At 72.2% G+C, this 53,834-nt stretch carries 57 protein-coding genes and 1 riboswitch (1 of these 58 cut by a window edge); of the genes, 37 read left to right on the plus strand and 20 right to left on the minus strand.

Going from position 1 to position 53,834, the window contains the following annotated elements; translation table 11 throughout:
* Positions 1–651, plus strand: the 3' portion of a protein-coding gene (locus BJ958_RS06175) for a zinc-binding alcohol dehydrogenase family protein (protein WP_179726033.1). Its footprint begins 354 nt before the window's first position; the window shows 651 of its 1,005 coding nt (coding positions 355–1,005); its start codon lies beyond the left edge, outside the window; its stop codon occupies positions 649–651.
* A gap of 246 nt (positions 652–897) precedes the next feature.
* Positions 898–1,074, plus strand: a complete 177-nt coding sequence (locus tag BJ958_RS06180; RefSeq protein ID WP_179726034.1) for a hypothetical protein — start codon at positions 898–900, stop codon at positions 1,072–1,074.
* A gap of 270 nt (positions 1,075–1,344) precedes the next feature.
* Here the strand turns inward: BJ958_RS06180 and BJ958_RS06185 are convergent, their stop codons facing one another.
* From BJ958_RS06185 to BJ958_RS06205, 5 genes are all read right to left on the minus strand, one after another.
* Positions 1,345–1,611, minus strand: coding sequence for a DUF1876 domain-containing protein (locus BJ958_RS06185; RefSeq protein WP_179726035.1), 267 nt, complete (start codon positions 1,609–1,611; stop codon positions 1,345–1,347).
* 41 nt (positions 1,612–1,652) lie between these two features.
* A complete protein-coding gene (locus tag BJ958_RS06190) occupies positions 1,653–2,510 on the minus strand; it encodes a universal stress protein (protein WP_179726036.1) in 858 nt (285 codons plus the stop codon).
* 88 nt (positions 2,511–2,598) lie between these two features.
* Complete coding sequence (locus BJ958_RS06195; protein ID WP_179726037.1) at positions 2,599–3,018, minus strand: pyridoxamine 5'-phosphate oxidase family protein; 420 nt, start codon at positions 3,016–3,018, stop codon at positions 2,599–2,601.
* 46 nt (positions 3,019–3,064) lie between these two features.
* On the minus strand, positions 3,065–3,874 hold the full coding sequence (locus tag BJ958_RS06200) for an SDR family NAD(P)-dependent oxidoreductase (protein ID WP_179726038.1): 810 nt from the start codon (positions 3,872–3,874) through the stop codon (positions 3,065–3,067).
* A gap of 46 nt (positions 3,875–3,920) precedes the next feature.
* Positions 3,921–4,499, minus strand: a complete 579-nt coding sequence (locus BJ958_RS06205) for a hypothetical protein (protein ID WP_179726039.1) — start codon at positions 4,497–4,499, stop codon at positions 3,921–3,923.
* 254 nt (positions 4,500–4,753) lie between these two features.
* Here BJ958_RS06205 and BJ958_RS06210 point away from each other — a divergent pair, with 254 nt between their 5' ends.
* Positions 4,754–6,661: a hypothetical protein gene (locus BJ958_RS06210; protein ID WP_218865622.1), complete on the plus strand. Its 1,908-nt coding sequence runs from the start codon at positions 4,754–4,756 to the stop codon at positions 6,659–6,661.
* 74 nt (positions 6,662–6,735) lie between these two features.
* Here BJ958_RS06210 and BJ958_RS06215 read toward each other — a convergent pair whose 3' ends face one another.
* Entirely contained in the window at positions 6,736–7,086 is a 351-nt protein-coding gene (locus tag BJ958_RS06215) for a nuclear transport factor 2 family protein (RefSeq protein ID WP_179726040.1), read from the minus strand.
* 120 nt (positions 7,087–7,206) lie between these two features.
* Between BJ958_RS06215 and BJ958_RS06220 the strand changes: the two genes are divergently transcribed.
* The 4 genes from BJ958_RS06220 (at position 7,207) to BJ958_RS06235 (ending at position 11,170) form a co-directional block, all read left to right on the plus strand.
* Positions 7,207–7,983 (plus strand): helix-turn-helix domain-containing protein, encoded by a 777-nt coding sequence (locus BJ958_RS06220; protein ID WP_179726041.1) that lies wholly within the window; start codon positions 7,207–7,209, stop codon positions 7,981–7,983.
* A gap of 9 nt (positions 7,984–7,992) precedes the next feature.
* Positions 7,993–9,009 carry a zinc-binding dehydrogenase gene (locus tag BJ958_RS28965; protein WP_179726042.1) on the plus strand — a complete coding sequence of 339 codons (1,017 nt, stop codon included), beginning with the start codon at positions 7,993–7,995 and terminating at the stop codon, positions 9,007–9,009.
* A 5-nt stretch (positions 9,010–9,014) separates the two neighbouring features.
* Complete coding sequence (locus BJ958_RS06230; protein WP_179726043.1) at positions 9,015–9,701, plus strand: GntR family transcriptional regulator; 687 nt, start codon at positions 9,015–9,017, stop codon at positions 9,699–9,701.
* 149 nt (positions 9,702–9,850) lie between these two features.
* Positions 9,851–11,170 carry a cytosine permease gene (locus BJ958_RS06235; protein WP_179726044.1) on the plus strand — a complete coding sequence of 440 codons (1,320 nt, stop codon included), beginning with the start codon at positions 9,851–9,853 and terminating at the stop codon, positions 11,168–11,170.
* Here BJ958_RS06235 and BJ958_RS06240 read toward each other — a convergent pair.
* Positions 11,148–11,747: a TetR family transcriptional regulator gene (locus BJ958_RS06240; RefSeq protein WP_179726045.1), complete on the minus strand. Its 600-nt coding sequence runs from the start codon at positions 11,745–11,747 to the stop codon at positions 11,148–11,150. The two genes, BJ958_RS06235 and BJ958_RS06240, sit on opposite strands and share 23 nt — an antisense overlap.
* Positions 11,748–11,863: 116 nt before the next feature.
* On the opposite strand from BJ958_RS06240, the gene BJ958_RS06245 reads away from it, so the two are divergent.
* The 3 genes from BJ958_RS06245 (at position 11,864) to BJ958_RS06255 (ending at position 15,103) form a co-directional block, all read left to right on the plus strand.
* The gene (locus BJ958_RS06245) at positions 11,864–12,661 is read left to right on the plus strand and encodes an SDR family NAD(P)-dependent oxidoreductase (RefSeq protein ID WP_179726046.1); all 798 of its coding nucleotides are present in this window, start codon (positions 11,864–11,866) and stop codon (positions 12,659–12,661) included.
* A gap of 192 nt (positions 12,662–12,853) precedes the next feature.
* Entirely contained in the window at positions 12,854–13,822 is a 969-nt protein-coding gene (locus tag BJ958_RS06250) for an AurF N-oxygenase family protein (RefSeq protein ID WP_179726047.1), read from the plus strand.
* A 63-nt stretch (positions 13,823–13,885) separates the two neighbouring features.
* Positions 13,886–15,103 carry a Fic family protein gene (locus BJ958_RS06255; protein WP_179726048.1) on the plus strand — a complete coding sequence of 406 codons (1,218 nt, stop codon included), beginning with the start codon at positions 13,886–13,888 and terminating at the stop codon, positions 15,101–15,103.
* A 3-nt stretch (positions 15,104–15,106) separates the two neighbouring features.
* Here BJ958_RS06255 and BJ958_RS06260 read toward each other — a convergent pair whose 3' ends face one another.
* On the minus strand, positions 15,107–16,075 hold the full coding sequence (locus BJ958_RS06260) for a cation diffusion facilitator family transporter (RefSeq protein ID WP_273517374.1): 969 nt from the start codon (positions 16,073–16,075) through the stop codon (positions 15,107–15,109).
* Between the two features lie 17 nt (positions 16,076–16,092).
* Positions 16,093–16,827, minus strand: coding sequence for a PaaX family transcriptional regulator C-terminal domain-containing protein (locus BJ958_RS06265; RefSeq protein WP_179726049.1), 735 nt, complete (start codon positions 16,825–16,827; stop codon positions 16,093–16,095).
* Positions 16,828–16,929: 102 nt separating this feature from the next.
* On the opposite strand from BJ958_RS06265, the gene BJ958_RS06270 reads away from it, so the two are divergent.
* On the plus strand, positions 16,930–17,793 hold the full coding sequence (locus tag BJ958_RS06270; protein WP_179726050.1) for an SDR family oxidoreductase: 864 nt from the start codon (positions 16,930–16,932) through the stop codon (positions 17,791–17,793).
* The gene (locus BJ958_RS06275) at positions 17,790–18,161 is read left to right on the plus strand and encodes a hotdog fold thioesterase (RefSeq protein WP_179726051.1); all 372 of its coding nucleotides are present in this window, start codon (positions 17,790–17,792) and stop codon (positions 18,159–18,161) included. The genes BJ958_RS06270 and BJ958_RS06275 overlap by 4 nt, the downstream gene beginning before the upstream one ends.
* 5 nt (positions 18,162–18,166) lie before the next feature.
* Here the strand turns inward: BJ958_RS06275 and BJ958_RS06280 are convergent, their stop codons facing one another.
* On the minus strand, positions 18,167–19,375 hold the full coding sequence (locus BJ958_RS06280) for a cytochrome P450 (protein ID WP_179726052.1): 1,209 nt from the start codon (positions 19,373–19,375) through the stop codon (positions 18,167–18,169).
* A gap of 130 nt (positions 19,376–19,505) precedes the next feature.
* Between BJ958_RS06280 and BJ958_RS06285 the strand changes: the two genes are divergently transcribed.
* Positions 19,506–20,087, plus strand: coding sequence for a TetR/AcrR family transcriptional regulator (locus tag BJ958_RS06285; protein WP_179726053.1), 582 nt, complete (start codon positions 19,506–19,508; stop codon positions 20,085–20,087).
* Here the strand turns inward: BJ958_RS06285 and BJ958_RS06290 are convergent.
* Complete coding sequence (locus BJ958_RS06290) at positions 20,071–21,411, minus strand: TIGR04338 family metallohydrolase (protein ID WP_179726054.1); 1,341 nt, start codon at positions 21,409–21,411, stop codon at positions 20,071–20,073. The genes BJ958_RS06285 and BJ958_RS06290 overlap by 17 nt on opposite strands.
* A 12-nt stretch (positions 21,412–21,423) precedes the next feature.
* A complete protein-coding gene (locus BJ958_RS06295; RefSeq protein ID WP_179726055.1) occupies positions 21,424–22,572 on the minus strand; it encodes a CDP-glycerol glycerophosphotransferase family protein in 1,149 nt (382 codons plus the stop codon).
* A gap of 80 nt (positions 22,573–22,652) precedes the next feature.
* On the opposite strand from BJ958_RS06295, the gene BJ958_RS28400 reads away from it, so the two are divergent.
* The 16 genes from BJ958_RS28400 to BJ958_RS06375 all read left to right on the plus strand — a co-directional run bounded on the left by BJ958_RS28400 (position 22,653) and on the right by BJ958_RS06375 (position 38,492).
* Positions 22,653–23,315, plus strand: a complete 663-nt coding sequence (locus BJ958_RS28400; protein WP_273517386.1) for a DapH/DapD/GlmU-related protein — start codon at positions 22,653–22,655, stop codon at positions 23,313–23,315.
* Positions 23,312–25,171, plus strand: a complete 1,860-nt coding sequence (locus tag BJ958_RS06305) for an acetoacetate--CoA ligase (protein WP_179726056.1) — start codon at positions 23,312–23,314, stop codon at positions 25,169–25,171. The genes BJ958_RS28400 and BJ958_RS06305 overlap by 4 nt, the downstream gene beginning before the upstream one ends.
* Positions 25,168–26,532, plus strand: coding sequence for a hemolysin family protein (locus BJ958_RS06310; RefSeq protein ID WP_179726057.1), 1,365 nt, complete (start codon positions 25,168–25,170; stop codon positions 26,530–26,532). Before BJ958_RS06305 ends, BJ958_RS06310 begins: the two co-directional genes overlap by 4 nt.
* On the plus strand, positions 26,525–27,589 hold the full coding sequence (locus tag BJ958_RS06315; protein WP_179726058.1) for a hemolysin family protein: 1,065 nt from the start codon (positions 26,525–26,527) through the stop codon (positions 27,587–27,589). The genes BJ958_RS06310 and BJ958_RS06315 overlap by 8 nt, the downstream gene beginning before the upstream one ends.
* A 38-nt stretch (positions 27,590–27,627) precedes the next feature.
* Positions 27,628–28,206 carry a cardiolipin synthase ClsA gene (clsA, locus tag BJ958_RS06320; RefSeq protein WP_273517394.1) on the plus strand — a complete coding sequence of 193 codons (579 nt, stop codon included), beginning with the start codon at positions 27,628–27,630 and terminating at the stop codon, positions 28,204–28,206.
* On the plus strand, positions 28,199–29,068 hold the full coding sequence (locus BJ958_RS06325) for a DUF881 domain-containing protein (RefSeq protein ID WP_179726059.1): 870 nt from the start codon (positions 28,199–28,201) through the stop codon (positions 29,066–29,068). The genes clsA and BJ958_RS06325 overlap by 8 nt, the downstream gene beginning before the upstream one ends.
* On the plus strand, positions 29,065–29,397 hold the full coding sequence (locus BJ958_RS06330) for a DUF1290 domain-containing protein (protein WP_179726060.1): 333 nt from the start codon (positions 29,065–29,067) through the stop codon (positions 29,395–29,397). Before BJ958_RS06325 ends, BJ958_RS06330 begins: the two co-directional genes overlap by 4 nt.
* Positions 29,390–30,139 (plus strand): DUF881 domain-containing protein, encoded by a 750-nt coding sequence (locus BJ958_RS06335; protein ID WP_179726061.1) that lies wholly within the window; start codon positions 29,390–29,392, stop codon positions 30,137–30,139. The genes BJ958_RS06330 and BJ958_RS06335 overlap by 8 nt, the downstream gene beginning before the upstream one ends.
* 10 nt (positions 30,140–30,149) lie before the next feature.
* Complete coding sequence (gene gcvH, locus BJ958_RS06340) at positions 30,150–30,539, plus strand: glycine cleavage system protein GcvH (protein WP_179726062.1); 390 nt, start codon at positions 30,150–30,152, stop codon at positions 30,537–30,539.
* Positions 30,540–30,579: 40 nt separating this feature from the next.
* The gene (locus tag BJ958_RS06345; protein WP_179726063.1) at positions 30,580–31,098 is read left to right on the plus strand and encodes an FHA domain-containing protein; all 519 of its coding nucleotides are present in this window, start codon (positions 30,580–30,582) and stop codon (positions 31,096–31,098) included.
* Between the two features lie 2 nt (positions 31,099–31,100).
* Positions 31,101–31,832: a transcriptional regulator FtsR gene (gene ftsR, locus BJ958_RS06350; protein ID WP_179726064.1), complete on the plus strand. Its 732-nt coding sequence runs from the start codon at positions 31,101–31,103 to the stop codon at positions 31,830–31,832.
* A gap of 30 nt (positions 31,833–31,862) precedes the next feature.
* Positions 31,863–32,333, plus strand: a complete 471-nt coding sequence (locus BJ958_RS06355) for a bifunctional nuclease family protein (RefSeq protein ID WP_179726065.1) — start codon at positions 31,863–31,865, stop codon at positions 32,331–32,333.
* 120 nt (positions 32,334–32,453) lie between these two features.
* Positions 32,454–33,104, plus strand: a complete 651-nt coding sequence (locus BJ958_RS06360; protein ID WP_179726066.1) for a MerR family transcriptional regulator — start codon at positions 32,454–32,456, stop codon at positions 33,102–33,104.
* A 58-nt stretch (positions 33,105–33,162) separates the two neighbouring features.
* A riboswitch (glycine riboswitch) is annotated at positions 33,163–33,253 on the plus strand.
* A gap of 86 nt (positions 33,254–33,339) precedes the next feature.
* Positions 33,340–36,162 carry an aminomethyl-transferring glycine dehydrogenase gene (gene gcvP, locus BJ958_RS06365; protein WP_179726067.1) on the plus strand — a complete coding sequence of 941 codons (2,823 nt, stop codon included), beginning with the start codon at positions 33,340–33,342 and terminating at the stop codon, positions 36,160–36,162.
* Between the two features lie 7 nt (positions 36,163–36,169).
* Positions 36,170–37,474, plus strand: a complete 1,305-nt coding sequence (locus BJ958_RS06370; protein WP_179726068.1) for a serine hydrolase — start codon at positions 36,170–36,172, stop codon at positions 37,472–37,474.
* Positions 37,475–37,649: 175 nt separating this feature from the next.
* Positions 37,650–38,492, plus strand: a complete 843-nt coding sequence (locus BJ958_RS06375; protein ID WP_343052586.1) for a thioesterase family protein — start codon at positions 37,650–37,652, stop codon at positions 38,490–38,492.
* A gap of 453 nt (positions 38,493–38,945) precedes the next feature.
* Here the strand turns inward: BJ958_RS06375 and BJ958_RS06380 are convergent, their stop codons facing one another.
* Genes BJ958_RS06380 through pepN form a run of 3 tightly spaced genes read right to left on the minus strand, consistent with a single transcriptional unit; the run spans position 38,946 to position 43,660 of the window.
* Positions 38,946–40,352: a DNA recombination protein RmuC gene (locus tag BJ958_RS06380; RefSeq protein ID WP_218865624.1), complete on the minus strand. Its 1,407-nt coding sequence runs from the start codon at positions 40,350–40,352 to the stop codon at positions 38,946–38,948.
* Positions 40,353–40,412: 60 nt separating this feature from the next.
* Positions 40,413–41,234, minus strand: coding sequence for a formate dehydrogenase accessory sulfurtransferase FdhD (locus BJ958_RS06385; RefSeq protein ID WP_179726069.1), 822 nt, complete (start codon positions 41,232–41,234; stop codon positions 40,413–40,415).
* Positions 41,231–43,660, minus strand: a complete 2,430-nt coding sequence (gene pepN / locus BJ958_RS06390) for an aminopeptidase N (RefSeq protein ID WP_179726070.1) — start codon at positions 43,658–43,660, stop codon at positions 41,231–41,233. The genes BJ958_RS06385 and pepN overlap by 4 nt, the downstream gene beginning before the upstream one ends.
* 54 nt (positions 43,661–43,714) lie before the next feature.
* Here pepN and BJ958_RS06395 point away from each other — a divergent pair, with 54 nt between their 5' ends.
* Entirely contained in the window at positions 43,715–44,596 is an 882-nt protein-coding gene (locus BJ958_RS06395; RefSeq protein ID WP_179726071.1) for an oxidoreductase, read from the plus strand.
* Between the two features lie 85 nt (positions 44,597–44,681).
* Positions 44,682–44,981: a putative quinol monooxygenase gene (locus BJ958_RS06400; RefSeq protein WP_246319012.1), complete on the plus strand. Its 300-nt coding sequence runs from the start codon at positions 44,682–44,684 to the stop codon at positions 44,979–44,981.
* A 35-nt stretch (positions 44,982–45,016) separates the two neighbouring features.
* Here the strand turns inward: BJ958_RS06400 and BJ958_RS06405 are convergent, their stop codons facing one another.
* Positions 45,017–45,772, minus strand: coding sequence for a peptidylprolyl isomerase (locus tag BJ958_RS06405; protein ID WP_179726072.1), 756 nt, complete (start codon positions 45,770–45,772; stop codon positions 45,017–45,019).
* A 62-nt stretch (positions 45,773–45,834) separates the two neighbouring features.
* On the opposite strand from BJ958_RS06405, the gene BJ958_RS06410 reads away from it, so the two are divergent.
* A complete protein-coding gene (locus BJ958_RS06410; RefSeq protein ID WP_179726073.1) occupies positions 45,835–46,701 on the plus strand; it encodes an LLM class F420-dependent oxidoreductase in 867 nt (288 codons plus the stop codon).
* Here the strand turns inward: BJ958_RS06410 and BJ958_RS06415 are convergent.
* The gene (locus tag BJ958_RS06415) at positions 46,691–47,239 is read right to left on the minus strand and encodes a hypothetical protein (RefSeq protein WP_179726074.1); all 549 of its coding nucleotides are present in this window, start codon (positions 47,237–47,239) and stop codon (positions 46,691–46,693) included. The genes BJ958_RS06410 and BJ958_RS06415 overlap by 11 nt on opposite strands.
* Positions 47,236–48,903, minus strand: a complete 1,668-nt coding sequence (locus BJ958_RS06420; RefSeq protein WP_179726075.1) for an AMP-binding protein — start codon at positions 48,901–48,903, stop codon at positions 47,236–47,238. Before BJ958_RS06420 ends, BJ958_RS06415 begins: the two co-directional genes overlap by 4 nt.
* Before the next feature lie 130 nt (positions 48,904–49,033).
* Between BJ958_RS06420 and BJ958_RS06425 the strand changes: the two genes are divergently transcribed.
* Entirely contained in the window at positions 49,034–49,621 is a 588-nt protein-coding gene (locus tag BJ958_RS06425; protein ID WP_179726076.1) for a TetR/AcrR family transcriptional regulator C-terminal ligand-binding domain-containing protein, read from the plus strand.
* Positions 49,622–49,634: 13 nt separating this feature from the next.
* Here the strand turns inward: BJ958_RS06425 and BJ958_RS06430 are convergent, their stop codons facing one another.
* The gene (locus BJ958_RS06430; RefSeq protein WP_218865625.1) at positions 49,635–50,327 is read right to left on the minus strand and encodes an alpha/beta hydrolase; all 693 of its coding nucleotides are present in this window, start codon (positions 50,325–50,327) and stop codon (positions 49,635–49,637) included.
* 81 nt (positions 50,328–50,408) lie between these two features.
* Between BJ958_RS06430 and BJ958_RS06435 the strand changes: the two genes are divergently transcribed.
* Together BJ958_RS06435 and BJ958_RS06440 are read left to right on the plus strand one after the other, a co-directional pair.
* Positions 50,409–51,302, plus strand: a complete 894-nt coding sequence (locus BJ958_RS06435; RefSeq protein WP_179726077.1) for an AraC family transcriptional regulator — start codon at positions 50,409–50,411, stop codon at positions 51,300–51,302.
* Entirely contained in the window at positions 51,299–51,598 is a 300-nt protein-coding gene (locus tag BJ958_RS06440; protein WP_179726078.1) for an antibiotic biosynthesis monooxygenase family protein, read from the plus strand. Before BJ958_RS06435 ends, BJ958_RS06440 begins: the two co-directional genes overlap by 4 nt.
* On the opposite strand, the gene BJ958_RS06445 is transcribed toward BJ958_RS06440, so the two are convergent.
* On the minus strand, positions 51,585–52,343 hold the full coding sequence (locus BJ958_RS06445; protein WP_179726079.1) for a sulfite exporter TauE/SafE family protein: 759 nt from the start codon (positions 52,341–52,343) through the stop codon (positions 51,585–51,587). The two genes, BJ958_RS06440 and BJ958_RS06445, sit on opposite strands and share 14 nt — an antisense overlap.
* Before the next feature lie 47 nt (positions 52,344–52,390).
* On the opposite strand from BJ958_RS06445, the gene BJ958_RS06450 reads away from it, so the two are divergent.
* Positions 52,391–53,026 (plus strand): HD domain-containing protein, encoded by a 636-nt coding sequence (locus tag BJ958_RS06450; protein ID WP_179726080.1) that lies wholly within the window; start codon positions 52,391–52,393, stop codon positions 53,024–53,026.
* Positions 53,023–53,580 carry a DinB family protein gene (locus BJ958_RS06455; protein ID WP_343052587.1) on the plus strand — a complete coding sequence of 186 codons (558 nt, stop codon included), beginning with the start codon at positions 53,023–53,025 and terminating at the stop codon, positions 53,578–53,580. Before BJ958_RS06450 ends, BJ958_RS06455 begins: the two co-directional genes overlap by 4 nt.
* The last annotated feature ends 254 nt before the right edge of the window (positions 53,581–53,834 follow it).

The raw sequence follows: 53,834 nt of genomic DNA on the forward strand, positions 1-53,834 counted from the left end.
GACGGAGGCTTCGCCGAGCACGCCGTCGTGCCGGAGGCGTTCGCCTACGAGCTGCCGGCCGTCTTCTCGGACGAGGAGGCGGCACCACTGCTGTGCTCGGGCATCATCGGCTACCGCGCGTTGCGGCGGGCCCAGGTGCCGCCGGGCGGCCGGCTCGGGATCTACGGCTTCGGCGCCAGCGCCCACCTGACCGCCCAGATCGCGGTCCGCGAGGGGGCCGAGGTCCACGTCCTCACCCGCGACGCCGAGGCGCGCGCGCTCGCTCTCGAGCTCGGTGCCGCCTCGGCCGGGCCCGCTGACGGGCGCCCGCCGTGCGAGCTGGACAGTGCGATCCTGTTCGCTCCGGTGGGAGAGCTGGTTCCTGTCGCGCTCGAGGCTCTCGACCAAGGTGGCACCCTGGCCGTCGCGGGGATCCACCTCAGCGACATCCCCCCGCTGGACTACCAGCGGCACCTGTTCCGTGAGCGCACGCTGACCTCGGTCACCGCCAACACCCGCGCGGACGGCGAGGAGCTGCTGCGGCTCGCGGCCGCTCTCGACGTGCGACCGTCGGTGACGACCTACCCGTTCTCCGCGGTCGACCGTGCCCTGGACGACCTCGCGCACGGCAGCTTCGCGGGAGCTGCGGTGGTCCGGATGCCCGAGGCGTGAGCAGGACCTTCGGTCGGGTCGCCCGGTGACCTTCGGTCCTGCCGCGGGTCGTCGCCGAGGGGCATGATCGGAGATGCGGCAGACCCCGGTCCTTCGACCGGTCGAACCCGCACGTGCCGGCCCGCCGGCAGCCGCGAAGTGTTGGTGGTCACCGACCACAGACCCGCCGTCGTCACGACGGATGCAGCGGCCGCGACGGCGGGCCGGCCGCTGTCCGCACCGACGGTGGCCGAGGAGGGAAGCACCATGGCGGCGATCGTGGAACAGGTCGTCGCAGGATCGGGTGCGCACCGGAGGTCCCGGCGCGACCGCGCCGCCGAGCACCCCTGGCAGGAGGACGGTGTGGACATCGTCCTCGACGTCGACGTGGAGGAGGTCGTCCCGATCGCGCTCGCGCTGATCCTGGCCAAGGGCGTCGAGTGACGCACGTTCCCCAACACTCGGACGGGAATGCGGTGTTTCGCACGGCCAGGGCTGTCCCGCCACACCGGGCCTGTCCACGGCCTCGCCTGTCCATGGACCCGGGGCGATGTGAGCCCGGGTGAGCCCGGCCCCGCCAGGGAACGCGGTCAGCGCCGCACGAGCCGCAGCCCAGCAGAGCTCTTCCCGGACGCGCTCGTGGCGTGGTCCAGGCGCGGCTGCGGCGGGGGTCGTGGAGGTCAGCCGGGAGACCTCGTCACCACCGTGATGAGGTCACATCGTGAAGGTCGACGAGGCACCGGTGTTGGCCTCGACGTCCAGCACGGATGCCTCGAAGAGCGCGTGGGCGAGCCCGCTGAGCGCCCGGCACACAGCGAGCTCGTCGCCGATCTCGGGGGCGTCCCGGTCGTCCGGGCTGCGTCGTGCGACACCGGTGCTGCGGACCTCGGTGCCTGCTGTGGTGCGCAGCACCGCCTCCGCCCGGGTCCGGGGTCCGTCCTCGGACAGGTGGATCTCGACGTGCCAGGTCGTCACGTGCATCTCGCTCTCCTTCGTTCGTCAAGGTGACGGGGACGGGCGGCTCACCGGACGATGGCCACCGGGCACTGGGCATGGCCCAGGACGTGCTGGCTGACCGATCCGAGCAGCATCTCGCTGAACGCATCGCGGCCGCGGGACCCGACGACGACCAGCGAGGCGGCCCGACTCGCGTCGACGAGGACCTGTCCGGCGCGCACGGGGATGGCCTCCGGCTCGATCTCGACGTCGGGGAACTCGGCGGCGCACTCGCGGCACAGGTCCTTCACGAGCTGCTCCGCTGCCGCGCGCCGACGGTCTGCGACCTCCGACTCGGCACCGTCGAACGTCAGCACGTGGGCGAGTGCGGAGAAGTAGCCGTGGACGGCGCTCACCTCCTCGCCGGTGCGCCGCGCCCGCTCGCAGGCGAAGCGAAGGGCCTTCGCTGACGCCGGCGAGTCGTCGACGCCGACCACGATCCGGTCCACGACCGTCGAGTGCCGTGGCCGTACGACGACAACCGGACAGGCGGCGTGACGGGCCAGGTGCTGGCTCACCGATCCGGTCCACGTCCCGGTCGCGAGTCCGTGGCCGGCACTTCCGACGACGAGCAGGGATGCCTTCTCCGCCGCGGCGAGGAGCTCGGGCACGACCGTCCCGTGCCTGACCTCCACCGTGGCGTCGGCACGTCCCAGGGCAGCCAGCCGCTCGCTGAGACCTGCTCTCCAGTCCTCGACGGCTCGGTCCATCACGTGCCGGTAGCCGCTGAGGACCGGGTCCATGGCGGTGCCGACGAGGACGACCCGCAGCTCGGCAGGCGCGTCGCTCCCGTTCGCAGCCTCCTGGGCGGCCCACGTGAGCGCGGCGTCGGCGCCGGATGATCCGTCGTACCCGACGACGATGCGGGAAGGGCTCTCGGTCATGGCACCAGCCTGCGCCCGGAGCCGGCCGCCCTCCAGGGCCCAAGGACACCAAATGGAGGGGACGGAGGGCCATGGTCCCGAGCCGACGTCAGTCGTCGACGAGGCGCCGGCCACTGATCTGCGTGGGCTGGACCCGGACGTAAACCGGACGGAAGCCCCGCGCCCACGGGAGCGGGCGGGTGGACCTCAGGACGGGCAGGTCCTCGCTCTCGACGTACGACGACGTGCCGCGCACCAGCACGCTCCACCCGGTCTGGTGGAAGTCGTCGAGCCGGTCGACCTGGAAGGAGACCTTGGCCTCGTTGAGGCGCAGGCACATCTCGCTGGCCGGCGAGACCCGGAACAGGACGCTCTCGCCGTCCATCCGGAAGTTGACCGGGAGTGCGACCGGTCCCTCGTCGTCGGCGAACACGATGCGGCCGACCCGGGCCACTCCCAGCAGCTGTAGGCACTCCGAGCGGGGGATGTCGTGGAGGGTGGCCTGCTGCAGGTCCTCGTAGGCGTCCATGTCAGTGCTCCGTCTTCTCTCTGGCTTCTCTGGCTTCTCTGGTCCCTCAGGCGAGGAGGCGCCCGCCGTCGACGACGATCTGGGCGCCGGTGACGTAGGAGGACAGGTCGCTGGCGAGGAACAGGGCGGCGCGGGCGATGTCGTCGGGTACGCCGATCCGGCGCATCGGCACCTGGGCGAGGAAGGCGTCCAGGACCGCCTTCGGGTCGACGCCCGCGCCGCCCGCAGCCTGCATCGAGGCCACGCCGGGCGTCGCGATCGCACCGGGTGCGATGGCGTTGACCCAGATGCCGTGCGGGGCGAGCTCGAGGGCCAGGTTCTTCGTGAAGCCCCACACGCCGTGCTTGGACGCGTCGTAGTGCGCCAGCCCCACGCTGGAGGGGTGCAGTGCGTCGATCGAGGTCACGTTGATGATCCGGCCACCGGTCTCCTGGTGGCGCATGCGCAGAGCGGCCTCTCGTGAGCACAGGTAGACGCCACGCAGGTTGGTACGGATCACCCGGTCGAAGTCGTCGGGTGTCATGTCGAGCACGGGCACGCTGGGGAAGATGCCGGCGTCGTTGACCAGGATGTCGACGCGGCCGCGCCAGCCGATCGTGTCAGCGACCAGCCGGTGCACGTCGTCGGCGTCACCGACGTCGGCGTACATCGCCATCGCCGAGCGCCCGTGCTCGACGAGCTCCTTGGCCGTCGTCTCCGCCGCCTCGAGGTCGGCATCCGCGACGACGACGGACGCGCCTGCCTCGGCGAGCCGCTCGACGATGCCGCGACCGATGCCCATCGCGCCGCCGGTGACGATGGCCGTGCGGCCCGTCAGGTTGATCAGGTCGGTGATGCTCGGGGAGCTGATGCTCATGACGTCTCCTCTGGACTCGTTCGGTGGTGCTGACGCGGGACCGAGGTCAGCGCAGGACCGGGAACCGGCGGACGAGCGGGACCTGCGACCAGGCGTGCCCCATGCCCCAGGTGGCACCTGCGCCGGTCAGGCCGAGCACGACCATGCTGACAGCGCCGAGCAGGTGGTCGTCGAGGACGGGGTTGTTGGCCGGCGGCAGGACGACGCTCCACATCAGCACGTACATGACGAAGCCGGCCAACGTGCCCAGACGCATGGCGATGCCGAAGGTCAGCGCGACCCCGATCGCCAGCAGGCCCAGCATGAAGGCCCAGTCGGCGAACGCGGTGCCGGCCAGTCCGTTCCAGAAGCCCTTGAACGGGCCGTCGGCCGCGAAGCCGAGGAACCCCTGGGTGGGGCTGCCGCCGTGGATCCAGGCGGCGTCGCCGAAGCGGTCGACGGTGCCGTCCTGGGCGACGCCGGTGGCGTACCCGAGGGCCAGGAGCTTGTCGACGAAGGCCCACAGGAAGGTCAGGCCGAAGCCGATGCGCAGCACACCGAGAGCCCGCCGCGCGGCGGTGTCGGCGACCGCGGTCTCCTCGGTGTGGTCGATGAGGTGGTGGAAGTGGCTGGTGAAGGTGGTCATGGCGACGCTCCTCGCTGGTTGGTACGTCGAGTCGACCAGCGAGCGGGGGTGCCGGGTCAGGGGCGCAGGTCGCGCAGCCGGGGGACGAAGGTCCTTCGAGCTGCCGCCACCGTGCCGCCGAGGCGTGGGCGGGAGGCGGCCCTCGGAATGGTGACCCCCTGACGCGGCGGATCCCCAAGTCGGGTCATGGCAAACGGCGCGTGACGCAGTCCGATGGGAGTGCTCCCACGTCCGCTTCCCAAGGGGGGAACAGCATGTCCCGAACCCAGCGCTCCCACCGAGCGCGGATCCAGCTCCGGCGCCGCCGCTCGCTCGCGATCCTCAGCTGTCTGGTGCTGGCCGTCGCGGCCGCACTCCTCCCGTCCGGGCCGGCCCGGGCGGCCACCAACCCCTTCAACATCGACGGCAGCGTGCCCGATGCCGGCACCGTCCAGCTCAACGACCCGTTCGGGGCCGTCAAGGAGCTCGGGCCCAAGAACGGGACCTCCACCAAGATCGGCGTGATCCACACCGCCGCCCCGCCGATGCTCGACACCACCAACCCCAACGGGCAGGTCGACCTGCGGCGCGCGTGGCTCGACCTCAAGCGCGACAGCGACAACAACGACTGGGTCTACTTCGCGTGGGAGCGCGATGCGAACACCGGGAGCGGCTTCATCGCCTTCGAGTTCATGAAGAGCGGCGTCCCGGCGGCCTGCAACGGTTACAACAACACCGAGGCGCAGCTGATCGCGAGCTGCAACCCGTGGAAGGACCGGCAAGCCGGCGACTTCCTCATCCTGTGGGACCAGCAGGGGTCCAGCACCACGCTCTACAAGCGGGTCTGGCAGCAGTCCGGCTCCAACCTCGTCCTCGGCGCCAGCCAGACGATCGTCAACGGCGAGGCGAAGTTCAGCGCCGACGGCTTCAAGGGTGAGGCCGCGGTGAACATCACCGCCGAGGGCCTCTCGACCGCCGGCGCCTGCGTGTCGTTCGCGAACGTCATCCCGAGCACGGTCACCGGCAACTCCGACCAGGCCGACTACAAGGACACGATCCTCCAGGTGCTGCCGCCGATCAGCAACTGCACGGCCACCATCGTGACCACGCCCAAGGACGGCTCCGGAGCGGCGATCCCGGCCGGCGGGCTGTCCATCGGCACCGGCGTCACCTCGGTGAAGGACTCCGCGACCATCAGCCTGGCCGGAGGCTCCGCGACACCGAGCGGATCGGTCTCCTTCTTCTTGTGCCAGCAGGCCAGCGGGACCTGCACGACGGGCGGCACCTCGGTCGGGTCGGTCAGCATCGCCGGCGGCACCTTCCCCAAGACGGTGAGCTCGCCGACGGCGTACGTCACCTCGGCTGGACGCTACTGCTGGCGGGCCGAGTGGCCGGGCGACGCAGCCAACGGGATCCCCGCGACGAGCGACTCCGCGGCGACCGAGTGCTTCACGGTCAACCCGGTGACGCCGACGCTGTCGACCACGGCCGGCGCTGACGTCGTACTCGGCAACGCCGTGACCGACAGCGCTGCGCTCGGCGGCACGGCGACCCGGCCGGCCACGCCGGTGATCAACCTGACCGGCACGGCGGGACCGGCAGCGGACGGGACGATCACGTTCAAGCTGTACGGCCCGAGCGACACCGGCTGTGGTGCGCTGGTCTTCACCTCGAGCACGGTCCCGGTGAGCGGCAACGGCACCTACAACGCCCCGTCGTTCACCCCCACCGCGCCGGGGAACTACCACTGGGTGGCCGTCTACAGCGGCTCCTCGCCCAACACCTCGGCCGTCACGCACAACGCCGTGTGCACCGACACCGACGAGGACGTGACCGTGTCCGACGTGCCGTCGTCGATCTCGACGGCCCAGCGCTGGGTGCCGAACGACTCCGCTACGGTCTCCGCCCCTGCCGGCGGGAACCTGAGTGGGACCGTCCACTTCGCCCTCTACGCCAACGGCACCTGCTCCGGCTCGGCGATCTACACCGAGGACAAGGCCGTCAGCGGTTCGTCGCCGCGGACGGTCTCGACGTCGAACACCACCGCGCAGGACGCGACAGGCACGTTCTCGTGGGGCGTCAGCTACGACAGTGACAACCCGGCCCAACGCGACATCCCGGCGAGCTGCCAGGAGACGTCGTCGCTGACCGTGGCGAACGGGAGCAGCGTCTCGAGTCCCTGATCCTGGAGGAACGGGAGGCGGGGCGGCACCCGAGGCCGTGCCGCCTCCCGTCCGGGCCACGAGCCGGCGAGGGCTCAGGCGGGAACCTTGTCGAGGAACCCGTGCACGTCGCGGATCCGGCCGTCCTCGTCGAGCACGACGACGTCGAACCCGACGACGACCGGCTCGGCGCCCGCCGGCCCGAGCCCCCACTGGAACCGGATCCTGTCGTGGTGGCCGTCCACGGCACCGACGGGCGTGAAGACGAACCCCGGGAACTGGGCGTGCACGCCGTCGACCAGGGCGTCCAGCCCGGCGTGCCCGGACACCTGGGCGAGCGGGTCGGTGTAGCTCACGTCGGGCGAGAAGTGCTCGACCAGGAGCTGCTCCCGGTCGGCGGGCGCGGCGTTCCAGGTGGCGAGGTAGGCGTCGACGAGGTGGTTCATGGTCTGCTCCGTTCGGTGCTGGTCGGGTGGGACGGGCACCACCGTGGCCCGACCCGGGGGAGCAGGGCCATGACCTCCGAGGTCATGGGGCGTCGGCCGGGGGCTGCCTAGGGTGGGGCCATGACCACGCTCGTGGACGGTCCGCAGGTCGGCCCGATGCTCCGCTCGTGGCGCGAGCGACGCCGGTTCAGCCAGCAGGAGCTGTCGAACCTCTCGACGGTCTCGACGCGCCACCTGAGCCGGGTGGAGACGGGCCGAGCGCACCCGACGCCGGAGATGATCCTGCACCTGGCCGACAACCTCGAGGTGCCGCTGCGTGAGCGCAACCAGCTGCTGCTCGCGGCCGGCTACGCACCGCGCTACTCCGAGCAGTCGCTCGACGACGGTTCGCTGGCGGTCGTGATGGAGGGCCTGCGCGGCCTGCTCGACGCGCACCTGCCGTACCCCGCGGTGCTGCTCGACGACCACTGGGACGTCGTCGACGCCAACACCGCCATCGGTGTGCTGCTCGCGGGTTGCGGGGCCGCGCTGCTCGAGCCGCCGGTCAACGTCGTCCGGCTGTGCCTGCACCCCGACGGGCTCGCCTCGCGGATCGAGAACCTCGACCAGTGGGCCGGCCACCTGCACCACCAGGCGCTCAGTCGCGCCGAGCACACCCACGACCCCCGCCACCACGCCCTGGTCGCCGAGATCGTCCGGCTGTACGGCGGCACCCCCCGCCTCGACGCCTCGCTCGGCCCGGTGCTCAGCCTCCAGCTGCGCACCGACGACGCGGTCCTGCGGATGTTCAGCACCTCGGCCCAGCTGACCACCGCCACCGACGCGGCCCTCGAGGGGCTGCGACTCGAGACGTTCCTGCCGGCCGACCGCGCGACCAGGGAGTTCTTCGCGGGATAGGTTCGGTCCGTGCAGACCACCCAGATCCGGCTCGCCGCGCGCCCCGTCGGCGAGCCCACCGACGACGACTTCGCCTTCGTCACCGAGGAGCTCCCCGCCCTCGAGGACGGCCAGGTCCTGCTGCGGACGATCTACCTCTCGCTCGACCCCTACATGCGCGGCCGGATGAGTGCCGCGAAGTCGTACGCCGAGCCGGTGCCGGTCGGCGGGGTGATGGTCGGGCAGACCGTCTGCGAGGTGGTCGAGAGCCGTTCGGAGCGCCGCGCGGTCGGGGACGTCGTCCTGGCCTACACCGGCTGGCAGACGTACGCCGTCGCCGACGCCCGGCACACCCGCCGGCTCGACCCCGACGCCGCGCCGGTCTCCACCGCCCTGGGCGTGCTCGGCATGCCGGGCTTCACGGCGTACGCCGGGCTCCTGGAGATCGGCCGCCCGCAGCCGGGAGAGACCGTGGTCGTGGCCGCGGCCACCGGACCGGTCGGCTCGGCCGTCGGCCAGATCGCGCAGATCAAGGGTGCCCGCTCGGTCGGCATCGCCGGGGGAGCCGAGAAGGTCCGCGCGCTCACCGAGGAGTTCGGCTTCGACGTCGCCCTCGACCACCGTTCCCCGACGTTCCACGAGGACCTCGCCGCCGCGACGCCCGACGGCATCGACGTCTACTTCGAGAACGTCGGCGGCACCGTTGCCGACGAGGTGACCCGGCGGCTCAACCGGTACGCGCGGATCCCGGTCTGCGGCCTGGTCGCCAACTACAACGCGACCGAGGCGCCGGCCGGGCCGGACCGGCTGCCCGGGTTCATGGCCCGGGTGCTCACCTTGAGCCTGACCATCCGCGGCTTCATCCAGAGCGAGTTCGAGGCGACCCTGACCGAGTCGTTCCAGCGCGACATGACCGCGTGGGTCCGCGACGGGAAGGTCCGCTACCGCGAGGACGTCGTCGAGGGCCTCGTGAACGCGCCCGAGGCGTTCCGCGGCCTGCTCGTGGGACGCAACTTCGGCAAGCTGCTGGTGAAGGTCGGAGAATGACCACCATGGAGGAGCGCACTGACTTCGAGTCGGAGGCGGCCCGGGTCGCCGCGGCGATCCGCGACCAGATCCTCGACGGGACCCGCGTGCCCGGCAGCAAGCTGGTCGAGCGCGACCTGGCCGACGAGCTGGGCGTGAGCCGGGTGCCGGTCCGCGACGCGCTCAAGACGCTGGTCACCGAGGGCCTGGTCACGCCGCGGCCGCGCACCTGGGCGGTCGTGCGGGAGTTCTCCCCGGCCGACGTCGCCGACCTCAACGAGGTCCGCTCGGCGCTCGAGGTGCTCACCTTCCGCCTGGCCGCGAACCGCCGTACGCGTGACGGGTTGGCGCGGCTGCGGGCGGTGCTCGACACCGAGCACGAGGCCGTGAGGCGCAAGGACACCGCCATGGCGCGGCGAGCGGCCGCCGACTTCCACGAGCAGGTGACCATGCTCGCCGGCAATGAGCTGCTGCACGAGATCGGTGGCTTCCTCAAGAGCCGGATCCGCTGGCTGCTCCTGCAGCACGAGGACGTCGACGGCGTCGCCGACGAGCACCAGGCGCTCTACGACGCGATCGCCGAGCGCGACGTCGCCCGGGTGAGCACGCTGATCCTGGCCCACATGGGCAACATCCGCTACCTCGACGACCCGGCCTGGCGCGACGAGGACCCGCTGCTCGGGGGGATGGCGGGCGTCGAGTCCGCGGGGTGAGCCCGGTGGGCGGGCGGGGGTTCCCCCCATCCGCATCAGGATGGTATACCAATCCGGTGTGATGACGACCGTGCGGTCGTCGCGCGCCGATTCGATGGCATACCAACTTCCGGGCAGCCCGACGCCCGGCCCAGCAGAGAGTCCTGCCGATGACGACCTCCACGGGATCCCCGTCCGGTACCGACCGGGACCAGGCGCCCGGGCGCGAGCTCGAGTCCGAGTTCGAGCACAGCCCCGTCCCCGAGACGCACCGCAAGTCGCTCCTGACGGTCTCGGCCGTCTGGTTCGGCTTCCCGATGATCCTGACCAACGCAATCCCCGGCGGCCTGGTCGTCGCGCTGCTCGGCTTCTGGCAGGGTGTCGCGGCGATCCTGGTCGCCAACGCCATCATGTTCGTCTACGTCAGCCTGCTCAGCTACCGCGCCGGCCAGACCGGCAAGAGCTTCGCGCTGCAGGCCACCGAGACCTTCGGCACCCTCGGCTACGCCATCGCGTCCGGATTCCTCGCGACGGTCGTGGTCGGCTGGTTCGCCTTCAACACCGGCGCGACCGGGGCCAGCCTCAACCAGGCCTTCGGCTGGAACGAGACGCTCGTCGTGCTGGTCGCCGGCACCGCCTTCATCGCCGTCACGTACGTCGGCATCAAGGCCCTCTCGTGGCTCGGTGCCGTCGCTGCGCCGCTGTTCATCGTCGCGGTGGTCGTCGCGATCGTGGTGGCCGCGAGCACGGCGGACTTCTCGCAGGTGACCAGCTACGCCGGGGTCGGCGGGGGAGCGATGACCTTCGGTGTCGCGGTCACCTCGATCATGGCGACCTTCGCCGACTCCGGCACGATGACCGCCGACTTCACCCGCTGGTCGCGCAACGGACGTGAGGCCGTGCTCGCCACCGTCACCGCGTTCCCCGTCGCCAGCCTGGTCGCCCAGCTCAGCGGCGGCATCCTGGTCGCGGCCGGCGCCATCGCCAACGCCAGCGCGGTCGGCGGCGACTTCACGCCGATCCTCACCGGCGAGGACAACGTCGTGCTCAACGCCTTCGTCGTGGTCTTCGTGCTGATCAACCTCGGCTCGGTCTGCACCCACTGCCTCTACAACGGCGCCCTCGGCTGGTCGCACCTGACCCGCTCGACGATGCGGCTGCTCACCCTCGTGCTCGGCGTGCTGGGCGTGGTCGTCGCCCTGGCCGGCGCCTGGCACCACTTCGTGAGCTGGCTGGCCTTCCTCGGCGTCCTCGTGCCCCCGCTCGGCGCGGTCCTCATCGCCGACCAGGTCCTGCTCCGCAGCCGTCTCGCCGGGCGCGCCGAGTCGCCCGTCCGCGTCACCGCGTTCCTGGCGTGGGCGATCGGCGCCGGCGCCGCGGTGATCGTCCACTACTCCGCGGACTTCCTGTCCGACGCGGTGGTCGGCCTGGTCGTCGGGCTGGTCGCCTACCTCGTCATCGAGAACGTCAGGACGCCAACCCGCGCGTGAGCGCCCGCAGGCACCGGACGGCCAGCTCCACCGGTGCCGCGGGACTCTCGCCCTGCGCCCAGTCCTCCAGCGACACCCGGATCGCGTCCGTCGCCGCAGCCGCCACGAGCCTCAGCTCGAGCGGGTCGGTGGCGGGCGCGATCGTCTCGAGGACCGGCGCCAGCCGCGCCTCCGAGTCGCGATTGACCCGGTACCAGACGGCGGCCAGGTCCGGATCCTCCTCGGCTGCGCGCAGCAGGCCGCGCACCCACGGGAGGTCGGCGGAGCTCGCGTCGCCGGCGCCGAGCGAGTCGCGGATCGCTGCCTCGACGGCCGGGATCAGGGGTACGCCGGGCTCGGTCGCCGCCAGCCGCGCCCGCCAGGCGTCACCCCCGACCGTCAGCAGCGGCGCGACCGCGTCCTCCTTGGTCCGGCTGTAGCGGTAGAAGGTCCGCAGCCCGATCCCGGCCGCTGCCGCGATCGCCTCGGCCGTCGTACCCGCGGCGCCGTGCTCGGTGAAGAGCCGGGCGGCCACGCGCGCGATCTCGAGCTGCGTCGCTGCCCGGCGACGCTCGGTCAGGCTCGAGGTCTCGCTCACAGGGACGAGCCTAGCGATTTCTCCTCGCTAGCGGGCATATTGTGCCGTCATGGCACGTTGTGCCAATCGATCGCGATGACACCGAGGCCACCGCGACGAGCGAGAGGAATTTCGAGATGAACCGTTACGAGGGACGCCGGGCTCTGGTCACCGGAGGCGGCTCGGGCATCGGCCAGGCCACCGTGCTGCGCATGCTGGACGAGGGCGGCAGCGTCGTGGCTGCCGACGTGAGCGAGGCCGGTCTGGCCGACACCGTCACCAAGGCGGCGGCGCTGGACGGCGACGCGACCGGCCGGCTGACCACGGTCGTCATGAACATCGCCGACGAGGAGTCGGTCAGGTCCGGGGTCACCGCCGCCGTCGAGGAGCTCGGTGGGCTGGACGTCGTCGTCAACGCGGCCGGCATCCTGCGCTCGAGCCACACGCACGAGACCAGCCTCGAGTCGTTCGAGCAGGTGCTCCGGGTCAACCTGGTCGGCACCTTCCTCGTCATCCGCGAGACCATCCCCGCGCTGCGCGAGGGCAAGGGCGCCGCGGTCGTGAACTTCAGCTCCACCTCGGCGATGTTCGCGCACCCGTACATGGCGGCGTACGCAGCGAGCAAGGGCGGCATCCAGTCGATGACCCACGCGCTCGCCTCCGAGTACGCCGGCGCCGGTATCCGCTTCACCTCCGTCCAGCCCGGCTCGATCTCCTCGGGCATGACCGACGGCTCGGGCGCGAGCGGGCAGAGCGCCGGCCCGGGCCTGCCGGAGGACGCCGACATGAGCCTGTTCCTGAAGCTCGCCCCTGCCCTCGGCCAGGGCTTCGCGGGCCCCGAGACCGTCGCCGGCGTCGTGGCGATGCTCGCCAGCGAGGACGGGGCGTTCATCACCGGCACCGAGGTCCGCATCGACGGTGGCACCCACTTCTGAGAGCGGTGGGTGTCAGTTTCACCGGTCGACCGGTGAAACTCGCGCTTGGACGAGGAAGCATCCTCGTCCAAGCGCCAGTTTTGTCGTCCAGCCCTGACAGTTTCGTCGGTCAAGCGTCAGTTTCACCGGCCGGCCGGTGAAACTGACGCGGGGCCCCCTTGCGGTAGATGTTACCGCCAGTAGCATGTAGTCATGGCGCAGGGCGTGGACGTGACCACCTACCAGGACCAGCTGCGGACCCTGTCCGAGGCGTCGGTGGAGCACCACTTCGACGCCTTCGTCGACATCGCGTGGGACGACCCGGCGTACGCCGTCGACCCCCAGGACCCGCGCTGGATCCTGCCCGACGTCGACCCGCTCGGGCGGACCTCCTGGTACCGCGGGCTCCCGCGGGAGCGGCAGATCGAGGTGGGCTTCTACCGGCAGACCAATGTGGTCAAGGTCGGCCTGCAGTTCGAGCAGGTGCTCATCGCGGGTCTGATGATGTACTGCCTCGACCTGCCCAACGGGCGCGCCGAGTTCCGGTACTCCACCCACGAGGCGACCGAGGAGTGCCACCACACCCAGATGTTCCAGGAGTTCGTGAACCGGACCGGCCTGGACGTCCCCGGCGCGCACAGCCTGTTCCGCGCGCTCGGTCCCTTCCTCCCGCTGGCCGCCAAGCACCTGCCCTTCATCTTCTTCGTCGGCGTCCTCGGTGGCGAGGAGCCGATCGACCACGTGCAGAAGGTGATGCTGCGCTCGGGCGCCCCGATGCATCCGCTGCTCGAGCGGATCAGCCAGATCCACGTCGCCGAGGAGGCCCGCCACATCGGCTTCGCCCACCAGTTCCTCGAGCACCGGGCGCCCCGGCTCAACCCCCTGCAGCGCGGGCTGGCCTCGGTGCTGACCCCGGTGCTGATGCGCGTGCTGTGCGACGCGATCGTCGTGCCCGGGCCGAGGGCGATCCGCGACATGGGCATCCCGCGCGAGGTCGCTCGCGAGGTGTGGTGGGAGAGCGCGGAGTCGCGGAAGTTCCTGCGCGACATGTTCGGCGACGTCCGGATGCTCGCCGAGTCGACCGGCCTGATGAACCCGGTCTCGCGCCGGGTCTGGCGGGCGCTGGGCATCGCCGGGCGTCCGAACCGGTTCCGGAGCGAGCCGGCGCCGGCCGCGGACTGAGAAGACCTCGTCCGTTGTTCTCATTTGAGGCTCTAAAGTGAGAACAACGACTACACTGTTCTCATGTCGTCCGACGGTCGTGGCGCGGCAACGCACCTCGGCGTACCTGCGCACGGGACCGTGGAGGTCCCGTGGCGCCAGCTCCACCGTGGCGGCACGGCCGAGGACCGCAAGCTGCGCGCCGTCGTCACCTCGATCCCGCCGGAGATCGCCGGCCTCGACCTGTGGGTGCCGGCGGCCCTCGCCGCCGAGTGCGACGAGGCGATTCGCGCGATGGCGGCGCTCGACGCCACCCGGGGCGACCACCTGCGCCCCCTCGCGACGTTGCTGCTGCGCGCCGAGTCCGTCGCCTCGTCGAAGATCGAGCACGAGGAGGCCTCGATCGAGGACTACGCCCGCGCGCTCCACGGGAGCCGGGCCAATGCGTCGGCGACGTCGATGGTGGCAGCGGGAGGGGCGGTCGACCACCTGCTCGAAGGTCCGATCGACGTCGACGGCCTGACGCGGGCGCACGGCCTGCTGATGGCTGCCGACCCAGCCGAGGCGGCGTACGCCGGGCGGTGGCGCGACATGCAGAACTGGATCGGCGGCTCCAACCACTCTCCGCGCGGAGCGCTCTACGTGCCGCCGCCGGCGACGACGGTCTCTCGCCTCATGGACGACCTGGTCGACTTCGCGAACCGCACCGACGTCCCCGTCGTGATCCAGGCCGCCGTGGCGCATGCGCAGTTCGAGTCCATCCACCCCTTCACCGACGGCAACGGCCGGATCGGCCGAGCGCTGGCGGCCGCGGTCGTACGACGTCGCGGCGTCGCCCGCCACGTCGTCATCCCGACCGCGTCGGCACTGGTCGCCCAGCGCGAGCGGTACTTCGCCGCACTCGACGCCTACCGGGCCGGTGACGCCGGACCGGTGGTCCTCGCCTTCGCCCGCTCGGCCCGGATCGCGGCGGAGGAGGCGCACGCGACCGCCGACCTCCTCGCGGCGCTGCCGGACGGCTGGCGCGAGCAGGCCGGCCGCCCGAAGGCCGGCACGGCAGCGGCACGGCTCATCGAGGACCTGGTGGCGGAGCCGATCTTCACCACCGACGAGGTCGAGCGCCGGCTCGGCGTCCCGGTGGCGAGCGCCTACCGCGCGGTCGAGCGGCTGGCGTCGGCCGGGATCGTCCGGCCGCTGACCGACCGCAAGCGGAACCAGGTCTGGGGTGCGGCCGACGTGCTGGACGAGCTCGACGACCTCGGTGTGCGCATCGGCGTACGGGCGCGGCGCGACCTCGCCTGATCGTCAGCTCAGGTACCAGTCCGGCAGCTCCCCGGGCCGCAGGTCCGTCTCGTCGCCGGGCCGGGTGAGCGTGAGCACCGCGCGCACGATCTCCGGCCGGTCGTGCAGTGCGTCGGCGATCGCGCCGAGCCGCCCGGCGACGTCGGACTCCGGGGCGTCACCCTCCAGGTCGACGGCGGCGACCAGGAAGATCCGGTCCGCGCCGACCCACTCCATGTGCAGGTAGCTGATCCGCGCGATCTCCGGGTGCTCGAGCAGGGCGCGCAGTGCGATGTTGCGGGCCAGCGGCGTGACCGCCTCGCCGGTGAGGAAGTCCATGTTGCGGCGGATCAGGAAGAGCGCGACCACACCGAGCAGGATGCCGACCAGGATCGAGCCGAGCGCGTCCCACACGGGGTCGCCGGTGAGCTGGTGGAGCAGGATGCCGACGAACGCCACGACCAGGCCGACGAGCGCGGCGAAGTCCTCGGCGAAGACCGCGCGCAGCATCGGGTTCGAGGTGATCTTGAGGTAGCGCAGCGGATGCAGCCGACGCGGCACGGCGGCGTCACGGGCCTGGCGCAGCGCCTGCAGGAAGGACGTGCCCTCCAGCAGGAACGCCACCGCGAGCACGGCGTACGCCCAGGCGTACGACGGCGCCTCCTCCTCCGCGTGCAGGGACTGGACGCCGTGCCAGATCGACACCGCGGAGCCCACCGAGAAGAGTCCGAAGGCGGCGAACATCGACCAGATGTAGCCGACCCGGCCGTAGCCGAGGGAGTGCTCGGCGTCCGGTGGCCGGGCGGCCTTGCGCTCGCCGACGAGGAGGAACACCTCGTTGCCGGTGTCGGCCCAGGAGTGGGCGGCCTCGGCGGTCATCGACGCCGAGCCGGTCACGCCGGCGGCCACGGACTTGGCGACGGCGATCAGGGCGTTGGCGGACAGGGCGACGAGCACCGTGACCAGGCTCTCGCTGCGCTCGGTGGACGTCACCCGGCCATTGTGATGTCTCAGGCGGCCCCGTCGGTGAGGCTGCGCCGCATGTCGACGACCCACTGCTTGTAGGCGACGTGCGAGGCGCGCAGGGCGTCGCCCGGCCAGTCGTCGGGCAGCAGCGAGGCCGGTAGCACCGGGTCGGCGAGCAGGTGGCGCCCCGAGGTGGCACAGGCGGTGAACCGCAGCACCGGGTCGTCGGTGGCGGTCGCGTCGAGCAACCGACGGGCGGTCGCGGCCCACCCGTCGAGGTCCCACAGGCGAGCACACAGCGACGCCGGCTCGGCGGCGGGGGCCGCGCCGGTGAACCGCTCGCACACCTCGCTCACCGCCTCCGGCCAGGCCAGGTCGAGGTTGGCCGGCCGGGCCCACAGGCCCTCGCGGAGCTCGGCGAGCCTCAGGTCGCTCAGCGCGGCGCGCAGCTCGGCGCGGTCGCTCGCCGTCCGCCCGGCGGTGGTCACCGCGACCAGGTCCCAGGTTCGGTCCCACTCCCGCAGCGACGGGTGGGCGGCCTCCTCCTGCCGTCGCTGGCGTACGACGAGCCGCTCGGAGAGCCGGTAGGCCCCCTCCTCGTCGCGGACCACGTCGCCGGCGGTGGTCATCCGCGAGAGTGCGACGCGCACGGTCGGCTCCGCGAAGCCCACGACCGAGGCGGCCGCGACCAGCTCGCGGGTGGTCAGGCGCGGGACCTCGGCGCCGAGCAGCAGGGTGAGCAGCGCGGACCGGGTCGAGACGGGCTTGAGATCAGGCATGACGACAGGGATGTTACAGAACTCCGACGGCCGTCGCTCGCCTGTTGTGACCTATATCTAACACTCTTGGCACAACTGTCCGTCATATGTAACGGTGCCGCCATGACGGAGACAGCGCAGACACCCCAGCAGCGCCTTGCTGGACGCACCCTGATGATGTCCGGCGGCAGCCGGGGGATCGGACTGGCCATCGGGCTGGCGGCGGCGCGCGAGGGCGCCAACGTCGTCCTCCTGGCGAAGACCGACGTGCCGGACCCGCGGCTGCCCGGCACCGTGCACACCGCGGCCGCCGAGATCGAGGCCGCGGGCGGCCAGGCGCTCGCCGTCGTCGGCGACGTCCGCGACGAGGCGTCGGTGGCGGACGCCGTCGCGCGCGCCGTCGAGCGCTTCGGCGGCATCGACATCTGCCTCAACAACGCCTCGGCGATCGCCCTCGACAGCACCGAGGAGCTCCCGGTCAAGCGCTTCGACCTGATGACCCAGATCCAGCTGCGGGGCACGTACCTGCTGACCCGCGCCTGCCTGCCCCACCTGCGCACCGGCACCAACCCGCACGTCCTCTCGCTCAGCCCGCCGCTGAACCTGTCGCCGCAGTGGCTCGGCAAGCACCCGGCGTACACGTTGGCGAAGTACGGCATGTCACTGCTGACCCTCGGCTGGGCGGCGGAGTACGCCGAGGCGGGTGTCGCCGCCAACTGCCTGTGGCCCGAGACGCTGATCGCCACCTCCGCCGTGCAGAACCTGCTCGGCGGCGACGCGGCGATGCAGAAGGCGCGCACGCCCGAGATCATGGCCGACGCCGCGATCGAGGTGCTGACCCGTCCCTCGCGCGAGTTCACCGGCAACGCCGTGCTCGACGTCGACGTGCTGCGCGAGGCCGGCGTGAGCGACCTGTCGTCGTACGGCGGCACCGGGGAGCTCGAGTACGACATCTTCGTGGACCCGCCGGCGGGGCAGACCCGGTGAGCGGTCCGCGCGACGCGTTCGCCGCGACCCTCGGCGTCGACGTGGTCGGGTACGGCGGCGGCCGGGCCGAGGCACGCGTGACCGTCACCGACGACCACCTGAACCCGCACGGCACCGCGCACGGCTCGTTCCTCTTCTCGCTGGCCGGCATCGCCCTGGCGGCGGCCGCCAATGACGCCGAGCACTCGGGCGTGGTCAGCGCGGTGCACGTCGACTACGTGCGCCCGGCTCGGGCGGGCGACGCGCTCGTGGCCACGGCCGAGGTCGCCGAGCGGCTGGCCAGGGAGGACCTGTTCGTCATCCGGGTCACCCACGGGGACGAGCTGGTGGCCCGGGCCAACGGGCGGGCCAACCGCCGCACCCGCTGACGGTCTCAGCACTCCAGGGCGAGCCGGAGCCGCGAGTGCCGGCGCACGATGATGCTCGGCACCCAGGCGGCGGCCTCGTCCTCCGGGCCGTCGAGGCGGAACGACCTGGTCCGGGTCAGCAGCGCGTGGATCGCGACCGTCGCCTCGAGCCGCGCCAGCGCCGAGCCGACGCAGAAGTGGATCCCACGGCCGAAGGCGAGGTGCTGGCGCACGCCGTCCCGGCCGAGGTCGAGCAGGTCGGGCTCCTCGAACCGGGCCGGGTCGCGGTTCGCGGCACCCCAGAGCAGGAGCAGGGTGCTGCCGGCAGGCAGGTCGACGCCGCCGAGCGTGGTGTCGGCGAGCACGTGCCGGTAGTGCCCGCGGAAGGGTGACTCGAGGCGCAGGCACTCGTCGAGGAACGCGTCGACCAGGTCCGGCTCGGCGCGCAGCCGGTTCTGCAGGCAGCGGTCGGTCGCCAGCCGGTGTGCCGCCGTGCCGAGGAGGCCGGCGGTGGACTCGCCACCGGCGCCGACCAGCTGCAGCAGGACGAGGACTGCGGTGCCGACCTCGAGCTCGCCGAGCTGCACGGCCAGCGCCAGCTCGCCCATCAGGTCGTCGCCGGGGCGGTCGAGGGCTTCCTCGAAGCGTGCGGCGAGGTACTCGTGCAGTGCGAACGACGCGCGGACGGTCGCGTCCAGCCGCGCCTCGTCGACCCAGCCACCGAGCATCTCCGTGCTCTCGTAGGCCCAGCGCAGCAGGTCCGGGACGTCGTCGGGTGCCAGCCCGATCAGCTCGGCGACCAGGTTGAGCGGCAGCCGGTCGGCCATGTCGACGGCCCAGTCACCGCAGGTCCCGGAGAAGTGGGCCGACCACAGCCGGTCCACCTGCCCGGTCACCGAGGACTCCAGTGCCCGGATCCGGCGTCCGATCGTGCTGAGCACGGCCGTGCGGTGGACCTTGTGGGTCGGGTCGTCGGCCGTGGCGAGGACCTGCTCGATCGTGCCTCCGCCGTCCATCGGAAGTGACGTCGCGGTGCCGTCCGGCCGGCGCAGCAGCACGGAGCGCAGGTTCGAGGAGTAGGTCCCGGGCGCGCCGAGGACCTCCTGGACCAGGTCCCACGACGAGACGAGGTGGACGTCGGTCCCGGGGACGCGGTGGACGGGGGAGCGGGATCGCAGCCCGGCCAGTGCCGGGTACGGGTCGGCGACCAGCGCCGGGTCGAACACGTCGAACATGGAGCCAGTGTCGGGCCGCGGCAGCGGTGCGTCAGCAGAAGCGGACAGGTCCGCGACGAGTTACCCACTTTGTGTCTCATTCCCTGCCTGGAGGTGGTCCGGAAGTGTCTCGGTGCGAGACCCTCTGCGCATGACGCAGGGCGACTGGCTGCTCGACGGGAGGCGCCGCGAGGCCGCCGTACGGCGCATCCACCGCGCCGCGGGCGAGCTCTTCCTCGAGCGGGGCATCGAGCGGACGACGGCCGACGCCATCGCCCGCCGCGCCGGCTGCTCGCGGGCGACCTTCTACCGCCTCGTCGGGAGCCGTGCGGCGCTGATCGACGCCCTGCTCACCGACGGTGCGGCAGCGGTCGTCGCGCGGGTCGAGGAGGCGACGGCCGGGACGACCGGAGCCGAACGGGCGACCGAGGCGATCGTCACCGCCGCCGCTGCGATCCGCGACGACCCCGTCGCCGCCACCTGGTTGCGCGAGCGCGGCAGCATCGACGACCTGCTCGGCGGCCCCGACGGGGTCACCGCGCTCGCCCGGACCCTGACCGGCGCCTCCCGTCCGGACAGCCGGGACGGTGAGTGGATCGTCCGCTCGGTGCTGTCGCTGGTGGCCATGCCGGGCGCGGACCCGGCGACCGAGCGCGCCCTGGTGGCGGCGTACGTCGTCCCGCCGCTCGGCCTGGAGAGCGCCGAGGTGCCCCGGCTCAGGAGCGGCCCGTGATCGCGCGCTCGGTGCCCAGGCTCGCCCGAGCTGCGGCCCGCGTGCCGGCGTCGCGGGACCCGGGGGCAGCGTGGCCGGCCTGCGCGGCGCCCTTCCACGTGCCGCGGATGCCGTGGTCGCGCTGCATCCGGCCGAAGTAGTCGACCACCTCGACCTCACGCGCGCGGATGGCCAGCTCGGTCGACGTCGGCCCGTCGGCGACCGGCGCATCGGCCGCGACCGCTGCCGCCCTCGCCGAGGCCCGCGCTGCCGCGAGCCGCTCGCCGATGTGGTCGGCCCAGGCCTCGTAGAACGCCGCCCGGGCGGTCGATCCGTGCACCGGCTTCAGCTCCCAGCGTCGGCGCCGCGCGTTCCAGACCTCGCGCTGGTCGGCCTTGTGGGCGCCTGAGCGCAGGTGGGCGTCGCCGTCGGCGACCATCTGGGTGACCAAGGTGGCGTAGAGCGCCTGGACCACCGCGATGTCGGACGGGAAGCCGTAGAGCGTGACCCGGGTGTTGCTGGTGTAGATCGCCACCCTCACGTCGTTGGCGCGCGCGATCTCGAGGATCAGCCGCACGTAACGGGCCAGCGAGCGCTTGCCGGACTCGCCGATCAGCACCGTCTCCCAGGTCGGCTCCTCGCGCTTCTCCTCGGCACCGGCCCTCGCCCGGGCGACCGCGAGGGCGATCTGGTGGCGGGTGGCCAGCGACTGCGCCTTGGCGAAGAAGGCCTCGCGCTCGGCCGCGTTGGAGGTCCGCTCGGCCTGGCGCAGCAGCCGCCCGATCCGCAGCAGGGTCCGGTCCTCGCCGTCGACACCGGTGTCGAGCCCGTGCAGCCGGTAGGCGGTGTGGAGCAGGTCGGCCAGCACCGGCATGCCGAGGTCCTCGAGCAGCCTCAGGTAGGTGGTGCGAAACTCCGGGCCGTGCCCGAGCGCGCCCGCCAAGTGGTGGGCCACCTCGTGCAGCACGACGGCGGCGCGCAACGACCACGACCCGCCTACCTCGCGCGGCGGGATCGCGACCACGCCCCGCGAGGGCAGCTCGTCGTACTCGTAGTGCGCCTTGGCGTTGCCCCGTCGCGCCCGGACCACGACCGGCACCGTGGCGAGGTCGAGGCCCGCCCCGTCGTCGTAGGGGCTCCCGGTGGCGACCAGGTGGGCGAGCACCCTGTCGACGAACTCCTGGACGTGCGCCGGGTCGGTGAACCGCGGCTCGGTCTCGGGCTCGAAGGACTGCAGTGTGCCGCCGACCTGGATCCGCAGCGGCTCACCCGGCGTGCGCGCGGCCTCGTCGAGCCAGCCGGCGAACAGGTCCTCGGCGGCGTAGACCTCGCGGGTGTCGGGCATGCGCCCAGCCTGTCAGGCAGCCCCGACAGTTCCGGCGTCACCCGTCGCCAGCTCGCCCCGCAGCTGGTCGCGCAGCTCGACGAGCTCGGTGATCGCCTCGACGAAGCGCACCGTGCTGTCGCCGACGCCGTTGTCGTCGAAGTAGTGGTGGCGCATCGCGGCGCGGGCGATCCGGTGCTCGTCGTGCTCGAGCCGGTCGGTGAGCAGCTCGGTGAGGCCGGGCAGGTCCTCGGTGTCGATGACGTCGGCGCAACGGCTGACCGGCACCTCCTGGCGCAGCCGCTCGGCGTCGTGGTGCCGGTCGGTGATCAGGATCGGCTTGTCGGTCTGCAGGTAGAGCCAGTCCAGGCCGACGGAGGAGACGTCGGTGACCATCGCGTCGCAGCCCGGGAAGACGGCGAGGATGTCGCCCTGCCAGATGGCGGCGTGCCCGGCCTCGGGGTCGGCCTCGGCGGCTCGCTCCACCAGCTCGAGGATGGCCTGGTGCGCCTCGCGGATCGCGGGCGTCAAGCTGGTGGTGACCTTCGGGTGCGGCTTGTAGACGAGCCGCACGTCCGGCACCGCCAGGATCGAGCGGACGATGTCGACGCCGAACACGTCGACCGACGTGTAGTCGTTGTAGCCCGCGTCGCCCTCCCACGTCGGCGCGTAGAGGACGGTACGTCGCTCGCTCGTCGGCAGCAGGGGAGCCGGGCGCAGGTCGAGCTGCGGCCGGCCGATCCGGACCAGGCGGCGCTCGTCGAGCTCCATCAGCGCCGCCCGGTGCCGCTGGACGGCCGCCTCGCCGGCGACGAAGACACGGTCGTAGGCCTTCGCGTTGTTGGAGATCATCGACTGCTTGTCGCTCTCGCCGTGGTTGATGTGCACGTGCAGCATCCGGCCGTCGAGCAGCGAGTTGAAGTTGAGCATCGAGTTGTTGCAGTACACGACGACCTTGGCGTCCAGCTCGTCGTACGTCGCCGCGAGGTCGGCGAAGCCGGGCGCGAAGAACACCGGCAGCGAGGTCCGCTCCTCGACGACGGCGCGGGTCTGCGGGTCGCGCGTCAGGATGCCCACGGGATGGGTGTCATCGAGCCGTTCCAGCACCGGGAGCCACTGGAGCAGCTGGTAGACCCGGGTCGGGTCGTCGGCGAAGTAGGCGATGACGTGGGGCTTCTGCACCGGCGGATACTACGGCCACGAACGGTGGGTCGCCGAACCGGCGAGCCACCGCGCAGGTTGCGTTTCGGTAACCTCGCCCGGTGCTCGATCTCCGGCGCCCGCTCCGCCGCCTCCTGAACCGCTCCGTCCATGCTGCCTGGCGGTGGGCCGAGCACGTGGGCGACGTCTCGCCGGACAGCTCCCTGGCCGAGACCTTCGGCAGCTTCGGGCCCGGCGCCTGCCTGGCGTTCCCGCTGTCCGACGTCGTCAACGCCAGCGCCATCCACATCGGGCGCGACACCCTGATCGGCAAGTACGCCACCCTCTCGGTCGGCTACGGCCCGACCCAGGCTGTGCTGCCCGAGCGCGGCCTGCGGGTCGGTGAGCGCTGCGTCCTCGGCGCCCGGATCACCATCACCGCCCACGAGTCGATCGAGATCGGCGACGACGTCTGGTTCGGCCAGGACGTGTTCGTCTCCGACGCCAGCCACGGCTACACGGACCCTGAGCTCCCCGTCGGCCTCCAGTTCGGCACCCACCAGCCGGTCTCCATCGGCTCCGGCACCTGGATCGGCCACGGCGCGATGATCCTGCCGGGCACCACGATCGGGCGGAACGTCGTCGTCGCAGCCGGGTCCGTCGTGCGCGGCGACGTCCCGGACCATGCCGTCGTGGGCGGCGTCCCGGCCAGGCTGATCCGGCGCCTCGACGCCGACGGCACCTGGTCCCGCGTGGCGGGCGACGCGCCTACGCTGACCTCATGAGCCGGATCGAGGAGCTCGCCCGCTTCGTCGGGGTCCCGGGCGGCTACGACGACCTGTGGGCCTGGTCGGTCCGTGACCTCGACGGGTTCTGGTCGGGCGTGGCCCGGCACCTCGGCCTCGACCTGCCCGGTCCCGTGCTCGCCGAGGAGCGGATGCCCGGCGCGGTGTGGTTCCCCGAGGCCCGGGTCAGCTACGCCGCCACCGTCCTCGACGGCCGCCCGGAGGACGAGGTCGCGGTCGTCGGCGCGTGCGAGGACCCGTCCGCGACCGTCGAGATCACGTGGGGCGAGCTGCGGCGCCGTACGGCGAGCCTGGCCGCGACCCTGCGCGACCTCGGTGTGGGGCAGGGCGACCGCGTGGTCGGCTTCCTGCCCAACACCCCCGACGCGGTCGTCGCCTTCCTCGCCACGGCCAGCCTCGGCGCGACCTGGTCGGTGTGCGGCATGGACTACGCCGCCTCCGCCGCCCGCTCGCGCTTCGAGCAGCTCGACCCGGTCGTCCTGGTCCACGCGTCGTCGTACGTCCACGGCGGCAGGGAGCACGACCGCAGCGACGTCGTCGCCGAGCTGAGCGCCGCACTGCCGACGTTGCGCGCCGTGCTCGAGGTCGGGACTCCCGCGTGGGACGACGCGCTGGCCTCCGACGTGCCGTTCGAGCCGGTGGCCGTCGCCTTCGACCACCCGCTGTGGGTGCTCTTCTCGTCGGGCACCACCGGCCGGCCGAAGGGCATCGTCCACGGCCACGGCGGCGCGCTGCTGGAGCAGGCCAAGGTCGCGGCCTACCACTTCGACCTCGGCCCCGGCGAGCGCCTGTTCTGGTTCACGACGCCCTCGTGGATGATGTGGAACTTCGTGGTCGGCGCCCTGCTGACCGGCGCCTCCGTGGTGACGTACGACGGCAGCCCGGCCCACCCCGCGACCGACGGCCTGTGGGCCGTGGCCGAGCGCCTCGGCGTCACGGTCGTCGGGATGAGCCCCGGCTACGTCGCCGCCTGCCAGAAGGCCGGCGTGGGACCGGCCGGGCACGATCTCTCGCGGCTGCGCCGGGTCGGGATCTCCGGCTCGACCTTCCCGGCGAGCAGCCACGAGCAGCTCCAGGCCGAGCTCGGCCCCGACGTCCAGATCTGCTCGATCAGCGGCGGCACCGACGTGGTCAGCGCCTTCGTCGGCACGGCGCCGACGCTGCCGGTCTGGCCCGGCGAGCTGTCCCGGCCCTGCCTGGGCGTCGCGCTCGACGCGTTCGACGCCGAGGGTCACCCGGTGCGCGGCGAGGTCGGCGAGCTCGTCGTCACCCGGCCGATGCCCTCGATGCCGCTGTGCTTCTGGGGCGACGACGACGGAAGCCGCTACCACGAGGCCTACTTCGACACCTTCTCCGGTGTGTGGCGCCACGGCGACTGGATCACGCTGACCGACCACGGCTCGGTCGTCATCCACGGCCGCTCCGACGCGACCTTGAACCGCAACGGCATCCGGATGGGCAGCGGCGACATCTACGAGCCGGTCGAGGCGCTGCTCGAGGTCCGCGAGGCGCTGGTCATCGGGCTCGAGGAGCCCGACGGCGGCTACTGGATGCCCCTGTTCGTCGTCCTCGCCGACGGCGTCGAGCTCGACGAGGCGCTCGACGCACGGATCCGTGACGCCGTCCGCACCCACGCCTCGCCGCGGCACGTCCCCGACGTCGTGATCGCCGCTCCGGGCATCCCGCACACCCGCACCGGCAAGAAGCTCGAGGTGCCGGTGAAGAAGGTCCTCGCGGGTCAGGACCTCGGCAGTTCCTACGACCCCGGTAGTGTGGACGTCCCAGAGCTGATCGACTGGTACCGAACCGTGGGCAGGAGCCGCAGAACCCGATGACCGCCTGGCTACTGCTGGGACTCGCCATCCTCCTGGTGCTCGCGTGCGGACTGTTCGTCGCAGCCGAGTTCGCCTTCGTCACCGTCGACCGCGGCCAGGTCGACCGGGCCGCCGCCGACGGCGACCCGGCGGCGATCGGTCTCCAGAAGGCCCTGCGCTCCCTGTCGACCCAGCTCTCCGGTGCCCAGGTCGGCATCACCATCACCAACCTGGCGATCGGCTTCCTCGCCGAACCGGCGATCGCCGAGCTGCTGCGCGGCCCGCTGGAGACGGCCGGCGTGTCCGAGAGCGCGGTCCGCCCGGTCGGCGTCGCGCTCGGGCTCACCCTGAGCACCCTGCTGACCATGCTGATCGGCGAGCTGGTCCCCAAGAACGTCGCCATCGCGCTGCCGATGGCCACCGCCCGGCTGACCCAGCGGCCGATGCGGGTCTTCACCGCGGCGGCGCGCGGGCCGATCAAGGTGCTCAACGGCAGCGCCAACGCGATCGTGCGGCGCCTGGGCGTCGAGCCGCAGGAGGAGCTCCGCTCGGCCCGCAGCTCCACCGAGCTGGCCTCCCTGATCCAGCACTCGGCCGACGAGGGCACCCTCGACGCCGACACCGCCGAGCTGATGGAGCGCTCTGTCGAGTTCGGCACCCGCACCGCCGGCGAGATCATGACGCCCCGGGTCCGGACCCGCACGCTCGACGCCAACGACCGGGCCAGTGCGGTGATCGCGCTCGCCCGCGAGTCCGGCAACTCCCGCTTCCCGGTGCTCGACGACACCGACGCCGTCGTCGGCACCGTCCACGTCAAGAACGCGGTCGCGCTCCCGCTCCACGAGCGCGCCACCACCAAGGTCAAGCACCTGATGGCCAAGCCGATCCTGGTGCCCGACTCGCTGCGCCTCGACCCGCTGCTCGCCCTGCTGCGTGCCGACGGCTTCCAGCTGGCCATCGTCCTCGACGAGTACGGCGACCACGCCGGCATCGTGACGCTCGAGGACGTGATCGAGGAGATCGTCGGCGACATCGCCGACGAGCACGACCGCCTGGGCAGCCGCGGCCGGCTGCGCCGCGACGGCACCTGGTCGCTCTCGGGCCTGCTGCGCCCCGACGAGGTCGAGGACCTGACCGGGATCGAGCTCCCCGAGAGCGAGGACTACGACACGGTGGCCGGGCTCGTGCTCAAGCTGCTCGGGCGGATCCCGCAGACCGGCGACGTCGCCGTCGTGCCGCTGCCCGTGGGGGGCGAGGACGACGAGGAGCCCGCGCGCCGGGCGGTGCTGACCGTCGACCACATGGACGGCCTGCGGATCGACCGGATCTCGCTGCGCGTCGAGCCCGTGCAGCCGGACGAGGAGGCCGGGACCGATGGGTGACCTCGGCGGCGTGCTGCTGGCGGTGGTCCTGCTGGCCGCCAACGCCTTCTTCGTCGGCGCGGAGTTCGCGCTGATCTCCGCGCGACGCAGCCAGATCGAGCCCCGCGCCCAGGCCGGCTCGCGGATGGCCCGGATCACGCTGGCCGCGATGGAGCGGGTCTCGGAGATGATGGCCGGCGCCCAGCTCGGCATCACCATCTGCTCGCTCGGCCTCGGCGCCGTCGGCGAGCCTGCACTCGCCCACCTCATCGAGCCCGTCTTCCACGAGCTGCACGTGCCGGAGGAGTGGCTGCACCCGGTCGCCTTCGTGATCGCGATGGCGATCGTCGTCTTCCTCCACGTCGTGCTCGGCGAGATGGTGCCCAAGAACATCGCCATCGCCGGGCCGGACCGTGCCGCCCTCATCCTCGGACCACCGATGCTCGGCATCGTCACCGTGCTGCGACCGGTCATCGCCACGATCAACGCGATCGCCAACGGCATCCTGCGGCTGCTGCGGATCGAGCCCAAGGACGAGATCGGCAGCACCTTCACCCGCGAGGAGGTCGCCGCGCTGGTCGAGGAGTCGCACGGCGAGGGCCTGCTCGCCGAGGACGAGTACGACCGGCTCTCCGGCGCGCTGGGCTTCACCGAGAAGACCGTCGGCGAGGTGATGATGCGGCCCGACTCGCTCGCGACCGTCGTCCGGGGCTCGACCGGCGCCGACGTCGAGGCGCTGTGCGCCGCCACCGGCTTCAGCCGGTTCCCGGTGGTCGCCGAGGGCGGCGACCCGGTCGACCTGCTCGGCTACCTCCACATCAAGGACGTCCTCGAGCCCGACGAGGAGCGACGCGAGCGGCCCGTCGCCGACCGCTGGATCCGGCCGTTCGCCACGGTCACCGACGACACCCTGCTGCACGACGCCCTCGAGGTGCTGCAGCGCCGCGGCGCCCACATGGCCCGCGTCGTCGACCCCGCGGGCACCACGCTCGGCGTGGCCGCGCTCGAGGACGTCATCGAGGAGCTCGTCGGCGAGATCCGCGACGCCGCACACTCCGAGGAGCCCTCGGCCCCGTGAGCACGCCGACCCCGACCCCCGCCACTACAGTGTCGTCCGTGGCTGCTCGACGGGTGCTGACGCTGCCCAACCTGATCAGCTTCCTGCGGTTGCTCGGCGTCCCGCTGTTCCTCTACCTCGTGCTGGGTCCCGAGGCGGACGTCCTCGCGCTCGTCGTCCTGATGGCCTCCGGCGTCACCGACTTCCTCGACGGATGGCTGGCCCGCAAGCTCGACCAGACCTCCGAGCTCGGCCAGCTGCTCGACCCGATCGCCGACCGGCTCTACATCCTCGCCGTCGTGGTCGGCCTCGCGATGCGCGACATCATCCCGTGGTGGGTCGCCCTGTGCCTGCCGCTGCGCGACCTGCTGCTGTGGGGCCTGGTGCCGCTGCTGCGCACCCGGGGCTACAGCGCGCTTCCGGTCCACTTCCTCGGCAAGGCCGCCACCTTCAACCTGCTCTACGCCTTCCCGCTGCTCCTGCTCGGCGACGGCGAGGGGCGGGTCGCGGTGCTGGCCCAGGTCTTCGGCTGGGCCTTCGCACTGTGGGGGATCGGCCTGTACTGGTGGGCCGGCGTGCTCTACGCCTGGCAGGTGCGCAAGCTGCTCGCGAGCACCGAACGACGCACCCATGCCTGACAGCCTCGACCGGGCCCGGACTCCGCTGCTGACGCTGATCACGCAGGAGGCGCTCGACCGCGACTACCAGGTCGCCGCGTCGCGGGCGGCGACGCTCGCGGCCGGGGGAGCGGGGGAGACCGGCCCCCGGCACGGCTACCGGGTCGGCGTGGTCGTGGTGGTCGGGCTGTTCGCGATGCTCGTGACCGTGGCGGGCGTGCAGACCTCCCAGGACTCCGACGTCGCCGACGCCAGCCGGGCCAGCCTGATCGACCGGATCGAGGCGCGGCGGGCCACGGTCAGCCGGCTTCAGGACGAGGCTGCCCGGCTGCGGACCGCCAATGCCAGCGCCGAGACCGAGCTGCGCACGCTGGGCGCACGCCTCAGCGCGCTGCGCGCCCGCGTCTCCGAGGTCGGCGCCCTGACCGGCTTCGCGCCGGTGACCGGCTCCGGCGTACGGGTCCGGCTCGACAACCCGCCGTACGCCGGCCCCGACGAGCAGCTGCGCGACTCCGACCTCGCCCTCCTGGTCGACGGGCTCTGGGCGGCGGGCGCCGAGGCGATCGCCGTCAACGGCCAGCGGCTCAACGCCCACGGCGGCATCACGAACGTCGGCGAGGCGATCGAGGTCAACGGCGTCGGCGTGGCGCCGCCGTTCACGATCCTGGCGATCGGCGACCGCAGGACGCTGGCGTCGAAGTTCGCCGACTCCCAGGCCGGGCTGCGGTTCCTGTCCCTGGCCCGGCAGTACGGCTTCGAGCAGAAGATGGACAATGTGGACGACCTGCACCTGCCTGCCGCGCCCGGCGCGCTGGGGCGGCTACGGTCGGCCGAGCAGAAGAAGACCACGCCCCAGGGGCAGCAGGGAGGTGACGGGCCGTGATCGCGGTTCTCGGACTCGTCGTGGGTGTCGTCCTCGGCTTCGTGTTCCAGCCGGACGTGCCCCCGTCGGTCGAGCTCTACCTGCCGATCGCGGTCGTCGCCGCGCTCGACGCCGTCTTCGGCGCGCTGCGCGCCTACCTCGACGGCATCTTCGACGACAAGGTCTTCGTGGTCTCGTTCCTCAGCAACGTGGTGATCGCAGCCGGGATCGTCTACCTCGGCGACCGCCTCGGCGTCGGCGGCCAGCTCACGACCGGCGTCGTCGTCGTCCTCGGGATCCGCATCTTCACCAACGTCGCCGCCATCCGCAGGCACATCTTCCATGCCTGAGCTCGACCCGGAGGCGCCCGAGCAGAGCCCCGTCGACCGGCTCAAGGCGGCCCTGCTGCGACCCTCGCGCAAGCAGCTCGTCGCCGCAGGACTGCTCGCGCTCCTGGGCTTCGGTGCGGTCACGCAGGTGCGCACCGCCGACACCGACGACACCTACGCCGGGCTCCGCCAGCAGGAGCTGATCGACCTGCTCGACGGCCTGGCCGGTGCCCGCCAGCGGACCGAGACCGAGATCGACCGGCTCGACAAGGTCGCCGGCGGCCTGCGCGACGACTCGTCGAAGCGGCAGACCGCGATCGATCAGGCCGATGCCGAGGTCGACGACCTCAACATCCTGGCCGGCCTGGTGCCCGTCACCGGCCCGGGCCTGCGCGTCACCATCAAGGAGGAGGACGGCCGGGTGCGCCTCGGCTCCCTGCTCGACACCGTCCAGGAGCTGCGCACCGTCGGTGCTGAGGCGATCGAGATCAACGGCAAGGTGCGGGTCGTGGCGCAGACGTCGTTCACCGAGGCCGACGGCGGTTTCGTCGTCGACGGCGAGCGGATCGAGGCGCCCTACAGCATCGTCGCGATCGGTGAGCCGGGTGCGCTCGCCAACGCGATGACCTTCGCCCTGGGACCCAAGAAGCAGCTCGAGGAGGACGGCGCCACGGTCAGCGTCCAGCAGCTGCGCACGGTCGACATCGAATCCGTCGTGCGACGCGACCGGCCTTCGTATGCCGTTCCGGACCAGGGGCAGTAGCCTTCGGGCCATGACGAACCCCGCGGACCTGAAGTACACCGTCGAGCACGAGTGGCTGCGGCAGCCCGGCGAGAGTGCCGGCTCGGTGCGGGTCGGGATCACCGACTACGCCCAGGACGCCCTCGGCGACATCGTCTACGTCTCGCTCCCCGAGGTCGGCGCGACCGTCACGGCCGGCGACTCGTGCGGCGAGCTCGAGTCGACCAAGTCGGTCAGCGACGTCTACGCCCCGGTCACCGGTGAGGTCGTCGCCGTCAACGAGGCGCTCGACGCCACGCCCGAGCTGGTCAACACCGATCCCTACGGCGCCGGCTGGCTCTTCGAGGTCGTCCCCGCGGACGCCGGCGACCTCGACGGACTTCTCGACGCTGCGGCGTACGAGGCCCAGCTCGACAACTGATCCGGTAGGTTCGTAAGAGACCCACCGTGAGGAGCAACTGATGCCGTTCTGCACCGCCTGTGGTCGGCAGAACCCCGATGACGCCCGCTTCTGCTCGCAGTGCGGGACCCGCCTGGTGGCGCCGGAGCCGGCGCCCCTGACCGACGCCACCGCGACGATCCAGTTCGGTGGCGGAGCGAGCGCCGGCGCGGGCGTCGAGACCTCCGACCGCGCCCTGAGCCCCGTCGACGCAGCGGCGGTCGACGCCCTGCCGGTCGGCCACGCCCTGCTCGTCGTCCAGAAGGGGCCGGGCTCGGGCAGCCGGTTCCTGCTCGACGCCGACGAGGTCACGGCCGGCCGTCACCCGGAGAGCGGGATCTTCCTCGACGACGTCACGGTCTCGCGCCGCCACGCCGTGTTCCGCCGCGACGGCGACACGTTCACCGTGGAGGACGCGGGCAGCCTCAACGGCACCTACGTCAACCGGGACCGGATCGAGAAGGTCCAGCTCAAGGACAGCGACGAGGTCCAGGTCGGCAAGTACCGCCTGGTCTTCTTCGCAGGCCACGAGAGCGCCTGAGCATGACCGCTGCCGTCGCTCGGGGCGAGCGGGAGCCGCGGCTCAACATCGGCCAGGTGCTCGATCGGCTGCGCGCCGACTTCGAGGACATCAGCATCCCCAAGATCCGCTTCCTCGAGTCGGAGGGGCTGGTGAAGCCGGAGCGCACGCCGGCCGGCTACCGCAAGTTCTCCGAGGCCGACATCGAGCGGCTGCGCTACATCCTGCGGATGCAGCGCGACCACTACCTGCCGCTCAAGGTCATCGGCGAGCACCTCGACGCCATCGACCGCGGGCTGACCCCGCCCGAGCCCGAGCCCGTCGTGCCGACCGTGCCGACCGTCGCGCTGGGTGCCGACGGGCTGCCGGCGCCCGAGTCGTTCCGCCGTACCGACCGGTTGCGGCTCTCGCGCAAGGAGCTGATCAAGGTGGCCGAGATCGACGAGGACCTCCTGGGCCAGCTCGAGTCGTTCGCCCTCATCAGCCCCTCGCCGACCGGGCACTACGACACCGACGCCCTGGTGATCGCGCAGACCGCACGCGAGCTGGCCGACTACGGCATCGAGCCGCGTCACCTGCGCGCCTTCCGCACCGCGGCCGACCGCGAGGTCGGGCTGATCCAGCAGGTCGTGACCCCGCGCAAGGGGCGCGACGCCGGTGCGAGCGCCCGGGCGGAGGAGGCGGTCAGCGAGATCGCCGCCCTCTCGGTGCGCCTCCACGCGACTCTGGTCAAGGCGGGCCTGCGCCGCATCTGAGCGGCTCGATCGACGCAGTAGGCTGGACGCATGCGCGAGGTCGACGTGATGGGTGTCCGGGTGGAGATGCCCTCCAACCAGCCGATCGTGCTGCTCCGGGAGGTCGCGGGGGACCGCTACCTGCCGATCTGGATCGGCGCGGTCGAGGCCACCGCCATCGCCTTCGCCCAGCAGGGCGTCGTCCCTCCGCGACCACTGACCCACGACCTGATGCGCGACGTGCTCACCGCGACCGGCAACGAGCTCAGCGAGGTGCGGATCACCGACGTCCGCGAGGGCGTCTTCTACGCGACCCTGGTCTTCGCCTCCGGTGTCGAGGTGAGTGCGCGTCCCTCCGACTCGATCGCGCTCGCCCTGCGCACCGGTACGACGATCTACTGCTCCGAGGAGGTCCTCGCCGAGGCCGGTCTGGCCGCGCCCGCCGAGGAGGAGGACGAGGTCGAGGCCTTCCGCGAGTTCCTCGACCACGTCTCGCCCGAGGACTTCGGCGCCGAGGGTTGAGCCCCGGATCCCGAGGGGGGTCAGCTGTCAACCTCAGGCTCAGGTTGAGGGTTTTCGGCGACACGCCCGGCGACGTCTTTGACCGGCCCGACGCCGCGGACGTACCTTGAGGGAGTCGAAATGACAGCAGTGCAATCCCCCTTGCCTGAAGCGCCGCGACCTGGAGGTTCCGTGAACGAGCAGCAGCCCGAGAAGGTCGGTCAGGACGTGACCGCGGCGACTGCTGCCGCGGAGGAGCAGGGCCTCCTGTTCACCGACGACGTCTCGCCGCTGCCCAGCGACCTCGGCTACCGCGGCCCGACCGCGTGCAACGCCGCCGGCATCACCTACCGCCAGCTCGACTACTGGGCCCGCACCGGCCTGATCGAGCCGAGCGTGCGCGGCGCCAAGGGCTCCGGCTCGCAGCGTCTCTACAGCTTCCGCGACATCTTGATCCTCAAGATCATCAAGCGGCTCCTCGACGCCGGGATCTCGCTGCAGAACATCCGCACCGCGGTCAGCCACCTGCGCGAGCGTGGCACCGACGACCTGACCCAGGTCACCTTGATGAGCGACGGCGCCTCGGTCTACGAGTGCACCAGCAACGACGAGGTCATCGACCTGCTGCAGGGCGGCCAGGGCGTGTTCGGCATCGCCATCGGCGGCGTGTGGCGCGAGATCGAGGGCACGCTGGCCGAGCTCCCGAGCGAGCACGCCAACGTCGCGGAGCAGACCGGCCCGGTCGCCGGCGACGAGCTGGCCGCGCGCCGCGCTGCGCGCCACGTCGGCTGACGACCGAACGGACGAGGACGGCCGTACAGGCGTCGTACCTGTAGGCTGTTCCTGCTGTTGATGCTGCACGGGAGAGTCAGGCCCCGTGCCTGCGCCGAAGGGGCAATCCCTCCCCGGAACCTCTCAGGCGCCAGGACCGTGCGGAGCAGGCAACTCTGAAGGCGCAGTGACGCGCCGACAGAGGGGGAGGGCTCGATTCATTTCATCGACCCCGACCCGAGGAGCACCTCTGCTCATGAGCGCACCCTTCGTCAACCGTCACATCGGCCCGGACGACGCCCAGGTCGAGACCATGCTCGACCGCCTCGGCCACGCATCGCTCGACGCCCTGATGGACGCCGCCGTCCCGAAGTCGATCCGCTCCACCGACCCGCTGGGTCTGCCGGCCGGGGTCGACGAGGAGACGGCGGCCGCCGAGCTCCGCGCACTCGCCGGCACCAACGTTCCCGGCGAGTCGATGATCGGTCTCGGCTACCACGCCACCGTCACCCCGGCGGTGATCCGTCGCAACGTGCTCGAGGACCCGAGCTGGTACACCGCCTACACGCCGTACCAGCCGGAGATCTCTCAGGGCCGGCTCGAGGCGCTGATCAACTTCCAGACCATGGTCGCCGACCTCGCCGGCCTGCACACCGCCGGCTCCTCGCTGCTCGACGAGGGCACTGCCGCGGCCGAGGCGGTCGCGCTGGCCCACCGTGCCAACCGCAAGGCCGCCGGTCCGTTCGTCATCGACGCCGACGCGCTGCCGCAGACCATCGACGTCGTCGCGACCCGCTGCGAGGGCCTCGGCATCGAGATCCTCGTCGCCGACCTGACCGACGGCCTGCCCGAGGGCCCGGTCTCCGGCGTCCTCATCCAGTACCCCGGCGCGTCGGGCCGCGTGGCCGACATCAAGCCGGTCATCGACGCCGTCCACGAGCACGGCGGCCTGGCCGTCGTCGCTGCCGACCTGCTCGCGCTGACGCTGCTCGAGGCGCCCGGCGCGCTCGGGGCCGACGTCGTCGTCGGCTCGGCCCAGCGCTTCGGCGTACCGCTGTTCTACGGCGGCCCGCACGCCGGCTTCATGGCCGTGCGCGAGGGCCTCGAGCGCCAGCTGCCCGGCCGCCTGGTCGGTGTCTCCGTCGACGCCGAGGGCCACCTCGCCTACCGGCTCGCGCTGCAGACCCGTGAGCAGCACATCCGCCGGGACAAGGCGACGTCCAACATCTGCACCGCGCAGGTGCTGCTCGCCGTCACGGCGGGCATGTACGCCGTCTACCACGGTCCGGACGGGCTGCGGGCGATCGCCGGCGACATCCACGGCCTGGCCCGGCGCGCCGCCGCATCCCTCGCGGCCGCCGGCGTCGAGGTCGTCAACGAGACCTTCTTCGACACCCTCAACGTCCGGGTGCCCGGCCGCGCCGAGGCCGTCGTCGCCGCCGCTCGCGAGGCGTCGATCCACCTGCGCCTCGTCGACGCCGACACGGTCGGTGTCTCCTTCGGCGAGACCGCCCGCGAGACCACGCTGGCCGCCGTCCTCGGCGCCTTCGGCGTCACCGAGGTGTCGGCCGAGGGCGACGCGGGGCTGCCCGAGGACCTCGAGCGGACCACCGAGTTCCTCACCCACCCGGTGTTCAACACCCACCACAACGAGACCTCCATGCTGCGCTACCTCGCGCGGCTCTCGAACCGCGACTACGCGCTCGACCGCGGCATGATCCCGCTCGGCTCCTGCACGATGAAGCTCAACGCGACCACCGAGATGGAGCCCATCTCGCTGGCCGGCTTCGCCAACCTGCACCCCTTCGTGCCGGCCGCCGACGCCGACGGCTACCGCCAGCTGATCGACCAGCTCGAGGGCTGGCTCGCCGAGGTCACCGGCTACGACCGGGTCTCCATCCAGCCCAACGCGGGTGCCCAGGGCGAGTACGCCGGCATGCTGGCGATCCGCAACTACCACCGGGCCAACGGTCAAGGACAGCGGGACGTGTGCCTGATCCCGTCCTCCGCGCACGGCACCAACCCGGCCTCGGCCGTGATGGCCGGCATGAAGGTCGTCGTGGTCAAGGCCAACGACGACGGCACCGTCGACCTCGCCGACCTGCGCGCCAAGTGCGAGCAGCACTCCGAGACCCTCGCCGCGATCATGGTCACCTACCCCTCGACGCACGGCGTCTACGAGGAGACCATCACCGAGCTGTGCGACCTGGTCCACGAGCACGGCGGCCAGGTCTACATCGACGGCGCGAACTTCAACGCGCTGCTCGGGTACGCCGCTCCCGGCAAGTTCGGCGGCGACGTCTCGCACCTCAACCTGCACAAGACGTTCTGCATCCCGCACGGCGGCGGCGGCCCGGGCGTCGGCCCGGTCGCGGTGCGCGCGCACCTGGCGCCGTACCTGCCCACCCACCCGCTGCACCCCGACGCGGACCGGCGCGAGGGCACCGGCGCGATCAGCGCGGCTCCGTTCGGCTCGGCCGGCATCCTGCCCATCTCCTGGGCCTACATCCGGATGATGGGCGGCGAGGGCCTGACCCGCGCCACCGCCGTCGCGGTGCTCTCGGCCAACTACGTCGCCGCCCGCCTGGGCGAGCACTTCCCGGTGCTCTACCGCGGCGAGTCCGGCCTGGTCGCCCACGAGTGCATCCTCGACCTGCGCCCGATCACCGCGGCGACCGGTGTCTCGGTCGACGACGTCGCGAAGCGGCTCATCGACTACGGCTTCCACGCCCCGACCATGTCGTTCCCGGTCGCGGGCACGCTGATGGTCGAGCCGACCGAGTCCGAGGACCTGGCCGAGCTGGACCGGTTCTGCGACGCGATGATCGCCATCAAGGGCGAGATCGACCGCGTCGCCGCCGGTGAGTGGGCCGTCGACGCGTCGCCGCTGCACCACGCCCCGCACACCGCCCGTACGCTCGTCGGCGAGTGGGACCGCTCCTACTCCCGCGAGGTCGCCGTCTTCCCGGCCGGCATCTCGCCCGACAAGTACTGGCCGCCGGTGGCGCGCATCGACCAGGCGTACGGCGACCGCAACCTCGTGTGCGCCTGCCCGCCGTTGGACGCCTACGCCGAGTGATCCGTCGGTGACGTCCTACGACGACGCGCTGGCGTCGCTGCAGGCCGCGGGTCGGCTGCCGTCGGTCTCGGCGGCGGTCGCCCGCGGCGGCACGCCGGTCTGGCAGGGCTGCGTGAGCGTCCTGCCGGACCGGGAGGTGACCAGCGCGTCGTCGTACCGGATCGGGTCGATCACCAAGACCCTGACCGCCGTGCTCGTGATGCAGCTGCGCGACGAGGGGCGGCTCGCTCTCGACGACCCGATCGGGCGGTTCGTGCCGACGGGCTACGCGGACGCGACGGTGCACGACCTGCTCGCCCACACCGCGGGCCTGCAGAGCGAGCCCGCCGGTGCGTGGTGGGAGCGGGTCGACGGCGGCACCGTCGACGAGCTGCTCGCCGCCAACGACGGGTCCGGCCGGGTCGCGGCGGCGGGGGAGGGCTACCACTACTCCAACCTCGGCTTCGCACTCCTCGGCGAGGCGGTCGCCCGGCTGCGCGGTGCATCGTGGTGGGAGGTCGTGCAGCAGCGGCTGCTCGCACCGCTCGGGATGGGCGCCACGTCGTACCACCCACCGGCCGACCACGCGCCGGGTCGCAGCGTCGACCACTTCGCCCACACGCTCTGGGCCGAGCCTCACTCCGACACCCGTGCGATGGCGCCGGCGGGGCAGCTGTGGAGCACCGTCGGCGACCTGCTGCGCTGGGCGGACTTCCTCGCCACCGGGCACCCGGACGTCCTCGCTCCCGCGACCCTGGCGGAGATGGCCGAGCGTGCCACGCCCGCTGAGGCGTACGGCCTCGGGCTGCGGGTGCTCTCCGTCGACGGCCGCACCCTCGTCGGTCACACCGGCTCGATGCCGGGCTTCATGGCCTCCCTCTTCGTCGACCGGTCGACCCGCGACGCCGTCGTCGCGCTCACCGACGCCACCACGGGGCTGCGTGCCGACCAGGTGCCGGGACGGTTCCTGGCCGCAGGTCCCGGCAACCCGTCGGGGCCGGTGGCGCTCTGGCGTCCGTCACCCGGGGCGGTCCCGGACCGGGTCGCCGAGGTGCTGGGCGTCTGGTACTGGGGCAACACCGGCTTCGGCATCGAGTGGCGCGACGGCGAGCTGCAGGTCCACGACCTGCGCACCGGTGAGCTCGAGGAGCGCTTCCGCCCCGAGGGTGACGGCTTCCTCGGCACCGACGGCTACCACCGCGGCGAGACCCTGCACCTGCGGCGGCGCGCCGACGGGACCGTCGGGCACCTCGAGTGCGCGACCTTCATCTGGACCCGCACGCCGTACGACCCGCAGGCACCGATCCCGGGTGGTCCGGCTCCCCGGGCGTAGGCGACGCTCGCGTGTAGATTCGCGACGTCCCCGGTTCACTCCTGCTTGGGAGGATGGACGTTGCTCTGGTGACGCCTCCAAGGTGCGGTGTCGTCCCAGCGCGCCCCGCTTCCGCCGGGGCCTGGATCATGGCCCGGCGCTGAGGGCTCCGGACGACGTGGGGCATGATGCTCCCGTGAACGAGAACACGTTCCAGTTTGCCTGGTTCCAGCAGTCCGCCGCCGGCTTCGACCCGCTGCCGCTCGCGCAGAGCCTGTGGCGCGACGACCAGATGCACGGCGTCGCGGTCAGCGGTCTGCTCGCCCGAGCGCTCGAGCATGCCGTCGGCGTAGCCGGCCGCACCGACCTGGTTCCCGCGCGCTACCACGTCGACCTGTTCCGGCCGGCACGCATGATCACCACCACCGCGTCCGCCCGGATCGTCCGCGAGGGCCCGCGCCTCGTGCTGCTCGACGCCACCGTCGAGCAGGAGGGCGAGGTCGTCGCCCGCGCCGGCGCAACCTTCCTCGCCCCCTCGGGCAACGCCGCCGGCGAGGTCTGGGCCGCCCCGGGGGAGCGACCCACTCCGCCGCCCGCCGACCAGCTGCCCACGCCCGGCGAGCACCACGTCCCCTGGTTCGCCAGTGCCGCGCCGTGGTCGGACAACTTCGGCGACCACCAGAACGGCGGCCGCCACCAGACCTGGCAGACCGCCGTACCGATCGTCCTCGGCGAGGAGTGCACCCCGTTCCAGGCCGTCGCGTCGATCGCGGACGCCACGAGCATGGTCACGAACTGGGGGAGTCGCGGCGTCGAGCACATCAACACCGACATCGACCTGGCCCTGTGCCGCCGGCCCGACAGCGTCCGGCTGGGCCTGCGCGCAGCCGACCACGTCGCGTCGGACGGCATCGCCGTCGGCACGGCCGAGGTCTTCGACGCCACCGGCGTCATCGGCACCGCCACCGTCACCTCGCTCGCCAACACCCGCCGCACCGTCGACCTGTCCGGTGGGGTGGAGCCGCGCGGCGCCGTCTGAGCAGGCGCCGGAATCGTTGCGGTTTGGTCCCAAACCGCAACGATTCGGGCCATTTCCGTGCGGTCTCTGCCCAATCGGTGAGCTGATCGGTGTGGGGGTCGGACTGCTGAACGGTCTGGGTCAGCCGGTCGGGCCCGTACGCTCCGTGGTTGCGGTTTGGTCCCAAACCGCAACGATTCCGGCGATTTCAGTGCGGTCTCTGCCCAATCGGTGAGCTGATCGGTGTGGGCGGTCGGCCTGCTGAACGGTCTGGGTCAGCCGGCCGGGACCGTACGCTCCGTGGTTGCGGTTTGGTCCCAAACCGCAACGATTCCGGCCATTTCCATGCGGTCTCTGCCCAATCGTGGCCTGTCTCGGCGCCCAGACCCGACTGGCGTCCTCAGGGCGAGTGAACCCAGCCACCCGTGCCGGACCGGACCACCTCGGTACGGGCCGCGGGCCCAGCCGCGAGACTCAGCCTGCCTGCTTGTCGTCCACGATCTCGGCGTCGACCGCGAGGTCGAAGTCGAATGTGAGCTCCTCGCGCTCGAGGTCGGCGAGCGCGGAGAACTCGCTCGAGGTGAGGGCCTTGGGCGTCTCCTCGATCTCGGTCGGCGCCGGGATCGTGGCGATCGGGTCCGCGGCGTTGAGCTTGCGGGCGGCGGGGAGGACGGAGCGCTCGAGGGAGCCGGTGAAGCTGTTGTAGTCCTTCACGCTGCGCTGGATCGAGCGGCCGAGCTTGTCGACGTGCTCGGAGAGCTTGAGGATGCGGCGGTAGAGGACCTGGCCGAGCTCGAAGAGGACCTGTGCGTCCTCGGTGAGCGCCTCCTGCTTCCAGGTGAAGGCGACCGTCTTGAGCATGCCCCACAGGTTGGTGGGGGTGGCGAGCACGATGCCTTGCTTGAAGGCGTGCTCCATCAGCGAGGGGTCGACCTCGAGGGCGGCGTTGAGGAGCTGCTCGTTGGGGATGAACGCGACGGTGAACTCCGGACTGATCGCCAGACCGGTCCAGTACCCCTTCTGGGAGAGGGTGTCGACGTGGCCGCGGACCTTGCGGGCGTGGTCCTCGAGCAGGCGCTGACGCACCTCGGGCTCGAGGCCCTCGCGCTGGGCGTCCATGAACGCGTTGTAGGGGACCTTGGCGTCGATCGCCATCTGCTTGCCGCCGGGCAGGTTGATCACCATGTCGGGCCGGCGGGCTCCCGAGTCGGCCTCGACGGAGTGCTGGAGCTCGAAGTCGACGCGGTTGAGCAGGCCGGCCGTCTCGACCAGGGTGCGCAGCTGGGTCTCGCCCCACGCGCCGCGCACCGCGTTGTTCTTGAGGACCGAGGCCAGTGTGTCGGCCGCCTTGCGGGAGTCCTCAACCGAGCGCTGGGTGTGCTGGATCTGGGTCGCGAGCTCGGTGTGCTGGCGGACCCGCGCCTTCTCGAGCTCGTCGACCTTCTGCTGCATCGAGCGGAGGTGCTCGACGACGGGCGTGAGCGTCTTGAGGACCTGGGTCTGGCCGGACTCGCCCCGCTCGCGCTCCTGCTGGGCCTGGCGCTGCTGCTCCACCAGCGTGCGGTACCGGGCGCGGGCGTCGTCGACGGCGTCACGCAGCTCGTCGACGGTGGCCAGGGCGCCGGTCAGCTCGGCCTGGACGGCGGCCCGGGCCGCAGCCTCCTCGGCCAGGACGGCGGCGGTGCGGGACTCGCCCTCGAGTCGCACGCGCTCGACCTCGTGGCGCAGGTCGGCGAGCTCCGCCTCGTGGCGCGCCGCGACGACCTCGGGAGCCTCGCCCGGGGCGACCTCCACGGTGGCCGGCAGGAGCGACTGGCGCACCATCCAGCCGACCCCCGCACCGAGCAGGAGACCGACGAGGAGAGCGAGGAGGATGGCCATGGGTGCAGTCAAACAGGAGGGCCCGACAGAACTCCTCGGGCCACGCCGGGCGCCTGCGGATCAGGCGTACCGGACCGTCCGGTCGCCCTTCGTCCAGCCGTACAGCGCGAGCCCACCGGCCGCGGCCAGCCGCACCGACAGACCGGTCGGGGCGCCGACCGCGACGAGCGCGCCGATCCCGCTGGCGACCGCCTTCTGGACCAGCTCGAAACCGGCGCGGCCGCTGATGACCAGCACGGACTCGGCCGACGGTGCCCCGGCCAGGACCCGTGAGCCGACGACCTTGTCGACGGCGTTGTGCCGTCCCACGTCCTCCCGTACGGCGACCAGCCCGCCCTCCGCGTCGAAGAGCCCCGCCGCGTGGGCGCTGCCGGTGCGCTCGAAGAGCTGCTGGTGCGGCCGCATCAGGTCGGGCAGCCGGCGCACCAGCTCGGGGGAGGGGAGGGGGCCCGACCAGGGCAGCGAGGGGCGACGGGAGAGCACCTCGTCGACCTCGTCGGTCCCACACACCCCGCAGGCTGCCGACCCGGCGCTGAGTGCGTCGAGCTGGCTCGGGACCCGCGACGGCACCGCGTCGAGGGTGACGGTGACGACGTTGAACTCCTGCTCGGGCCGCAGCTCGACGTCGGTGCAGTACGCGACGCCGGCCGGACGGCCGAGACCCTCGTGGTGCACCCAACCGGCGGCCAGCTCGAAGTCGTTGCCGGGGGTCCGCAGCGTCGTCCACACCCGTCGTGCCGGGGCACCCGGCCACGCCAGCCGGATCTCGAGCGGCTCCTCGGTGAGCACCCGGTCCTCCGGCCGACGTACGTCGTCGCCGCGGTGCTCCTCGACCCGCACCCGCGTGGTCGGCCCCGGCCGCCGGGCCTTGACGCCGGTCACAGCACGGCCCGCCGTCGGCGCAGCTCGTCGAGCCGGTCGGTCAGCCGGCGTCGTACGGCGCCCGGCAGGTCGCGCTCGAGCGCGGCGACGGCGGCGGCCTCGGTGGCGTCGTCGAGGTGGGTGATGGGGAAGTAGGCCTCGACGACCTCGCCCTGCACCCAGCCCTGGTGGGCACCCATGATCGTGTCGAGCTGCTCGAAGTAGGCGGTGGCGAAGGGCGCGGTGATCTCGCGCTGGCCGGCCTGCCACAGCCCGTTTCCGGCCGCCTTGACCTCGTAGTTGGGGACCGACACCTCACCGATCGCCCGCGCCCAGGCGAACTGCTTGGCCTCGAGGGTCGGCAGCGAGGACACGGCCCGAGCGTGGTGCACGGTGGTCGTGCCGCTGCGCTCCGCCTCGAGCGCCGCGTCCAGCGCCGCCCGGTCGGTGGCCCCGAGCTCGGCGAGCCGGCGGCGGGCCTTCCAGCGCAGGTCGTTGTCGGCGACGATCCCCTCGGGCAGGTCCTCGCCCGCCGCCCAGCGCTCCAGCTCGTCGGCGTCCGCCGCCGAGAGCACCGTCGCCCGGAAGGCCGACAGCTGCAGCTCGGAGCCCACGTCCGCGGCCTCGGCCGCCCGTCGGACGGCGGCGTGGAACCGCTCCGTGGTCCCGGCCGGTGCGAGCGGCAGCACGGTCTCCAGCACCCACGGCAGCAGGTTCCGGGCGCCGTCGGAGGTGTCCTCGACGGGAGGTGCGGTCGCGAGCAGGTCGGCGACCTGGGCGGGGGTGAGCGCACCTTCGAACAGGCCCAACCGGACGCTGTTCCACATGGTCGCGCGCAGCTGCGGGTCGGTCATCGCCGGCGCCAGTGTCGGCAGCGCCGCCATGGTCAGCGCGTCGGGCGGGCTGACCGCCCAGGTCGACTCGGTGGCGTCGAGGAGCACGGGCGCGTCGCCGGCCTCGAGCGGCGTGGCCGGGCCGTCGACCACGAGCGGCCGCTGGGTCCAGCCGTCCGCACCGTGGGTGGCGACGACGAGGTCGTGGCGGCGGTCGGCGGGGTGGGCCGCGGGGGAGGTACGACGGACCACCCCGGCCCCGCGGTCGAGGTCGAGCCGGTCAGCGCCCGGCGTGAGCAGCCAGTCCTTGATGAAGCCGTCGAGGCTGGCGCCGCCGGCAGCCCGCTCCCAGCTCGCGAACAGGTCGTGCATCGTCGCGTTGCCGAACCGGTGCAGCTCGAAGTGATCGCGCACGCCACCGAGGAAGGCGTCGTCGCCGAGGCGGCGGGCGAGCTGGCGCAGCACGTTCGAGCCACGCGCGTAGGAGATGCCGTCGAAGTTCTGCAGCGCCGAGAGGGCGTCGGGCGCGGCATTGCCGGCGACGGGGTGCGTCGTCGGACGCTGGTCGGCGGTGATGCCCCACGTGCGGCGGGCGTAGGAGTCGTGCAGGGGGCCGTCGGCGTACTCCGTGGCGTCGGTGATCACGCGCAGTCCCATGTACTCGGCGAACGACTCGTTGAGCCACAGGTCGTCCCACCACTTCGGCGTGACGATGTTGCCGAACCACTGGTGCGCCATCTCGTGGGCGATGATGTTGGCCCGGAAGCTGCGGTCGGCGCGGGTGCTGGCACCTTCGAAGAGGAGCGGGTCACGCAGCGTGATGCAGCCCGGGTTCTCCATCGCACCGGCGTTGAACTCGGGCACGAACGCCTGGTGGTAGTCGCCGAAGGGGTACCGGATGCCGAAGAGCCGGTGCAGCTCGTCGAACGACTGCCGGGTCAGGGTCAGCAGCTCGTCGGCCTCGCGGTCGAGCGTCGCGGCGAGGCTCTGCCGCGAGCTCAGGCCGAGCGGGATGCCGTCGTGCTCGTCGCGGATCAGGTGGTAGGGCCCGGCCACGACGGTGACGAAGTACGTCGCCAGCGGCTGCGTCGGCCCGAGCTCCCACCGCTTCGTCGTGCCGTCACCACCGGTCTCGGCGGCCGGCGCGTTGCCGACCACCAGCCAGTCGGACGGCGCGGTCACCCGCACGGAGTAGGGCGCCTTGAGGTCGGGCTGGTCGAAGCACGCGAACACCGACGGGGCCGCGTCCATGAAGGACATCCCGTAGACGTAGGCCTTGCCGTCGACCGGGTCGACCGAGCGGTGCAGGCCCTCGCCGTCGTTGCGGAAGGCCATCGTCGCGTCGACGACCAGCTCGTGCTCGCCGGCGGCCAGGTCCAGCGCGATCCTGCCGTCCGCCAGCTGCTCGACGTCGAGCGGGTGACCGTCGAGCCGCGCGGCGTGCAGCGCCCGTGGCTTCACGTCGACGAACGTGTCGGCCCGCTCGCTGCGGAACCGGATCGTGGTGACCGAGTGGAAGGTCTCCTCGCTCGACGACAGGTCCAGCTCGACGTCGTACGACGTCACGGTGAGCACGCTCGCGCGGTGCTCGGCTTCGGCGCGGGTGAGGCTCATCCGGCCAGCCTAGAACTCAACCGGATGCACGGCGGATGTGGGAGGGTTCGGGCCATGCGTGCGTGGACCCAGGTGCCGCCCCAGCAGGGCCGGCGGTACGTCATCACCGGCTCGAACGGCGGACTCGGGCTCGAGACCGCCCGGATCCTCGGGTCACGTGGCGCCGAGATCGTGATGGCCTGCCGCAGCGTCGAGAAGGCCTCCGCCGCCGCCCGCACCGTGCCGGGCCACGACAAGGGCCGGGTCGAGGTGCGCCAGGTCGACGTCAGCTCCCTGGACTCCGTGCGGCTGTTCGCGAAGGGGCTGGAGGCCGACGGCCGCCCGGTCGACGTCCTGGTCAACAACGCCGGCGTGCTCGGCGTACCGCACTCGGTGACGCCGGAGGGCGTCGAGATGCACTTCGCGACCAACTACCTCGGCCACTTCCTGCTCACCCAGCTGCTGCTGCCGCTGCTCACCGACCGGGTGGTCGTGATCAGCTCGCGCGAGCACCGCTCCGGACGCATCGACCTCGACGACCTCGGTTGGCAGCGCCGTCCCTACCGGCCCTTCCAGGCGTACGGCGACTCCAAGCTCGCCGACCTGCTCTTCATGCGCGAGCTGGACCGCCGCCTGCGCAGCCAGGGCTCTCACCTGCGCGCCGTCGCCGCCCACCCGGGCGCCTCCGCGACTGCGATCACCAGCGGATCGGGCCACCCGGTCGTCACCGCCATCGGCCACTACGGCCAGAAGCTGGTCGGCATGCCCGCCTGGCGCGGTGCCCTGTGCACCGTCTACGCCGCCACCATGCCCGTCGACGGCGGCACCTACATCGGCCCCCACGGCCGCACCGAGCTGTGGGGGTGGCCGGCCCCGGCCCGGATGTCGCACAAAGCGGACGACGAGGTCCTCGCGCGAGCGTTGTGGGAGCGGTCGATCGAGCTCACCGGGATCTGACTGGGCGCACGAAGAACGGGTACTGCCCTCTCGCGGTCGACGGCTGCAGCGGTGAGTCCCTACAAGTGCAAACGGAGTCAGACTGATGCTGACGAAAGCGCTTCTCGTACGCCTCGAGGCCCTCCCGGGCAAGGAGGCGGAACTCGCCGACTTCCTCACCGCGGCCCGATCGATCGTGATGCAGGAGCCCGGAACGATCGCCTGGTTCGCGATCCAGTTCGGGCCCTCGAGCTTCGGGGTCTACGACGTCTTCCCGGACGACGAGGCCCGGGACGCGCACCTGGCGGGCGGTGTGGGGCAGGCACTCGGTCCCAACACCGGGGTCCTCTTCTCCGAGCCTGAGATCGAGAAGATCGACATCCTGGCCGACAAGGTCCCGGCGTAGCCTTCCTCGGGCGCTGCGGCGCTGTTGGTGCCGCGTCAGCCGATCTCGATGCTCTCGAACGTGACCGGCGTGTTCGGCCGGCCGCCGCCGCTCTGTGCCCAGTACCCGTCGTTCCCGCTCGCGGTCGCCTTCTTCAGCGTCGCGACCGACGCGGCGTCGAGGTGGCCCCAGACGGTGTAGTCCGGCGGGAACTGGGAGTCTCCGAAGACGATGAAGAACTGGCCGCCGCCGGAGTGGGGCCGGCCGGTGTTCGCCATGGCCAGGGTTCCGGCCGGGTAGGTCTCCGTGCCGTCGACCTCGTCCGGGATCGTGTAGCCCGGACCGCCGGTGCCGGTCTTGGGGTCGGCGTCGGCCGCCTTGGGGTCGAAGTACGGGTCGCCGCACTGGAGGAACTCGAACCCGGGGTCGTTGCCCTGGCGGTGGCACGAGGTGTTGTCGTAGTAGCCCTGCTCGACCAGGGAGACGAAGGACTCGACGGTGCAGGGCGCCTTCGTGGCGTCGAGGGTGACCGTGAGCTTGCCGATCGAGGTCGTGAGCACGGCCGTGACGTCGCTGGTGTACTCCGGCGTCGTGGGCGGCAGCTCGACGTCGCGCGCGGGCTCACCCTCCGCGACCCAGTCACACTCGCCGGCGGCGGCCGGCGTGCCGGCCGTGGTCGCCTCGGTCGTGACCGATCCGGACGGCGACGTGGACTCGGCGTTCCCCGGGTCCTTGGCGGTGTCGTCGCCGCAGGCGGACACGGAGGCGAGGAGCAGCAGGGCCGGGACCCCGGCGAGCAGGCGAGAGCGCATGGCCCGCATCGTACGCAGCGCAGCGCGCACCTCCCGCGACACGTCCGGGCTAGGTTGGCGGCATGGACCTCGGCATCCACTACGCGAGCTTCAGCCACCCGGAGTGGGACCGGCGACTGGCCACGCGGCTGGCGGCGACGGCACAGATCGCCGACGAGGGCGGGATCGCGCTGTTCACCGTGATGGACCACTACTTCCAGATGGAGATGGCGGGCGGTCCGGCCGAGCCGATGCTCGAGGGCTACACGACGCTCGGCTTCCTCGCGGGTCGCACCGAGCGGATCGCTCTCGGCCTGCTCGTGACCGGTGTGACCTACCGCCACCCGGGCCTGCTCGCCAAGATCGTGACGACGCTGGACGTGCTGTCGGGTGGCCGGGCGTGGCTGGGGATCGGCGCAGCCTGGTACGAGCGCGAGCACGCCGGGCTCGGCGTACCCTTCCAGCCGGTCGCCGAGAGGTTCGAGCGGCTCGAGGACACGCTGCGGATCTGCCGGCAGATGTGGAGCGACGAGGACGGCGCCTTCGACGGCACGCACCACCGGCTCGCCGAGACGATCTGCGTCCCGCCGCCGGTGAACGGGAGGGTGCCGATCCTGATCGGGGGTTCGGGGGAGCGCAAGACGCTTCGGCTCGTCGCACAGTACGGCGACGCCTGCAACCTCTTCACCGGCGAGGGGCCCGACGGCGTGGCCGCCAAGCTCGACGTGCTGCGCCGGCACTGCGACGACGTCGGGCGCGACTACGACGAGATCCGCAAGACGATCCTGTGGTTCGGCGACCCGGTCGCCGAACCGGACCGGTTCGCCCGGGAGATGGCGAGGTACGCCGGTCTGGGGATCACCTTGACCGCGCTGATGCCGCCCACCGGGGATCCCGAGCGGTGGGCGGCGTCGCTGGTCGACCAGGTGCTGCCGACCCTCAGCCGGTGAGGGCGACGAAGTCGGCCGGCAGCTCGTGGTCCTCGAGGACGCGCATCTCGATCGGGCCGCCGGTGTAGGAGTCCTCGGCGATGATCATCAGGTCCTCGTCGAAGGACCAGAAGATCACGTTGCGCATCTTGATCAGGTAGTTCTTGTCCGCCTCGGCGAAGCCGGCCGCCATCGGGTGCTGGACCATCAGCGCACCCGGCTGGATGAGGGTGAGCACACCCTCGATCACGATGCAGTCGTCGTCGACGACCATCCGCTCGCAGAAGAACTCCAGCACGTGGCCGTTGTTCTCGACCAGGTTCGTGTAGTACTCCGCCACACCCTCCTTGGTCTTCGGGCCGACATCACCGGAGAGCTCCCAGAAGTGGTAGCTCGTGGCGTCGCCGAGGGTGCCGATCAGGGTCTCCAGGTCGCCGTCGCGCTCGGCGGCGGCGTGCACCCGCATCCGCTCCAGCATGGTCCGCTGACGCGGCGACTCGGTGGTCGCCAGCCGCCGGGTGATGAAGTCGACGAGGTGGCTCCGGTTGAGCTCGATCACGGGTGGTTCCTCTCGGTGGGGTGGAGTGCGATCCGGCCGTGGGAGGCGAAGGCGGCCTCCCGCTCGGCGCGGTCAGCCGCGGTGAAGGCGCGGTAGCCGGTGGCGGTGGCGAGGTACGTCGGGTCGTCGACCAGCCAGGCCTCGCTGCGCAGGACCTGCTTGTCGAGCTTCCCGGTACCGGTCAGCGGCAGGTCCTCGACGACCCGGACCAGGCGCGGACGCCACTTGGTGCCCAGGTCGGGCTGCTCGTCCAGGAACGCGCCGAGCTCGGTGGGGTCCAGGCTCGCGCCCGGCAGCAGCAGGAGGGAGGCCATCACCTCGTCGCCGGTGCGCGGGTCCGGCACGCCGTAGACCACCGCGGTGGCGACGGCGGGGTGCCGGGCGAGGATCCGCTCGACCGGCGCGCTGGCGAAGTTCTCGCTGTCGACGCGGATCCAGTCGGAGCTGCGACCCGCGAACCAGAAGCTGCCCTCGGCGTCGGCGTAGGCGAGGTCACCGGTCCAGTAGTCACCGTCGCGCACCTTGGCCGCCATCGCGCCCGGGTTGTTGTAGTAGCCCTCGAAGCGCGCGGCGCCGCCGCGGACGACGATCTCGCCGGTCGCCTCGGCCGCGTTGAGCAGCCGGCCGTCCTCGGCGAACTCCGCGGGCGGGGTCTCCTGGCCGTCGGCGTCGAGGATGACCAGGCCCATGGCGGGATCGGGGCGGCCGAGCGCGCCGGGCGGCGTGTCCTCGCTGCGCAGGATCGTGCAGACGCCCTCCGAGGAGCCGTACGACTCGACGATGCGGCACCCGAAGCGACGCTGGAACTCCTCGCGGTCCCGGGTGGAGGCCTCGGTCCCGAAGCCGAAGCGCAGGGTGTTGTCGCGCTCGCCGGGTGTCTCGGGCTGCGCGAGGACGTACGACAGCGCGCGGCCGACGTAGTTGAAGAAGGTCGCGCCGAACCGCTGGACGTCGGGCAGGAACCCGGACGCCGAGAACCTCGGGCGCATCGCGTAGGTCCCGCCGACGACCAGGATCGGCGCCCAGGCCGCCATCAGCGCGTTGCCGTGGAACAGCGGCATGGCGTTGTAGGCGACGTCGTCGCGGGTCAGGCCGTGCACGTTGAGCTGACCGATCACCGCGAGTCGGGACGACGAGCACACGACGGCCTTCGGCGCGCCCGTGGAGCCGGAGGTGAAGAGCAGCAGCAGGGTGTGCTCCGTGCCCGGGGGAGCAGTGGCGTGCGCCGGGTGCTCGGCCGCGCGGGCCAGCAGCTCGCGGTAGCGGTCGCCGTCCTGGTCGATGACGTCGATCCCGTCCAGCTCGAGGTCCTCGATCAGCCCGCGGTGCGTCCTACCCACGAGCAGGGTCTGCACGTCGGTGCCCCGGATGTCTGCGGCGAGCTCGGCTCCGCGGCGGGTCGGGTTGACGCCGACGACGGTCGCTCCGGACAGGGCGGCCGCCGCGATGAGCAGCAGGTACTCCGGGTCGTTGTCCATCAGGACACCCACGTGCCAGGGCCCCGGCCTCCGCAGCGCCGTCAGCACGGCAGCGCGGCGCCGGGCGCCGGCGACGAAGTCACGCCAGCTCACGGACTCCTCGCCGAACAGCAGCGCCGGGTGGTCGTCCTCGGCGCGGGCGAGCAGCAGCTCGGCGACCGAGCCGTACGCGAAGGTGGGTGTCACTGGCGCTCCCGGGTGATGCGGATTACATTGCGTAGCGACACGAAACATAAATACCGTGGTCAGCCCCGTCAAGGGGGTCCGCGACAATGACCCGGCGAGCGGGGGACCGGCACTGCGAGGAGGTGGCTGCGTGAGTGAGGGCGTTGCTGCCGGCCGCCCCCGGGACGTCCGGATCGACGAGGCGGTGCTGGCCGCGACCACCGATCTGGTCGCCGAGGTGGGCTACGCCGACCTGACCTTCCGCGCGATCGCGGAGCGGGCCGGTACGTCGGTCCCGGCCATCCGGCGCCGGTGGGCGTCCAAGGCGCATCTGGTCCACGAGGCTGTCTTCCCGTCGTCGGCCGTGGTCGACGCGGGTCCCGCCTCCGACCTCCGCGCCGACGTCCGCGTGGTCGTCGAGAGCTGCCTGCGGGTGGTCGGATCTCCTGCAGGCTGCCGGGCGATCCCCGCGCTGATGGGCGAGATGATGGCCGACCACGCGCTCGAGGAGGAGCTCAGCGCCCGACTCATGTCGACGGGCTGGGAGAGCCTGGCCGTCCGCCTCGCGCAGGCCGTCGAGCGGGGCGAGGCTCGGCCCGACGTCGACCTCGCGCTGTTCATCGAGATGGTCTTCGGAACCACGCTGACTGCGATCGTGCTGCGCGGGCGCGACGCCGTCGACGACGCCTGGGTGGAGTCGCTGGTGACCAGCATCGTCGAGGGCGTCCGCGCCTCCTGAGCCCCGTCCCTGCTCAACCGGCGGTGGCGCGTGCTGCCTCCTCGACCAGGTCGGCGATCGCGACCGGCTGAGAGGCCAACGAGGCGTGGCTGGCCGCGAGCTCGACGGTGCTCCGCGGCTGCAACCGCGCAGCCATCCGGCGCTGGTTGTCGGGGTGGATCATCCGGTCGTCGGTGGAGACCTGGTACCACGCCGGCTTGTGCCGCCAAGCCGGCTCGGAGACGGTGTCGCCGAAGGTGGTTCCCAGCGGCGCCTTCTGGGTCACTGCCATCACCAGGGTCTCGTCGGCGGGCAGGTCCTGGGCGAAGCTCTCCGCGAACAGGTCCGGCTTCACCCAGAGCCGGCCGTCCGCGTCCGGCTCGATGTTGGCGATCGCCGCCGGCGGGTGCTCCTCGGTGATCTGGCCGGGGCTCTCGCCGGCGTCCGGCGCGAAGGCAGCGACGTAGACCAGGCCGACCACGTTGGGCAGGTCGCCGGCCTCGGTGATGACCGCGCCGCCGTACGAGTGCCCCACGAGGAGCACGGGGCCGTCGATCTGTCGGACCAGGTCCCGGGTGCGCGTGGCATCGTCGGCCAGCGAGGTCAGCGGCAGCTCGACGGCACGCAGACCGCGGTGGCCGCGGCGGTCGAGCTCCACGATCACCTTGGCCCAATGGGCGGCGCCGCCCCAGAACCCGTGGACGAGGACGATGGTGGGAGTGGACATCAGGACTCCTTCGTGAGTGCCTCCCCGCGGGTCGGGGGAGTAGGGTGCGTCCACCCTAGGAAGACGTCGAGGCAAGGAACCATGCCTGATCCGCTCCCATACATTGCCGATCCTCTCGCAGCCGGCGACGCCCTCTCGGACGTGCTGGAGATGATCCACCTGCGCGGCGGCGAGGTGGAGGCCGTGCACGCAGACGGGCGGCGCGCCGTACGGCATCGGCCGGGGTCGCGCGTGCTGCACCTGGTCGAGACCGGGGAGGCCGAGCTGCGGGTCGACGACGGGGGACCGCGGGTGGGCCTGCGAGCTGGGGACCTCGCGCTCCTGGCTCGCGGGCGTGCGCACGCCCTGCACCCGGGACCGGACGCGACGTGGCTCAGCGGCTCGTTCGCGGTCGAGGAGAGGGTCGCGGCACCGCTGCTCGCCGTGCTGCCGACCGTGATCGTGATCCGCGGCGACGAGGAGGGCCTCGACTGGCTGCCGCTGAGTGCGCGGCTGCTGGGTGTCGAGGTAGCCGAGCCCCGCGCGGGCTCGCAGGTGATGGTGTCGCGGATCCTCGACCTGCTGTTCATCCAGGCGCTGCGCACGTGGGCGGCGCGTGGCGAGGTGGCCGGCGCGGGTTGGCTGACCGCGGCCCTCGACCCGCAGGTCGGCCGGGCCCTGAAGGTCATGCACCGCCGCCCCGAGGATCCGTGGACCGTCGACCGCCTCGCGGACCTCGCAGCGATGTCACGGGCCGCCTTCGCAGCCCGGTTCGGCCGTCTCGCCGGTGAGTCGCCGGGACGCTACCTGCAACGGCTCCGGCTCGCCCGCGCGGCGGACCGGCTCACCACGACTCGCGAACCCGCCGGCAGCATCGGGCGGAGCGTCGGGTACTCCTCCGAGGCCGCCTTCTCCCGCGCCTTCGCCCGCGAGTACGGCACAGCCCCGAGGGCGTGGCGAGCCGCACGAGAGGCGGATGGGAGGGTGGAGCCATGATCCTCGAGCACGCCGTCCTGCCCGTCCTGCCCGGCCGGGAAGCCGAGTTCGAGACGGCGTTCAGCCAGGCACGGTCGATCATCGCGGCGATGCCCGGCTTCCGCAGCCTCGCCCTGCGCCGCTCGCTGGAGTCGCCGAACCTCTACCTGCTGCTGGTCGAGTGGGAGACCCTCGAGGACCACACCGAGGGCTTCCGGGGATCACCCCAGTACGACGAGTGGCGGGCCCTGCTGCACGAGTTCTACGACCCGTTCCCGGTCGTGGAGCACTACGTCGACGTGCTCACAGCATCGTGATCGCGACGACCACGCCCGCCAGCACGACGGCGCCGCGGAACACCCCGGACGGGAGCCGCCGGCCGATCCGCGCGCCGAGGTAGCCTCCGGCGATCGAGCCGGCGGCCAGCGGGGCGATGGCGGCCCAGTCGAGGTCGGCGACGGCCACGAAGATCGCTCCGGCGACGAGGTTGCCGGCCAGCAGCCCGAGTGTCTTGAGCGCATTGACGACGCGCAGCTCGACGTCGGTACCCAGACCGAGCACGGCGACCATCATCACGCCGGCGCCAGCGCCGAAGTAGCCGCCGTACACGCCGGTCAGGCCGGCGAAGAGCGTGGTCAGCGGCGAGAGGTGGTGCCGTGGGCCGGTGTCCTCGGCGCGGTACCTGGCCAGGCGGCGCGCGAGCCAGGGCTGCGCGCCGACCAGGCCGCAGGCGAGCAGGATCAGCCACGGCACCGCGGCCTCGAACGTGGCGGCCGGCAGTGCGAGCAGGAGGACGGCGCCGGCGACCGCGCCGAGGGCGCAGCAGAGCAGCACCAGGCGAGTGATGCCGGGGTGCTCCCGCAGCTCGGACCGGTAGCCGAACGAACCGCTCAGGCCGCCGGGGATCAGCCCCACCGTGTTCGAGGCGTTCGCGACGACCGGCGGGAGACCCAGCGCGACCAGGACGGGGAAGCTGAGCAGCGAGGCCACACCGACGGTCGAGCTCAGGATGCCGGCGCCGAGTCCCGTGCCCAGGACGGCCAGCTGCTCGAGGCCGCTCATGGCGGCATCGTAGGGGGCGGGGGTCGTCCGGGTGGCAGGGTGGGGGCATGGACGACGACGCACTGCTGATCGACCGCCAGCCGCTGCCGGACGGCGTACCCGCGCGGCTGGGGGAGCAGCTCCGGTTCCTCGCCGAGGCCGACAAGCTCAAGACCGTCCTGCGCGCCTCGCTGCTGGCCGCTGCCGACCGTCGCGAGAACGACGCGGAGCACTCGTGGCACCTCGCGCTGATGGTGATCCTGCTCGCCGAGTACGCCGACCAGCCGATCGACGTCGGCCACGCGATCAAGCTGGTCGTCGTGCACGACCTCGTCGAGATCTACGCCGGCGACAGCCCGGTGTTCGTCCCCGGCGCCGCCGACGACCAGGCCGAGCGCGAGATGGCTGCCGCCGAGCGGCTCTTCGGCCTGCTGCCCGGGGACCAGGCTGCGTCGATGCGGGCACTGTGGGACGAGTTCGAGGCGGCCGTCACCCCGGAGGCCCGGTTCTGCAAGGCGATGGACCGGCTCGAGCCGATGCTGCTGAACTGGCTCAACGGCGGTGGCACCTGGGAGATGCCGGGCGCCACCGAGGCGCTCGTGCGGGCCAGGGAGGCCGGCGTGGTCGCCGGATCGACCTCCCTCGGGGCGCTCACCGGACTGCTCGTGGACGAGGGCCTGCGTCGCGGCTGGATCCGTCCGTGAGCACCCCCGAGCGCTGGACGCAGGCCACCGTCCATCCCGACATGTGGCTCGACGCCGCCGACGACCCCCGGGAGGCCGGCGGTCCCGCAGCGCAGGGGGAGCGGGCCACGCTCGAGGAGTACCTGCGCAGCTACCGCCTCACCCTGCGTCTCAAGTGCGACGGCCTCGACGCCGCCCAGCTCGCCACGCGCTCGGTCCCGCCCTCGACGATGTCGCTGCTCGGCCTGGTCCGCCACCTCGCCGAGGTCGAGCGCGACTGGCGCAACTGGATCACCACGGGCCCGCCGGCTGACGGCCTGTACGGCGAGCCGGACGGCGACTTCCTCGGCGCCGTCGGCGACGACGCCGTCGTCGAGGCCACCTGGGCCGACCTCGCGCGCGAGCAGGCGGCGACCGACGCCGTCCTGGCACCCGTCGCGGACCTGTCGTCGACGCTGGGGCGCTCACAGGTCGTCGTACGGGACCTGATGGTGCACCGGATCGAGGAGTACGCGCGGCACTGCGGCCACGCCGACCTGCTGCGGGAGTGCGTCGACGGGCGGGTGCGTCAGTAGACCCGAGGGGCACGTTATGTCAGGTCTGCAGCCGGAACAGCTCCACGAGGTCACCGGAGGGGCCCGCCGCGGCACCCGGCTGCCGCCCGGTTCGCTCACGATGCCGCTGACGCAACCGGCACCGGTCGGCGGGGCTCAGGGAGGTCGCTCGGGCACCCGAGCCGGCGGCGGCCTGACCGAACCGACCCAGGGGAGCTCTCTCCAGGCAGGTCCGATCTTCACTGTCTGACATAATGTCACTTATCGGCGCATTC

Source organism: Nocardioides kongjuensis, assembly GCF_013409625.1.
GTDB classification, from domain to species: domain Bacteria; phylum Actinomycetota; class Actinomycetes; order Propionibacteriales; family Nocardioidaceae; genus Nocardioides; species Nocardioides kongjuensis.

Excerpts from the sequence above, each read along its gene's own strand:
- BJ958_RS06215 (WP_179726040.1), bottom strand. The coding sequence starts at position 7,086 with ATGAACCACCTCGTCGACGCCTACCTCGCCACCTGGAACGCCGCGCCC.
- BJ958_RS06440 (WP_179726078.1), top strand. The coding sequence starts at position 51,299 with ATGATCCTCGAGCACGCCGTCCTGCCCGTCCTGCCCGGCCGGGAAGCC.
- BJ958_RS06180 (WP_179726034.1), top strand. The coding sequence starts at position 898 with ATGGCGGCGATCGTGGAACAGGTCGTCGCAGGATCGGGTGCGCACCGG.
- BJ958_RS06265 (WP_179726049.1), bottom strand. The coding sequence starts at position 16,827 with ATGCCTGATCTCAAGCCCGTCTCGACCCGGTCCGCGCTGCTCACCCTG.
- BJ958_RS06280 (WP_179726052.1), bottom strand. The coding sequence starts at position 19,375 with ATGTTCGACGTGTTCGACCCGGCGCTGGTCGCCGACCCGTACCCGGCA.
- BJ958_RS06190 (WP_179726036.1), bottom strand. The coding sequence starts at position 2,510 with ATGACCGAGAGCCCTTCCCGCATCGTCGTCGGGTACGACGGATCATCC.
- BJ958_RS06195 (WP_179726037.1), bottom strand. The coding sequence starts at position 3,018 with ATGGACGCCTACGAGGACCTGCAGCAGGCCACCCTCCACGACATCCCC.
- BJ958_RS06205 (WP_179726039.1), bottom strand. The coding sequence starts at position 4,499 with ATGACCACCTTCACCAGCCACTTCCACCACCTCATCGACCACACCGAG.
- BJ958_RS06200 (WP_179726038.1), bottom strand. The coding sequence starts at position 3,874 with ATGAGCATCAGCTCCCCGAGCATCACCGACCTGATCAACCTGACGGGC.
- BJ958_RS06245 (WP_179726046.1), top strand. The coding sequence starts at position 11,864 with ATGAACCGTTACGAGGGACGCCGGGCTCTGGTCACCGGAGGCGGCTCG.
- BJ958_RS06285 (WP_179726053.1), top strand. The coding sequence starts at position 19,506 with ATGACGCAGGGCGACTGGCTGCTCGACGGGAGGCGCCGCGAGGCCGCC.
- BJ958_RS06185 (WP_179726035.1), bottom strand. The coding sequence starts at position 1,611 with ATGCACGTGACGACCTGGCACGTCGAGATCCACCTGTCCGAGGACGGA.
- BJ958_RS06250 (WP_179726047.1), top strand. The coding sequence starts at position 12,854 with ATGGCGCAGGGCGTGGACGTGACCACCTACCAGGACCAGCTGCGGACC.
- BJ958_RS06235 (WP_179726044.1), top strand. The coding sequence starts at position 9,851 with ATGACGACCTCCACGGGATCCCCGTCCGGTACCGACCGGGACCAGGCG.
- BJ958_RS06270 (WP_179726050.1), top strand. The coding sequence starts at position 16,930 with ATGACGGAGACAGCGCAGACACCCCAGCAGCGCCTTGCTGGACGCACC.
- BJ958_RS06430 (WP_218865625.1), bottom strand. The coding sequence starts at position 50,327 with ATGTCCACTCCCACCATCGTCCTCGTCCACGGGTTCTGGGGCGGCGCC.
- ftsR (WP_179726064.1), top strand. The coding sequence starts at position 31,101 with ATGACCGCTGCCGTCGCTCGGGGCGAGCGGGAGCCGCGGCTCAACATC.
- BJ958_RS06450 (WP_179726080.1), top strand. The coding sequence starts at position 52,391 with ATGGACGACGACGCACTGCTGATCGACCGCCAGCCGCTGCCGGACGGC.
- BJ958_RS06405 (WP_179726072.1), bottom strand. The coding sequence starts at position 45,772 with ATGCGCTCTCGCCTGCTCGCCGGGGTCCCGGCCCTGCTGCTCCTCGCC.
- BJ958_RS06315 (WP_179726058.1), top strand. The coding sequence starts at position 26,525 with ATGGGTGACCTCGGCGGCGTGCTGCTGGCGGTGGTCCTGCTGGCCGCC.
- pepN (WP_179726070.1), bottom strand. The coding sequence starts at position 43,660 with ATGAGCCTCACCCGCGCCGAAGCCGAGCACCGCGCGAGCGTGCTCACC.
- gcvP (WP_179726067.1), top strand. The coding sequence starts at position 33,340 with ATGAGCGCACCCTTCGTCAACCGTCACATCGGCCCGGACGACGCCCAG.
- BJ958_RS06290 (WP_179726054.1), bottom strand. The coding sequence starts at position 21,411 with ATGCCCGACACCCGCGAGGTCTACGCCGCCGAGGACCTGTTCGCCGGC.
- BJ958_RS06335 (WP_179726061.1), top strand. The coding sequence starts at position 29,390 with ATGCCTGAGCTCGACCCGGAGGCGCCCGAGCAGAGCCCCGTCGACCGG.
- gcvH (WP_179726062.1), top strand. The coding sequence starts at position 30,150 with ATGACGAACCCCGCGGACCTGAAGTACACCGTCGAGCACGAGTGGCTG.
- BJ958_RS06410 (WP_179726073.1), top strand. The coding sequence starts at position 45,835 with ATGGACCTCGGCATCCACTACGCGAGCTTCAGCCACCCGGAGTGGGAC.
- BJ958_RS06355 (WP_179726065.1), top strand. The coding sequence starts at position 31,863 with ATGCGCGAGGTCGACGTGATGGGTGTCCGGGTGGAGATGCCCTCCAAC.
- BJ958_RS06435 (WP_179726077.1), top strand. The coding sequence starts at position 50,409 with ATGCCTGATCCGCTCCCATACATTGCCGATCCTCTCGCAGCCGGCGAC.
- BJ958_RS06445 (WP_179726079.1), bottom strand. The coding sequence starts at position 52,343 with ATGAGCGGCCTCGAGCAGCTGGCCGTCCTGGGCACGGGACTCGGCGCC.
- BJ958_RS06395 (WP_179726071.1), top strand. The coding sequence starts at position 43,715 with ATGCGTGCGTGGACCCAGGTGCCGCCCCAGCAGGGCCGGCGGTACGTC.
- BJ958_RS06305 (WP_179726056.1), top strand. The coding sequence starts at position 23,312 with ATGAGCCGGATCGAGGAGCTCGCCCGCTTCGTCGGGGTCCCGGGCGGC.
- BJ958_RS06255 (WP_179726048.1), top strand. The coding sequence starts at position 13,886 with ATGTCGTCCGACGGTCGTGGCGCGGCAACGCACCTCGGCGTACCTGCG.
- BJ958_RS06220 (WP_179726041.1), top strand. The coding sequence starts at position 7,207 with ATGACCACGCTCGTGGACGGTCCGCAGGTCGGCCCGATGCTCCGCTCG.
- BJ958_RS06380 (WP_218865624.1), bottom strand. The coding sequence starts at position 40,352 with ATGGCCATCCTCCTCGCTCTCCTCGTCGGTCTCCTGCTCGGTGCGGGG.
- BJ958_RS06310 (WP_179726057.1), top strand. The coding sequence starts at position 25,168 with ATGACCGCCTGGCTACTGCTGGGACTCGCCATCCTCCTGGTGCTCGCG.
- BJ958_RS06345 (WP_179726063.1), top strand. The coding sequence starts at position 30,580 with ATGCCGTTCTGCACCGCCTGTGGTCGGCAGAACCCCGATGACGCCCGC.
- BJ958_RS06325 (WP_179726059.1), top strand. The coding sequence starts at position 28,199 with ATGCCTGACAGCCTCGACCGGGCCCGGACTCCGCTGCTGACGCTGATC.
- BJ958_RS06210 (WP_218865622.1), top strand. The coding sequence starts at position 4,754 with ATGTCCCGAACCCAGCGCTCCCACCGAGCGCGGATCCAGCTCCGGCGC.
- BJ958_RS06230 (WP_179726043.1), top strand. The coding sequence starts at position 9,015 with ATGGAGGAGCGCACTGACTTCGAGTCGGAGGCGGCCCGGGTCGCCGCG.
- BJ958_RS06400 (WP_246319012.1), top strand. The coding sequence starts at position 44,682 with ATGCTGACGAAAGCGCTTCTCGTACGCCTCGAGGCCCTCCCGGGCAAG.
- BJ958_RS06360 (WP_179726066.1), top strand. The coding sequence starts at position 32,454 with ATGACAGCAGTGCAATCCCCCTTGCCTGAAGCGCCGCGACCTGGAGGT.